Annotated in this window: 53 protein-coding genes and 2 tRNA genes (2 of these 55 running past the window's edge); 32 read left to right on the top strand and 23 right to left on the bottom strand. The window is 62.4% G+C overall.

Translation table 11 applies throughout. From position 1 onward, the window contains the following. The 4 genes from mreD to GRI97_RS17745 all read left to right on the top strand — a co-directional run. Positions 1-522 carry the 3' portion of a rod shape-determining protein MreD gene (mreD, locus tag GRI97_RS17730; protein WP_161392572.1) on the top strand. The gene continues 33 nt to the left of window position 1, outside the view, so the window shows 522 of its 555 coding nt (coding positions 34-555); its start codon lies off the left edge, out of view; the stop codon is at positions 520-522. 4 nt (positions 523-526) lie between these two features. After that, on the top strand, positions 527-2,530 hold the full coding sequence (gene mrdA, locus GRI97_RS17735; protein ID WP_161392573.1) for a penicillin-binding protein 2: 2,004 nt from the start codon (positions 527-529) through the stop codon (positions 2,528-2,530). A gap of 219 nt (positions 2,531-2,749) precedes the next feature. After that, a tRNA-Lys gene (locus GRI97_RS17740) sits at positions 2,750-2,825 on the top strand. Between the two features lie 239 nt (positions 2,826-3,064). Next, positions 3,065-3,140, top strand: a tRNA-Lys gene (locus tag GRI97_RS17745). Between the two features lie 93 nt (positions 3,141-3,233). Here the strand turns inward: GRI97_RS17745 and GRI97_RS17750 are convergent. The 5 genes from GRI97_RS17750 to GRI97_RS17770 are packed head-to-tail and all read right to left on the bottom strand — an operon-like array spanning position 3,234 to position 7,084. Continuing rightward, positions 3,234-3,833, bottom strand: a complete 600-nt coding sequence (locus tag GRI97_RS17750) for a DUF1989 domain-containing protein (protein ID WP_161392574.1) — start codon at positions 3,831-3,833, stop codon at positions 3,234-3,236. Then, on the bottom strand, positions 3,830-4,537 hold the full coding sequence (gntA, locus tag GRI97_RS17755) for a guanitoxin biosynthesis heme-dependent pre-guanitoxin N-hydroxylase GntA (protein ID WP_161392575.1): 708 nt from the start codon (positions 4,535-4,537) through the stop codon (positions 3,830-3,832). The genes GRI97_RS17750 and gntA overlap by 4 nt, the downstream gene beginning before the upstream one ends. Next, entirely contained in the window at positions 4,524-5,306 is a 783-nt protein-coding gene (locus GRI97_RS17760; RefSeq protein WP_161392576.1) for an SDR family NAD(P)-dependent oxidoreductase, read from the bottom strand. The genes gntA and GRI97_RS17760 overlap by 14 nt, the downstream gene beginning before the upstream one ends. 12 nt (positions 5,307-5,318) lie before the next feature. After that, positions 5,319-6,509 carry a zinc-dependent alcohol dehydrogenase gene (locus GRI97_RS17765; protein ID WP_161392577.1) on the bottom strand — a complete coding sequence of 397 codons (1,191 nt, stop codon included), beginning with the start codon at positions 6,507-6,509 and terminating at the stop codon, positions 5,319-5,321. Then, positions 6,509-7,084, bottom strand: a complete 576-nt coding sequence (locus GRI97_RS17770) for an SRPBCC family protein (protein WP_161392578.1) — start codon at positions 7,082-7,084, stop codon at positions 6,509-6,511. Before GRI97_RS17770 ends, GRI97_RS17765 begins: the two co-directional genes overlap by 1 nt. 204 nt (positions 7,085-7,288) lie before the next feature. Here GRI97_RS17770 and GRI97_RS17775 point away from each other — a divergent pair, with 204 nt between their 5' ends. Further along, entirely contained in the window at positions 7,289-8,047 is a 759-nt protein-coding gene (locus tag GRI97_RS17775) for a Crp/Fnr family transcriptional regulator (protein WP_161392579.1), read from the top strand. Between the two features lie 22 nt (positions 8,048-8,069). On the opposite strand, the gene GRI97_RS17780 is transcribed toward GRI97_RS17775, so the two are convergent. The 3 genes from GRI97_RS17780 to GRI97_RS17790 form a co-directional block, all read right to left on the bottom strand. After that, the gene (locus GRI97_RS17780) at positions 8,070-8,405 is read right to left on the bottom strand and encodes a DUF423 domain-containing protein (protein ID WP_161392580.1); all 336 of its coding nucleotides are present in this window, start codon (positions 8,403-8,405) and stop codon (positions 8,070-8,072) included. Positions 8,406-8,493: 88 nt separating this feature from the next. After that, positions 8,494-9,720, bottom strand: coding sequence for an MFS transporter (locus GRI97_RS17785; protein ID WP_202392843.1), 1,227 nt, complete (start codon positions 9,718-9,720; stop codon positions 8,494-8,496). Then, a complete protein-coding gene (locus GRI97_RS17790; RefSeq protein WP_161392581.1) occupies positions 9,717-10,139 on the bottom strand; it encodes a Fur family transcriptional regulator in 423 nt (140 codons plus the stop codon). The genes GRI97_RS17785 and GRI97_RS17790 overlap by 4 nt, the downstream gene beginning before the upstream one ends. Positions 10,140-10,290: 151 nt before the next feature. Between GRI97_RS17790 and GRI97_RS17795 the strand changes: the two genes are divergently transcribed. Then, on the top strand, positions 10,291-10,755 hold the full coding sequence (locus GRI97_RS17795) for a hypothetical protein (RefSeq protein ID WP_161392582.1): 465 nt from the start codon (positions 10,291-10,293) through the stop codon (positions 10,753-10,755). Between the two features lie 6 nt (positions 10,756-10,761). Here the strand turns inward: GRI97_RS17795 and GRI97_RS17800 are convergent, their stop codons facing one another. Continuing rightward, positions 10,762-11,922 carry an MFS transporter gene (locus GRI97_RS17800; protein WP_161392583.1) on the bottom strand — a complete coding sequence of 387 codons (1,161 nt, stop codon included), beginning with the start codon at positions 11,920-11,922 and terminating at the stop codon, positions 10,762-10,764. Positions 11,923-12,088: 166 nt separating this feature from the next. On the opposite strand from GRI97_RS17800, the gene GRI97_RS17805 reads away from it, so the two are divergent. Both GRI97_RS17805 and GRI97_RS17810 read left to right on the top strand, forming a co-directional pair. Continuing rightward, positions 12,089-12,985 (top strand): LysR substrate-binding domain-containing protein, encoded by an 897-nt coding sequence (locus GRI97_RS17805; protein ID WP_377019628.1) that lies wholly within the window; start codon positions 12,089-12,091, stop codon positions 12,983-12,985. A gap of 174 nt (positions 12,986-13,159) precedes the next feature. Continuing rightward, on the top strand, positions 13,160-14,668 hold the full coding sequence (locus GRI97_RS17810) for a CpaF family protein (RefSeq protein ID WP_161392585.1): 1,509 nt from the start codon (positions 13,160-13,162) through the stop codon (positions 14,666-14,668). Between the two features lie 54 nt (positions 14,669-14,722). On the opposite strand, the gene GRI97_RS17815 is transcribed toward GRI97_RS17810, so the two are convergent. Then, the gene (locus GRI97_RS17815; protein WP_161392586.1) at positions 14,723-14,953 is read right to left on the bottom strand and encodes a hypothetical protein; all 231 of its coding nucleotides are present in this window, start codon (positions 14,951-14,953) and stop codon (positions 14,723-14,725) included. 73 nt (positions 14,954-15,026) lie between these two features. On the opposite strand from GRI97_RS17815, the gene GRI97_RS17820 reads away from it, so the two are divergent. After that, on the top strand, positions 15,027-15,941 hold the full coding sequence (locus GRI97_RS17820; protein ID WP_161392587.1) for a DMT family transporter: 915 nt from the start codon (positions 15,027-15,029) through the stop codon (positions 15,939-15,941). Between the two features lie 58 nt (positions 15,942-15,999). Next, on the top strand, positions 16,000-16,131 hold the full coding sequence (locus GRI97_RS17825) for an entericidin A/B family lipoprotein (RefSeq protein WP_161392588.1): 132 nt from the start codon (positions 16,000-16,002) through the stop codon (positions 16,129-16,131). A 55-nt stretch (positions 16,132-16,186) separates the two neighbouring features. On the opposite strand, the gene GRI97_RS17830 is transcribed toward GRI97_RS17825, so the two are convergent. The 5 genes from GRI97_RS17830 to GRI97_RS17850 are packed head-to-tail and all read right to left on the bottom strand — an operon-like array spanning position 16,187 to position 26,520. Beyond that, positions 16,187-18,184 carry a hypothetical protein gene (locus tag GRI97_RS17830; protein WP_161392589.1) on the bottom strand — a complete coding sequence of 666 codons (1,998 nt, stop codon included), beginning with the start codon at positions 18,182-18,184 and terminating at the stop codon, positions 16,187-16,189. Then, on the bottom strand, positions 18,181-19,317 hold the full coding sequence (locus tag GRI97_RS17835) for a VWA domain-containing protein (protein WP_161392590.1): 1,137 nt from the start codon (positions 19,315-19,317) through the stop codon (positions 18,181-18,183). The genes GRI97_RS17830 and GRI97_RS17835 overlap by 4 nt, the downstream gene beginning before the upstream one ends. Beyond that, a complete protein-coding gene (locus tag GRI97_RS17840) occupies positions 19,314-21,728 on the bottom strand; it encodes a DUF5682 family protein (protein WP_161392591.1) in 2,415 nt (804 codons plus the stop codon). The genes GRI97_RS17835 and GRI97_RS17840 overlap by 4 nt, the downstream gene beginning before the upstream one ends. 5 nt (positions 21,729-21,733) lie before the next feature. Continuing rightward, positions 21,734-22,825, bottom strand: coding sequence for an ATP-binding protein (locus GRI97_RS17845; RefSeq protein ID WP_161392592.1), 1,092 nt, complete (start codon positions 22,823-22,825; stop codon positions 21,734-21,736). Next, positions 22,822-26,520 (bottom strand): DUF4132 domain-containing protein, encoded by a 3,699-nt coding sequence (locus tag GRI97_RS17850; RefSeq protein ID WP_161392593.1) that lies wholly within the window; start codon positions 26,518-26,520, stop codon positions 22,822-22,824. Before GRI97_RS17850 ends, GRI97_RS17845 begins: the two co-directional genes overlap by 4 nt. A 222-nt stretch (positions 26,521-26,742) precedes the next feature. Here GRI97_RS17850 and GRI97_RS17855 point away from each other — a divergent pair, with 222 nt between their 5' ends. Genes GRI97_RS17855 through GRI97_RS17865 form a run of 3 tightly spaced genes read left to right on the top strand, consistent with a single transcriptional unit; the run spans position 26,743 to position 29,646 of the window. Then, positions 26,743-27,471: an SDR family oxidoreductase gene (locus GRI97_RS17855; protein WP_161392594.1), complete on the top strand. Its 729-nt coding sequence runs from the start codon at positions 26,743-26,745 to the stop codon at positions 27,469-27,471. Between the two features lie 3 nt (positions 27,472-27,474). Then, positions 27,475-28,623, top strand: coding sequence for an alpha-hydroxy acid oxidase (locus GRI97_RS17860; RefSeq protein ID WP_161392595.1), 1,149 nt, complete (start codon positions 27,475-27,477; stop codon positions 28,621-28,623). Positions 28,624-28,647: 24 nt separating this feature from the next. After that, entirely contained in the window at positions 28,648-29,646 is a 999-nt protein-coding gene (locus tag GRI97_RS17865; RefSeq protein WP_161392596.1) for a M48 family metalloprotease, read from the top strand. 9 nt (positions 29,647-29,655) lie between these two features. On the opposite strand, the gene GRI97_RS17870 is transcribed toward GRI97_RS17865, so the two are convergent. Then, complete coding sequence (locus GRI97_RS17870) at positions 29,656-30,171, bottom strand: flavin reductase family protein (RefSeq protein WP_161392597.1); 516 nt, start codon at positions 30,169-30,171, stop codon at positions 29,656-29,658. Between the two features lie 108 nt (positions 30,172-30,279). Between GRI97_RS17870 and ribB the strand changes: the two genes are divergently transcribed. Genes ribB through GRI97_RS17885 form a run of 3 tightly spaced genes read left to right on the top strand, consistent with a single transcriptional unit; the run spans position 30,280 to position 32,926 of the window. Then, complete coding sequence (ribB, locus tag GRI97_RS17875; RefSeq protein ID WP_161392598.1) at positions 30,280-31,584, top strand: 3,4-dihydroxy-2-butanone-4-phosphate synthase; 1,305 nt, start codon at positions 30,280-30,282, stop codon at positions 31,582-31,584. Beyond that, entirely contained in the window at positions 31,584-32,003 is a 420-nt protein-coding gene (gene ribH / locus GRI97_RS17880) for a 6,7-dimethyl-8-ribityllumazine synthase (RefSeq protein WP_161392599.1), read from the top strand. The genes ribB and ribH overlap by 1 nt, the downstream gene beginning before the upstream one ends. Next, positions 32,000-32,926, top strand: a complete 927-nt coding sequence (locus tag GRI97_RS17885; protein WP_161392600.1) for an aldo/keto reductase — start codon at positions 32,000-32,002, stop codon at positions 32,924-32,926. The genes ribH and GRI97_RS17885 overlap by 4 nt, the downstream gene beginning before the upstream one ends. Positions 32,927-32,944: 18 nt before the next feature. Here GRI97_RS17885 and GRI97_RS17890 read toward each other — a convergent pair whose 3' ends face one another. Next, a complete protein-coding gene (locus tag GRI97_RS17890; protein WP_161392601.1) occupies positions 32,945-35,023 on the bottom strand; it encodes a M13 family metallopeptidase in 2,079 nt (692 codons plus the stop codon). 222 nt (positions 35,024-35,245) lie between these two features. Next, positions 35,246-36,532 (bottom strand): phosphopyruvate hydratase, encoded by a 1,287-nt coding sequence (eno, locus tag GRI97_RS17895; RefSeq protein WP_161392602.1) that lies wholly within the window; start codon positions 36,530-36,532, stop codon positions 35,246-35,248. Positions 36,533-36,715: 183 nt separating this feature from the next. On the opposite strand from eno, the gene GRI97_RS17900 reads away from it, so the two are divergent. The 5 genes from GRI97_RS17900 (at position 36,716) to GRI97_RS17920 (ending at position 38,788) form a co-directional block, all read left to right on the top strand. Further along, complete coding sequence (locus GRI97_RS17900; protein WP_161392603.1) at positions 36,716-37,174, top strand: hypothetical protein; 459 nt, start codon at positions 36,716-36,718, stop codon at positions 37,172-37,174. A gap of 3 nt (positions 37,175-37,177) precedes the next feature. Further along, entirely contained in the window at positions 37,178-37,585 is a 408-nt protein-coding gene (locus GRI97_RS17905) for a phage holin family protein (protein ID WP_161392604.1), read from the top strand. 4 nt (positions 37,586-37,589) lie between these two features. Continuing rightward, complete coding sequence (locus GRI97_RS17910) at positions 37,590-37,955, top strand: hypothetical protein (protein WP_161392605.1); 366 nt, start codon at positions 37,590-37,592, stop codon at positions 37,953-37,955. Beyond that, positions 37,942-38,487, top strand: coding sequence for a hypothetical protein (locus tag GRI97_RS17915; RefSeq protein WP_161392606.1), 546 nt, complete (start codon positions 37,942-37,944; stop codon positions 38,485-38,487). Before GRI97_RS17910 ends, GRI97_RS17915 begins: the two co-directional genes overlap by 14 nt. 100 nt (positions 38,488-38,587) lie before the next feature. Next, a complete protein-coding gene (locus GRI97_RS17920; RefSeq protein ID WP_449252872.1) occupies positions 38,588-38,788 on the top strand; it encodes a DUF4170 domain-containing protein in 201 nt (66 codons plus the stop codon). A 113-nt stretch (positions 38,789-38,901) separates the two neighbouring features. On the opposite strand, the gene greA is transcribed toward GRI97_RS17920, so the two are convergent. The 3 genes from greA to carA all read right to left on the bottom strand — a co-directional run bounded on the left by greA (position 38,902) and on the right by carA (position 44,126). After that, positions 38,902-39,372 (bottom strand): transcription elongation factor GreA, encoded by a 471-nt coding sequence (gene greA / locus GRI97_RS17925; RefSeq protein ID WP_161392608.1) that lies wholly within the window; start codon positions 39,370-39,372, stop codon positions 38,902-38,904. A gap of 93 nt (positions 39,373-39,465) precedes the next feature. Beyond that, positions 39,466-42,789, bottom strand: a complete 3,324-nt coding sequence (carB, locus tag GRI97_RS17930) for a carbamoyl-phosphate synthase large subunit (protein ID WP_161392609.1) — start codon at positions 42,787-42,789, stop codon at positions 39,466-39,468. A 161-nt stretch (positions 42,790-42,950) separates the two neighbouring features. Continuing rightward, the gene (carA, locus tag GRI97_RS17935) at positions 42,951-44,126 is read right to left on the bottom strand and encodes a glutamine-hydrolyzing carbamoyl-phosphate synthase small subunit (protein WP_161392610.1); all 1,176 of its coding nucleotides are present in this window, start codon (positions 44,124-44,126) and stop codon (positions 42,951-42,953) included. 157 nt (positions 44,127-44,283) lie between these two features. Here carA and GRI97_RS17940 point away from each other — a divergent pair, with 157 nt between their 5' ends. From GRI97_RS17940 to GRI97_RS17960, 5 genes are all read left to right on the top strand, one after another. Then, on the top strand, positions 44,284-44,736 hold the full coding sequence (locus tag GRI97_RS17940) for a GatB/YqeY domain-containing protein (RefSeq protein ID WP_161392611.1): 453 nt from the start codon (positions 44,284-44,286) through the stop codon (positions 44,734-44,736). 91 nt (positions 44,737-44,827) lie between these two features. Further along, positions 44,828-46,756: a DNA primase gene (gene dnaG, locus GRI97_RS17945; protein WP_161392612.1), complete on the top strand. Its 1,929-nt coding sequence runs from the start codon at positions 44,828-44,830 to the stop codon at positions 46,754-46,756. Positions 46,757-46,763: 7 nt separating this feature from the next. After that, entirely contained in the window at positions 46,764-48,794 is a 2,031-nt protein-coding gene (gene rpoD, locus GRI97_RS17950) for an RNA polymerase sigma factor RpoD (protein WP_161392613.1), read from the top strand. A 289-nt stretch (positions 48,795-49,083) separates the two neighbouring features. After that, on the top strand, positions 49,084-50,523 hold the full coding sequence (locus GRI97_RS18955) for an HWE histidine kinase domain-containing protein (RefSeq protein ID WP_328598595.1): 1,440 nt from the start codon (positions 49,084-49,086) through the stop codon (positions 50,521-50,523). Next, positions 50,520-50,891, top strand: coding sequence for a response regulator (locus tag GRI97_RS17960; protein WP_161392614.1), 372 nt, complete (start codon positions 50,520-50,522; stop codon positions 50,889-50,891). Before GRI97_RS18955 ends, GRI97_RS17960 begins: the two co-directional genes overlap by 4 nt. A 172-nt stretch (positions 50,892-51,063) precedes the next feature. Here the strand turns inward: GRI97_RS17960 and GRI97_RS17965 are convergent, their stop codons facing one another. Further along, positions 51,064-51,474 (bottom strand): nuclear transport factor 2 family protein, encoded by a 411-nt coding sequence (locus GRI97_RS17965; protein WP_161392615.1) that lies wholly within the window; start codon positions 51,472-51,474, stop codon positions 51,064-51,066. A 97-nt stretch (positions 51,475-51,571) separates the two neighbouring features. Here GRI97_RS17965 and rpiB point away from each other — a divergent pair, with 97 nt between their 5' ends. The 6 genes from rpiB (at position 51,572) to rpsD (ending at position 55,544) form a co-directional block, all read left to right on the top strand. After that, positions 51,572-52,015 (top strand): ribose 5-phosphate isomerase B, encoded by a 444-nt coding sequence (gene rpiB, locus GRI97_RS17970; RefSeq protein WP_161392616.1) that lies wholly within the window; start codon positions 51,572-51,574, stop codon positions 52,013-52,015. A 2-nt stretch (positions 52,016-52,017) separates the two neighbouring features. Further along, positions 52,018-53,337 (top strand): serine hydroxymethyltransferase, encoded by a 1,320-nt coding sequence (glyA, locus tag GRI97_RS17975; RefSeq protein WP_161392617.1) that lies wholly within the window; start codon positions 52,018-52,020, stop codon positions 53,335-53,337. A 2-nt stretch (positions 53,338-53,339) separates the two neighbouring features. Further along, positions 53,340-53,546, top strand: coding sequence for a hypothetical protein (locus tag GRI97_RS17980; protein ID WP_161392618.1), 207 nt, complete (start codon positions 53,340-53,342; stop codon positions 53,544-53,546). Continuing rightward, on the top strand, positions 53,547-54,008 hold the full coding sequence (nrdR, locus tag GRI97_RS17985; protein ID WP_161392619.1) for a transcriptional regulator NrdR: 462 nt from the start codon (positions 53,547-53,549) through the stop codon (positions 54,006-54,008). Further along, entirely contained in the window at positions 53,992-54,726 is a 735-nt protein-coding gene (locus GRI97_RS17990; protein WP_161392620.1) for an RNA methyltransferase, read from the top strand. The genes nrdR and GRI97_RS17990 overlap by 17 nt, the downstream gene beginning before the upstream one ends. Before the next feature lie 203 nt (positions 54,727-54,929). Beyond that, complete coding sequence (gene rpsD, locus GRI97_RS17995; protein ID WP_161392621.1) at positions 54,930-55,544, top strand: 30S ribosomal protein S4; 615 nt, start codon at positions 54,930-54,932, stop codon at positions 55,542-55,544. Positions 55,545-55,607: 63 nt separating this feature from the next. Here rpsD and GRI97_RS18000 read toward each other — a convergent pair whose 3' ends face one another. Continuing rightward, on the bottom strand, positions 55,608-56,553 hold the 3' end of the coding sequence (locus GRI97_RS18000) for an alpha/beta hydrolase family protein (RefSeq protein WP_161392622.1). The gene runs 1,043 nt beyond the window's last position; only the last 946 of its 1,989 coding nucleotides appear in the window; its start codon lies beyond the right edge, outside the window; its stop codon occupies positions 55,608-55,610.

Here is a 56,553-nt window from a genome sequence, read left to right on the forward strand (position 1 = left end):
GCCTTCGGCAGCAAGATCAACCGCACGCATGTGCCGGTGCTTGCCTATGGCATCCCCTGGCTCAGCATCCTGCTCGGATCTCTGGCGCCGCTACTGCCGGTGATTGCGCCTGCGCCGGTCATGCCGCCGTTCGCCTTCATCATGCTCGTCGCCTGGCAATTGGTCCGCCCCGGCATCCTGCCACTGTGGGCCGGTCTGCCGCTGGGCCTGTTCGATGATCTTTATTCCGGTCAGCCGATCGGCAGTGCGGTCGTGCTTTTTTCCTGCGCCTTGCTCGCGACCGATCTGTTCGAGGGGCGGTTCCCTTACCGGAATTTTTTGCTCAACTGGTTCAATGCGGCGGTGCTGGTCACCATCTATGTCGCGCTGGCGACCCTCTTCTCCGGCGCCAAGCTGACGATTTTGCAGATGACGGTGATGCTGCCCCAGGTTTTTCTTTCCATCGCGGTGTTTCCGCTGGCCGCCTGGCTGGTGGCGATGCTTGATCGGCTGCGGCTGATGCGCCTTCGGCGCGTCGGCTGACGCCATGGCCGGACCAACCACTCCCGCCTGGTTGCAGCAGGCATTCGAACGGCGCAGTTTTGTGCTCGGGGCCTTTCAGGGTGGGGTCGGCATGCTGCTGGCCGCCCGAATGGGCTATATCGCCGTAGCTGAAAACGAACGTTACCGGCTGGCGGCGGAAAGCAATCGCGTCAACCTGTCGCTGATCCCGCCACGGCGCGGATGGATTCTCGATCGCAATGGCGCGCCGCTCGCATCCAACCGGGCCGACTTTCGCGTCGACATCATTCCGGAACGAATCGACAATCCCGACCATGTGGTCGACACCCTGTCCGATCTGCTGAAATTCGAGCCGGGCGATCGGGAGGATTTGCGGCAGAAACTGCAGGAATCACAAGGGTTCCAGCCCATCCCGGTGGCCAGCGGGCTGAACTACGACACCTTCGCCGCGATCAGCGTGCGGCTGCCCGATCTGCACGGGGTCGTACCGACGCGCGGCTTTTCCCGCTATTACCCGACCGGCCCGGCAATCGGTCATCTCATCGGCTATGTCGGGACAGCCGCGAAGGAAGAATACGAGAAGGAAAAGATTCCCCTGCTCGTCACCCCCGGCTTCAAGCTCGGCAAGGACGGGATCGAAAAGCAGTTCGAACAGGTGCTGCGTGGTCAGCCTGGTGCCCGCCGGGTGGAGGTAACCGCATCCGGCAGGATCGTGCGCGATCTATCCACCCGTGAAGATGTGCAGGGCAAGCCGGTTCACCTGACCATCGATGGCCCGCTGCAGGATTACGCCGCGCGTCGCATCGGCCTGGAAAGCGGATCGGTAGTGGTGATGGATTGTCACACCGGCGATCTGCTCTGCATGGCCTCCATGCCCAGTTTCGACCCCAACAGCTTTTCCGACGGCATCGGTCGCATCGAGTACAAGATGCTGAGCGAAAACGAACGGGTTCCGCTGCGCAACAAGGTGCTCAAGGGGCTCTATCCGCCTGGCTCTACTGTGAAGCCGATGGTGGCCATGGCCTTCCTCGAAGCCGGGCTCGATCCCGAAGCGAGCGTTGGCTGCGGCGGCGGCCTGCGCGTCGGCAACCGCGTGTTCCACTGCTGGAACCGGCGCGGCCATGGCTCGGTCAACATGGCCAAGGGCATCTATCAGTCCTGCGATGTCTATTTCTACCACTTCGCGCAGAAGCTGGGCATGGATGTGATCGCACCGATGGCCAAGCGCTGCGGCATGGGTCAGGAATTCCCCCTCCCTGTCGCCAGCCAGTTCTATGGCACGGTGCCCGATCCGGCTTGGAAACAGCGCAAATACGGTCAGGCCTGGCAGCCGTTCGATACGGTCAATGCCACGATCGGCCAAGGCTACATGCTCGCCAATCCGCTGCAATTGGCGGTGATGGCGGCGCGGCTCGCTACAGGGTATGAAGTGATGCCCCGCCTGCTGATCGACGGGACGAAGCCGAAATTCCAGACCATGAATTTCCACGGCAATCACGTGGAAGTCATTCAGAAAGCCATGAGCGATGTCGTCAACGGCCCCGGCACGGCCGGCCGCGCGCGCATCCCCGTTGACGGCATTCTGATGGCAGGCAAGACCGGGACCGCTCAGGTGGTCGGACTGAATGTTTCCAGCGGCAAGGGCGGCATCTGGAAGCATCGCGACCACGGGCTTTTTATCTTCTTCGCTCCGTTCGATAAGCCGCGCTATGCTGGTGCGGTGGTGATCGAACATGGTGGCGGTTCGGGGTCGGCCTACCCGATCGCGCGCGATGTGATGACCTATCTGTTCGATCCGGTGAAGGGCCTGGAAGCCCTGCACGCGATGGAAAAGCAATGGGGTGGCACAGCGCAACAGCGTCTTGCTGCAACCTATGCCGGTTATGCTGCAGCGGCCGGGATCAATGTGCCCCCCGCCCCGACCGACATCGCGGCCGTTTCGCGCGAAGTCGATGCCGAAGCCCGTGCTGCTGCACAGCCGCAGACGGCCAATACCGGCGCGATCGACCCCGGGCCTGAGCCAGAGTAATCCGGCCTTTTGCCCGCGCCTTCGCCAGTTCGGCTTCCAGTAAACCAAAAGGCGTTGCCGTAAGGTGTCGAGAAAAGGAGATTCAGGCATCTCCCTTCACACAATTGGTCGGCCGTTTGCATTTTTTTGCAGATTTATGGCGGAATCCCCTTTTCAGCCACGGAAAAATCGCTATTGGAGCCTCTCCCGTCACCAAGCGGGCCTGCGGAAACGCCGGATGGACGCATAGCTCAGTTGGTAGAGCAGCTGACTCTTAATCAGCGGGTCCTAGGTTCGAGCCCTAGTGCGTCCACCACCCTCACTTCCTCCATAATTTTTACAGCTTGATCAGCCTTTTGAAGGGCTTTTAGCGCGCGGCTGTGCCCACCCAGCTTCCTGGAAGCAGTTCTTGAGGCGCGGACCTGCCCACCTTCGCTGCACAGTGCATTTATGCACATGATCGACGCCATCATGTGCCGAATCCCCTTTTCAAGCCGCAAAAAGTCGTTATTGGGGCCTCTCCCGTCACCAAGCGGGCCAGCGGAAATGCCGCATGGACGCATAGCTCAGTTGGTAGAGCAGCTGACTCTTAATCAGCGGGTCCTAGGTTCGAGCCCTAGTGCGTCCACCACCCTCTCAGAAAAGTTCGTGTTGAAACAACCCTGTTACCTAGGTTGTTCATTGACGATCTGCGACCTCAACGAGATCCGACCGCCCCTTCCGGCTAACGGTCATCCGTCAGGATGCGATAGTGGATGGGTTTGAACGTGCCCCCGTTTGACGCGTAGGCAGAACACGCCGTCAGGCCGATCACCAGATCCATCAGCGCCCGCAATCTCAGGCAATCCCCGGCCTTGCTGATGGGGGGAAGCACCTCCAGCTTGCCGCTGTCGGCATCGACTTGGACGTTCATGAAGACATTGAAGGCAGTGGGAATGGCATCCTGCACTACCCCATAGGGCCACAATGCTTCAGCCAGATTGCCCATGCAGCCGCGATGTACAGGTTTGTCGGGATAGAAATGCTTGAACGTCGCCTCGCTGCAAGGTGTCAGCAGAAAATCGTGCAGGCCCACGTCATCATGCGTGATCTCCAGCATCGGGCGCGATCGGTTTGACCATAAACGATGCCTTTGGGTGATCCTGATGGTTTCCTCGTAGTCAAGGGTTCGCCCGTTGGAAATGACCTCGCCCATGTCCTGTCTGTTGAACGCCAGCAGATCACTGACCTGCTGGCCCAGTGGATCAATGACTTCCAGGGTTTCACCTTCATGCAGAATGAAGGCCACGCCGCTCCTCGGCGGTATTTCGAAAACCTGGCTCATGCGCGAGGATCCCGATAGGGGCAGTGCCAGTCCGCTGGGACCTGCCGGCCGCTATATTGCCTGGCTTCGCTTACCTCTCCATGTCGGGCGAGCATTGGATTGATATCTCCGGCCATTTCACGGTCACGCTCGAGAATTTTTTCCCGCATGCGTTCGTATTTGCCTTCTTCGCGCAATTGTTCGAACTGGTCATGCAAATTGAACACCAGCGTTGGCGAGGGGAACCGGCGTGCCGGCCGCGAAGAGTTGGGGTGCAGGCCAACCACAAAGAATGCCTCACCGCCGAAGCTGAGGGAGAAATGGGGATCTTCAGGATCCGAACTGACCCGATGATCGTAGGGCTGCCCCAGCCAGTGATCCTTGTCTGCAAAGGACTGGATTCGATCCCACATCGCATTTTCGAAGCTGGCCTCATCCAGCGTCAACGGGCCTTCGAATACCACCGCCAGGCTTCGCAGTCCTTGCGCATTTGCCCGGTAATCGGCCGCCCAGTCCAACAGCGTGCGGTGGATCCGCAAATCATCCCAACCGCTTGTGAGCGAATGACATGCCAGGATCTTGAGCGTCCCACGAGCAAGGGCCGATTTGGCCCCGACGCAGGGAAAGGCAGGGTCAGCAATCCGTTCGGATACCCCTTCTTTCAGAAGTGCCACGTTGTTCACGGCGATCAACGGCCGTCGAGCGGGGTTATCATCGGCGATCATGTTCAGCTCCGCTGCCCGGTTGCGCCATCTGACGGTGCTGCTGGGCGGGCACGGATTGGGGCAGCACTCCGGCAGCGGCCACCTGCAGCTTGTTTTTCCACCCGGATATGATGCTGGCCTTGCCCGCCATCAGCGCATCCCAGCCGTCCCGCGCAACATCAGCGGGATTTGACTTGTTCTCGGCCTGGCCGACCTTTGTGTCGTCCATGCCCGCCCTGTGGAAGAATTCGGTTTCCACCGGACCAGGCTCAAGCGTCGTAATCGTGATGCCTGGGTGATCTTTCAGCTCATTCCGCAATGCTGCGGTGAAGTTATCGATGAAGGCTTTCGTGGCGTTGTAAACAGCCGAAAAGCTCCCCGGCACCCAGCCTGCAATCGACCCCGTCACCAACACTTTGCCCTCCCCCCTGGTCGCCATGGTCTGAAGAATTTTCTGCAGCAAATAGACTGTGCCGGTGACGTTGGTGTCGATCACATGGCGCCAGTCCTGCGTTGCCTGCGCCAGGAACGGGCCGCCAAGACCGTGACCAGCATTGGCGCAGAGCAAATCCACAGGGCGGCCGTTTGCCGCTGCCAGCACCTGTTCCACGCCGTCAATCGTCGCCAGGTCGACCTGCAATCGCGAGGCATTGGGATGCACTGACGAACCATCGGCAAAGGGCGTGTCTGCGACCAGCAGCAGATCATAGCCTGCGCTGGCGGCAATCTTTGCCAATTCAGCGCCGATGCCTGAAGATGCACCAGTTATTATGGCAAATTTATTGGTCATGAGCGGATCTCCTCATGATGCAATACGATCAAGGCCAGGTTTCAGCACCACCTTGGTCACTTCGTTCTGGTGATCATGGAACATCCGGTAGCCGTCCGGCGCTTGCTCCAGGCCGAGGCGATGGCTGATCAGGAAGGTCGTATCGATCTTGTCTTCAAGGACGGCAGTCAGCAGTCCGGGCAAATAGTGCTGCACATGCGTCTGGCCCGTCTTGAGTGTCAGCCCCTTTTGCATGAAGGCACCGAGCGGGAATTTGTCGACAAATCCGCCATATACCGCCGGCATCGAAACTCGCCCGCCCTTGCGGCAGGCAAGGATGGCCTGGCGGATCGAATGGGCGCGGTCGGTGCCCAGGAACGTGGACGCCTTGATCTGATCCCAGACGTTATCGACGAACAGCCCATGCGCCTCCAGGCCGACCGCATCGATGCACGCGTCCGGGCCGATGCCGCCGGTCATCTCCATCAACGCTTCGTAAGTCTGGCTGTCCTCGTAATTGATTGTCTCTGCGCCGAATTTGGCAGCCATTTCCAGTCGCTGGGGGAAGTGGTCGATCGCTATCACGCGCTCAGCCCCCATCAGGAAGGCCGATTGTACGCAAAACAATCCGACCGGCCCGCAGCCCCAGACAGCCACAGTATCGCCAGGTTCGATCTCTGCGTTTTCGGCCGCCTGCCAGCCGGTGGGCAGAATGTCCGAAAGGAACAGAACCTTGTCGTCCTCTACGCCGTCGGGAATGACGATCGGGCCAACGTCACTGAAAGGCACCCGGACATATTCGGCCTGACCACCGGCATATCCCCCAGTCATGTGACTGTAACCGAACAGCCCGGCCATCGGCTGTCCGTATAATGTGTCGGCAATGTCCTGATTGTCAGCAGGGTTGCTGTTGTCGCATGCCGAATACTGATGCTTGCCGCAATGATAGCAACTGCCGCACGAGATAGTGAATGGCACCACTACACGCTGTCCCTTCTTCAGGGTCGATTGTGGTCCTGTCTCAACCACTTCACCCATGAATTCGTGGCCCAGGATATCGCCTGCCTGCATGGTTGGAATGTAACCATCGTACAGATGCAGGTCCGACCCGCAGATCGCAGTGGAGGTCACCTTGATGATCGCATCGCGCGGGTTAAGGATTTCAGGATCGTCGACGGTGTCGACGCGAACGTCATGCTTGCCGTGCCAGGTGAGCGCGCGCATCAGGCTGCCTCCTCTTCCAGTGCTCTGGCGGTGCGGGCTGATGTCGCTATCTCGCCGGTTTCCATCAATTGCTTGAACCGCCGCAGGTCTCGGCGGGCTTGTAAAGCAGGTTCGCGCTGGAACATCTTGGCGATCAGCTTGCCGATGATCCCTGCTGGTGGATCATAGAGGATCGTTGCACTTACGATCGTACCCCGTTCCCCGGCATCGCGGAATTCAACACGGCCGCTGTTGGGTACATCGGCGCCTTCAGCGGAGCTCCAGGCGATCAGCCTGTCCGGTTGGTCTTCCGTGACGACGGCATCCCACTCGATGGTGCTTCCACCCGGCCCCTTCACGGCCCAATGGCTCGTCACATCGTCAATCATTTCGACGCGTTCGATATTTTCCATGAAGTTCGGAAAACCGCTGAAATCACGCCATTTCGCGTAAAGTTCATGGCGGGGGCGATTGATGGTGACAGACTGCCCCACCAAGCTGCTGCCTTTGGGCTCTGTAATATTTTCAGCGGCTTGGGCGGTCTTTTCAGTCCGCTTTGAGGCTGTTATCGGCGCATCGTCATGAGGTGCGGCCATCGCAATTCTCCTGCGGGCGTTTGGGCTCTTGCGGGGAAGTTCGCATGTTCGAACTCACCCCCGCCGAACCCACGCCGGCGGGATCGGTTGCAGTACGGCATCACAAATTAACAAAGGTTATGGAGAAATTTGCTCAGAGCTGGATCGTTACGGGCAGATGACCCGTTCTGCACCCATGCTGTCACAATACCGGTCACAATTCTTATGCTGATGGATCGCCTGCTCGCAAACCGGCGCGATGTTGATCTGACCAAGCAGGAACGCTGTCAGCTTGAAAACGCCATCAGCGATGTGCGCACGTTGGAGCCGCGCCAGACCGTTATTGAGGCAGGCAGACACGTCGACGTGAGCACATTGCTGCTGCAAGGCCTGATGTGCCGCTTCATCGAAGATCGGAAAGGATTGCGGCAACTCGTCTCGATCCATGTGCCAGGCGAATTTGTGGATCTTCATGCCTATCCGATGAGGGCACTCGATCATTCTGTGGGGACGCTTACCACCGTTACGGTGGCGGACGTTCCGCATGCGGCTTTGAAAGAGATACTCGATCCTCAGCCAGATCTTGCGCGCAAGCTGTGGTTCGCTACCCTGATCGACGCAGCCATGCACCGCGCATGGCTGTTCCGTGTCGGCCGGCTGGACGCCGTTGGTCGTGTGGCGCATTTTCTGTGTGAAATGAATGCCCGCCTTGAGGCCGTCGGACTATCAGACGGTCGCCGGTTCGCGCTGCCGCTCACGCAAGCCGACATTGCTGAGATTTGCGGCCTGACTACGGTTCATACCAACCGCGTATTGCGTCAACTCCGCGAAGCTGGACTCTGCCAGATGCATGCCTCTGTCGTTGAAATCTCCGATCCGGCAGGATTGTCACACCGAGGTGATTTCAACTCCGACTATCTGTATCTCTATCCACCGGAAGAAAGCCTATCCAGGCGAGAGCCGATGTTGAGCAATCAGCATTGATCCGTCCGCAGTTGACGCAGATTCACCTCGGGATTTTGCCGCGCATGATCATGGCCGCCCAGAGCCAGCCAATGATCAGCAAAGTCCCACCGACCGGGGTAATCGCCCCGAACCAGCGTGGCGCGCCCAAGGCCATCAGATACAGCGTGACCGCGAAGATTGCCGCACCCAGCAACAGCATCATCGCTGGCCCTTTTGCGAAGCGCATGATCCCGATGGCCGCCACGGCATGGACCAGTTGATAGACGCCGCCGGTGCGCAGCCATTCAGCTTCCTGGGGCCCTGCGGCACCATGCGCCCCAAACGCGCCAGCCGCGACGGCGATTGCTGCCGAGACTGCTGCCAGAGACCCTATCATCGTCGCGACCCCATTTTGTTATCGTGCGGAGCCGTGCGTGTAATACTCCCCGGCGCAAACGGCCATAGCCTGCTGCCTGGTTGCCCGCTTATGGAAAGACTTCGCCGTCACCCCCAGGCGAGCCTCGCCCTTCCCACAGCGCGATGGCGACCAGCATCACCCCGACCAGCGCATAGGGGGCACCCCGTTCGATCGTATAGACGAAGGTGCCGGCGATCGGGCCCAGGATGATGCCCAGCCCCTGCGCTGCAGCGACCGTTCCGGCGGCGGCGCCCTGCTCATGCGCCTCCACGGAATTCGCGGCCAGGGCCGATACCGAAGGATAGACCCAGCCCATGCCAAAGGCGGCCACGGCATAGCAGGCCCAGAGCATCGGCGCGCTGCTGGCCAGGGTAACGGCGCCGAAGCCGAGCCCGCCGATCAGCGCGCCATAGCGGATCAGGCGGGCCGGTGCCCAGCCAAGCTGACGCAGGAAGATCTGCGCCACCACCAGTGCTACCCCCACGGTAGCCAGCGCAATACCCGCTGCATTGGCGGCATCGCCCGGTGCGAGTTGCAGACGATCGAGCGCATAAAACCCAACCGTGATCTGCGCCACGGCCACGCTGAACATGGCGACGAAGGCCACGATCATGGCCCGCCGCAAACGCAGATCGGTCAGCTTCAGCGGCTCTGCCTTGGGTGGCGCCGTGTGCTCATGGCGCGGCAGCACCCGCCACAGCACCAGCAAAGCGACCGCCGGCAAGGCGGCTGTCAGATAGAGCGGCAGGCTCAGGCTCCAGGGCCCGACCAGCCCGGCAAAGCCCGGTCCGATCACCATGCCCGCGGCGCTCGACGCGCCGACTGCGGCCATGGCCTTGCCCCGTTCGGCCGGCGGTACGTTATCAGCGACGAGGGCAGCGCCTGTAGCAGGGACGGCCGCGTAAAACGCACCGGCCACACCGCGCCCGATCATCAACCCCACGAAAGCCAACAGGGGCGCCATGGCACTGCGCAGCGCCAGATCGATAAACAGCGACAGCAGAAAATAGCTGATGGCAAATCCCGCCAGCCCCAACAGCAGAATCGGCCGCCGTCCGCGCCGGTCGCTCGCCACGCCCCAGATGCGCGCCATCACCATCCAGGCGATGCCGGCCACGGTCATTGCGGCGCCGACCTGCCAGGGCTCCAGCCCGATGACCCGCGCAATCGGCCCCGCCAGCGCCACGAAGGCCATCATCGCCATGGAACAGACGAAGGTTTCGAACATCAGCGGCTTGAGGCTGAACCCGGCATGTGACTGCCCTGCAGCAACGGTCATCGCCTGTTCGGTCATTCGCCCGTCCCCTTGCGGATGCCGTAGAGTTCGAGCCGGTGATCGACCAGGCGATAGCCCAGTTTCTGCGCGATCATGCGCTGCAGATGTTCCAGCTCCGGATCCACGAATTCGAGCACTTCGCCGGTTTCGACATTGATCAGATGATCATGATGGGTATCGGCCGCAGGTTCATAGCGGGCACGGCCGTCGCCGAATTCGTGGCGGTCCAGAATGCCGGCCTCTTCGAACAGGCGCACGGTGCGATAGACGGTAGCGATCGAGATGCGCGGATCGATGTCCATCACCCGCTGATGCAGCAGTTCGACATGGGGATGATCTTCCGATTCCGACAGCACCCGCGCGATCACCCGTCGCGGTTCGGTGATCCGCAAGCCCCGTTGGGCGCACAGCGCCTCGATGTCGATCCTCTGCTTCATAGGCTCCTGCTCTTGTCTGTGCGCCCATCTGGCCAGCGGATTGCAGCGACCGAATCCGGGCCATGGCGGCGATAGAGCGGCGCAATCGAGTTTGCAAATAGTTCGCAATATCATACGATGCCGCCTGCTGCAGATTCGCGCAGGAGGTATCATGTACGATTATCTCGATCAGTCCCCCACCTGCCTCAGCAGCGGCAGTTGCTTCCTGCTGTCGGCCAAGCGCGGCTGGATCATGGCGGCGGCGCAGCGGCACTGCCCGTCGCTGGCGCTGGCGGGATGGTTTTCCCGCATGAACCTGCTCGAAGCGGTGAATGATTTCAGTGCGGTGATGCAGCGATTTCATCGCAGCGGGCGGCAGCAGATGCTGGTGCGCGATCTGACCTATCCGCGTATCACCGAATTCGAAGCCGTGATGATCGCAATCTGGGCGGATGTGGCCAGGCAGCGTTCGCACCAGGCCGGCGCGGTGCTGGAACTGCTGCTGACCGAACAGCAGGTCCCCTGCACGCTCGCCGCCATGCAGCGCATGGCCATGGCGATGCGAGCGATCGGATTGCCCCCTGTCGGGCTGGAGGTCGCCTGCGGGCAGGATGCCGCAGGCAACAATCCAGGCTGAATCCCCTTATGCCGGCGCCGGGCGTCCCGGCGGTGTGCGCATCAGCATCAGCATCACCAGTCCGGCAATCGATGTTGCCGCCCCGGCCAGCGCAACCATGGGGAAGCCCAGACCGGTCGCAATTACCCCACCGCCCAGCGCAGCCCCCAAGGCATTGCCGAGGTTGAAGGCGCCGATATTCATGGAAGAGGCAAGATTGGGCGCATCGCTGGCGGCGGACATCACCCGCACCTGCAGCGGCGGCACGATGGCGAAGCTGGCCACGCCCCACAGAAATACCAGCACGGCCGTCATGATCATGTTCGTCATCAGCAGCGCGAACAGCGCCAGAATGGCGGCCAGCGCCACCAGCGACACCATCAGCGTGCGATCGACCGAACGGTCGGCGAACTTGCCACCCAGCCAATTGCCCACGGTCAGCCCCAGCCCATAGGTCACCAGCATCGCCGTGACGAAGCCGAGCGAAGCCTGGGTTTCCTGCTTCAGGATCGGCGTGATATAGGTGAACACGGTGAACATCGCGCTCGAACCGATGACGGTCAGCGCCAACGCCCCCAGCACCGGGCCACGGCCCAGCACCTGCAACTCGCGGCGAATATCGACATTGGCCGGGGCGGGAATATCCGGCAGCGTGGTACGCAGGGCGACCATCGTCAGCGCACCCAGCGCAGTGATGCCCCAGAATGCGGCGCGCCAGCCCATCACATCCCCGGCCCAAGTGGCCAGGGGCACGCCCACGACATTGGCAATCGTCAGCCCCATGAACATCGCGGCAACCGCCCCCGCCCGCCGTTCGGGCGCGACCAGTGATGCGGCAACGATCGACCCGATCCCGAAGAAGGCGCCGTGATTGAAGGATGTGATTACCCGCGCGACCATCAGCAGGCCGTAACTGCCTGACAGCGCAGAGAGCAGATTGCCCAGGGTGAAAATGCCCATCAGCAGCACCAGCAGCGTACGGCGCGACATTCTCCCGGTGGTCAGCGTCATCAGCGGCGCCCCGGCCACCACACCGACCGCGTAGGCGCTGACCAATATTCCGGCGGCAGGGATCGATACACCCAGATCGCCGGCGATGACCGGCAGCAGCCCCATGGGGGCGAATTCCGTCACGCCGATTCCGAAGGCGCCCACCGCAAGGGCGAGCAAAGGCAGGTTGAGCTTCATATTGGCTCCGAATGCAAAAATGATCGCAGCACCGTGAATTGGCACCGTCCTCGCGGACGGCGATAATTCCTTTCCTTGTGCTGCGGAGTTGGCAGACATTATGGCCTTCCGGACGCGTAATGACTATTGCCGAACAAGGATAAGGAGCTGTGCATTGAACGCAAAGATGCGCCATTCCAGCGATCGAGCGTGGTCGATGGAGCTGTTCGCCACGGTGGCAGCAACTGGCAGCTTTTCGGCGGCCGGGCGGATGATGGATCTGACCCCATCGGCCGTGGCCCGCGCAATCGACCGGATCGAGGAACGGCTGGGCGCCCGCCTGCTGATCCGCACCACCCGGGCCTTGACCCTGACGGCTGAAGGGCAGGCCTATCTGCAGGCCGCACGTCGCATTCTGGCGGATCTGGATGACAGCGAAGCCGCCATCGCCGATCAGGGCGCCCCGCGCGGGCGGCTGCGGGTCAGTGCCGGGTTGTCGCATGGGCGCCTGGCAATCGTGCCGCTGCTGGGGGAATTTGTCGCCCTTCACCCCGGCATATTGGTCGATATCAATCTGACGGACAAAGTGGTGGATATTGCCGGCGGTCAGGCGGATGTGGGCATCCGCTTCGGCCCGCTGCCTGACAGCCTGCTGATGGCGCGCAAGCTGGGCGAAAGCCGGCGGGTGATCGTCGCTTCGCCGGACTATCTGGCGCGGTGCGGCAATCCTCAGCTGCCGGAAGATCTGCTTCAGCACAATTGCCTCAACTTCAACTTCCGCCGGGCCGAACCTGTCTGGCCATTCCGCGGGCCGGGCGGCGATTACGCGCTGGCGGTCAATGGCAACATGGAGGCCAACAACGGGGAAAGCCTCAGCCAGCTGGCGCTGTCAGGCGTAGGCCTGGCGCGCGTCGGCGCGTTCAGCGTGGAGGCAGACATCGCAGCCGGGCGGTTGGTGCCAGTGCTGGAAACTTTCAATCCCGGCGATATCGAAGCAGTCCATGCCGTGTTCGTGGGCGGCGCCAACACCCCCACCCGCGTGCGCGTATTCGTGGATTTTCTCGCTGAAAGATTGGCAGGGTGAAGCCGGCAGGTTGTGCCCTGATCGTCCCGCCTTTGTGGCGTCTCGCAGCAAAGCCGTTAGCATATTTAGAGAAAATCAAGCTTTGCCACCTATTCACCATTCCGGATCGGAGAACCAGCAAGGCGCAACCTGCGACAGGCGAGGTCGTCTCCTGAGCGTTAAGTGAGGAACGGAATGAGCGCATTCGGACGCAAGAACGGGATCAGCGGCATGGCGCCGGGAGCCCGACCGAGCTTCGGTGTGGCCCGCCCAATGAAAGCATCCGGCAATGAACCGGCTCTGCCCAACGGTGGCGACCAGTTCCCGCCCGTGCCCGGAGAATTGTCAGCGGAGGAATCACGCGGCAACCTCAAGGGCGATGCGCTGTCTCGTCTGGCTGACCGTGCCAATGCGGTTCACGAACGCACCGAAATCGGTGGTTTCGAAGCCAGCATCCACAAGATCAAGGAACAGGTTCTCCCTCGCCTGCTTGAACGTGTCGATCCCGAAGCTGCTTCGACCCTGTCGAAGGAGGAACTGTCGGAAGAATTCCGCCCGATCATCATGGAAGTGCTGACCGAACTGAAGGTCACGCTGAACCGGCGCGAACAGTTCGCGCTGGAAAAGGTGCTGATCGACGAACTGCTCGGTTTCGGCCCGCTGGAAGAATTGCTCGGCGATCCCGATGTGTCCGACATCATGGTCAATGGACCGGACCAGACCTATATCGAAAAGAAGGGCAAGCTGCAGATCGCGCCGATCAAGTTCCGCGATGAACAGCATCTGTTCCAGATTGCCCAGCGGATCGTGAACCAGGTCGGCCGCCGCGTTGACCAGACCACCCCGCTGGCCGACGCCCGCCTCAAGGATGGCAGCCGCGTCAACGTCATCGTGCCGCCGCTGTCGTTGCGCGGTACCGCGATTTCCATTCGTAAGTTTTCCGAAAAGCCGATCACGCTCGACACGCTCAAATCCTTCGGATCGATGAGCGAGAAGATGTGCACCGTGCTCAAGATCGCTGGCGCCTGCCGGATGAACATCGTGATTTCCGGTGGTACGGGTTCGGGCAAGACGACCATGCTCAACGCCATGTCGAAGATGATCGACCCGGGTGAGCGCGTGCTGACCATCGAAGACGCCGCCGAACTGCGGCTGCAGCAGCCGCACTGGCTGCCGCTCGAAACCCGCCCGCCGAACCTGGAAGGCCAGGGCGCCATCACCATTGGCGATCTGGTCAAGAACGCCCTGCGTATGCGTCCGGACCGGATCATCCTGGGCGAAATTCGTGGCGCTGAATGTTTCGATCTGCTCGCCGCCATGAACACCGGCCATGATGGTTCGATGTGTACCCTGCACGCCAACAGTCCGCGCGAATGCCTGGGCCGTATGGAAAACATGATCCTGATGGGCGACATCAAGATCCCCAAGGAAGCGATCAGCCGCCAGATTGCCGAATCCGTCGATCTGGTGGTGCAGGTGAAGCGCCTGCGCGATGGTTCGCGCCGTACCACCAACATCACCGAGGTGATCGGGATGGAAGGCGATGTGATCGTCACCCAGGAACTGTTCAACTTCGAATATCTGGAAGAAACCGACGACGGCAAGATCATCGGCGAGTACCGCAGCTCCGGCCTACGGCCCTATACCCTGGAAAAGGCCCGTCAGTTTGGATTTGACCAGGCCTATCTGGAGGCTTGCCTGTAATTTCCGGCCTGACCGATTGGGGGCGAAGCTGCCGCAACGCCTGGCAGCTTCGCCCTAACCGGCAATCCAGCCCTTGAGCGCCAGGGTCAGCAGGATGATCCCGACAAAGGCTGCCAGCAGATAGACTGCGGTCCACGGCACCCAGCCCACCGCCTCTATGCGGGTGCGCCGCGTCCTTCGCCGATCGGCCAGTGTGGCAACGGCAGCAATAACCAGCAGCAAGCCTCCGCTCAGGCCTACCAGGGTTGCATCGCTGGCGAACAGCAGAAATTCCGGCTCGTGCATCAATGGCCATATGGTGGAGTCTGGATCATGCAGCAATGGTTGCGTGTGCAGCACATAACCCTATGGCGGGTGTATGACTGCCGTTCCGCAGCACCGCCCCCTGCTTGCCCTGTTGATCCGTCTTGGCGCGATCGCTGCGCTCGCGTCCATGTCTGCCCTGATCAAGCTGGCATCCGATCGCGGTATCCATCTGCTGGAAATCATGTTCTGGCGCCAGTTCGTCACCCTGCCCATTCTGGTGGGCTGGGTGCTGGCGACCACGGGCATCGCCACGCTGGCCACGCAGAAGCCCAAACGCCATTTCATGCGCTCGCTCTATGGCACGGTGGGCATGTTGCTGAACTTCGGGGCGGTTATCCTCCTGCCCCTGGCAGAGGCGACCACGCTGAATTTCACCGCCCCGATCTGGGCCACACTGTTGTCGCTGCTGCTGCTGAAGGACCATGTCGGCCCCTGGCGCTGGTCGGCCGTGGTGCTGGGGTTTATCGGCATCGTGGTGATCGCACAGCCGGGCAGCGGGCATTTCGAACTCTATGGCGCGCTGGTGGCGTTGGGCGGCGCCTTCATGATCGCGCTGATCTCGATCCAGATCGCCGATCTCAACAAGACCGAAAAGCCGCTGACCATCGTGTTCTATTTCGCGCTGTTCAGCGTGCCGATGACCGGCGTGTTCATGCCTTTCGTCATGGGGGCGCATGATGCGGCGGGCTGGTGGCTGCTGCTCGCCATCGGCATCACCGGTTCGATCGGGCAATTGCTGCTGACGGCGGCGCTGCGGTTCGGCACGGTCGCCAGCGTGATCGTGATGGATTATTCATCGCTGTTCTGGGCCACGCTCTATGGCTGGCTGATCTTCGAAACCCTGCCGCCGACTAGCACCTGGCTCGGGGCGCCGCTGATCGTGGCAGCGGGCGCGATCATCGCCTGGCGTGAACACCGGCTGGCGCGGCAACGCCGGCAAGCGCTGGCCATGACCGAGGGAACTTGAGCGGCGCGGCGGCTTTGTCTAACCGGGATCTGCTCCGTTGAGCGAAAGGACGAAACGAATGCTGCGTAAGATCATCATCGCCATGACTGCTGGTGCCATCATGCTGACTGCCGGTGCCTGCAACACGGTCAAGGGTGTGGGCCGTGACATTCAGTCCGTTGGTGAAGCTGGCGACCGCGCCATTTCCTGACCTGTCAAACGGCTGGTCAAACGGCGGGGCCCAGACAGATGCCCCGTCACGATCCTCAGGTCTGAAACAGAAACGGCAGCCGGCTTCGCTGTTGCCGGGCGACCAGCAGGCCATAGGCCGCCGTCAGCACGCCCGCGGGTGTTTGTGCCTGCCGCAGCTTTTCCGCCAGCACCGGCAAGCCATAGCTGTCCAGCCTGCTGCCGTGCTGGATCAATCCATTTTCCAGCGTCCCGGCCAGACCCGGGCCTGCCTCGGCCCGATCCATCAGAGCCCGCCAGGCGGCGGTCAATATCCGTTTGGTGTCTTCTGCCGGCACAGCCCGGAAGGCTTGCGCGGATCGTGGCGCCAGCTTTTGCAGCCAGTCGCGCCAGGATGATTTCCGATCATCCCGATAGGGGCGCTGCCACAAGGTCAGATCGACCGTGCTGCCGTTCCCGCACAAGGTGATCGGCACCACCGACAGACGATCCCCGTCGCGCATGATCTTCGCCAGCACCGCGCCGTTCCAGCCATGGCGAACCGTGGCTTCCAGCGCTTCAATGGCGGTCGCGACAGGTTCCTCGTTATCAATCGTCAGCGCCAGCCAGTTTCCGGCACGATCGCGGATTGGCCAGACCAGTTGCTGGGCGAAATCATCGAAATAAGGCGCGGCGCAATGCGATGGCGCCAGCAGGCAGGCCACCGGCGCGGTGCCCGCATCCAGGCCCAGGCCTGCCGTGCGCAGGAACAGCGGATGCAGTTCATCCCAATCGTGAATGGCGACGGACCATTCTGCCAATGGCACCTGAGCACGCGCGCCGATCATCGCCCGCGCCGTTGCCGGCGCAGAAAGACGCCCTTCTGCAGAAATATTCGCGCCCTCCAGGCTGAAGCTGGCATGGGCCAGTTCGGTCAGCGGCGCAGCCTGCCACACCGGGAATTGCCGCCAGGCGATGGCGGGGGTGAACTGCGGATCCTGCCCGGCACCGCGCGCCAGCGTGGTGGACAGCCAGCGCCCCGTTTCCACTTCGCAGAACCACGCGGTCACCCCGCGCGCACCACCCACGCTGCGCCATTGTTCCCCGCCGCAGCCCACCAGCGCCAGCGGCGGCGCGGGGGTGAAATCGCGGCGCACCTTGCCCGCCAGCGTGATCTGGCGCCCGCCCTGTTCCTGCTTCAGCGCCTGCGTCAGGGCGAAGGCGCTGGCGGCCAGTTCCAGCATGCCGTCCGGATCGAACGACACCGACCGGCGACGGCGCAAGCGCAATTGCGCTGCGATGCCGCGCAACATCGATGACAGGCGCGGCAGGCTGTCCGCGCGCGACGATACCGAGATTTCGAAGAGGGATTCTTCCAGCGGCAAAGGCGCCAGATTGAAACCGACGGTCACCACTTCGCCCAGCGCCTTGCCGACATGATCGAGGAAGGCGGGATCGATCTGCAGGCTGGTGGCCGTGTCACCCACCTCTTCCACGGTAATGGCGTCCGGCACGGTCAGCCCGAAATGCGCCCGCGCGGCGAGGACGGCGGCGGCATGATAGGCTTTTTTCTGCGCCTTGGGCGCTTTGGAGACGATGCCGTCGGCACCCTGCCCGCGCAGGATGCGGACTTCATCATCCAGTCCTTCGAAATTCACCCCGATCGCATTGGCCTGGGCGGTGATCGTGCCGGCGCCGGGCAATATCTCCAGCGCCGCACGCCAGCTGGGACGACCGGCCCAGCGTTCCAGGGCGGCAGGATCGAAAGCCTCGGCTATGTCCCTGGGATCACCCTGCGCTTCCGGCTCGGGGGCGTCCGCCTCGGCCGACTGGATCAGCATGACCGCCGCGATGCGGTGGCGGCAGACCTCGATCGATTTGCAGGCACATTGCGCCGCGCGTGGGCCGCGCTTGTCGATCACGACCAGCTGGCCGTCGGCCTCGATCTCTGCCTTGTCCGCCTCTGCGGAAACCAGCCGCACCTTGCCATCGGTCAGATCGCGGCGGGCACGACGGACCAGGCCGGGGTTGGCCAGGGTCGCGAGCGCTGCGTCATCGAAACTGGCCAGGCTCTGGCGCAATTCGGGGCCGATCATGCGATCTTCTCCCCGATCCATTCGGCGAAATGATCGGGCGTCAGCGCGGCGATCTGCATGCCGCAACCGGCCAGCCGTTCGGCCATCCGGCGATCATAGACGGGCGCGGCATCATCGCTGAGCGCGCCGAGGCCAAGCATGGTCACGCGGGCCGACGCCATGCGCCGCACCCCCGCCAACATGCGCCCCACCGGCGCCCCTTCCTCAAAATCGCTGATCAGGACGAAGATGCTGCGCGTGGGCTGGCTGATCAGCGTTTCGCAATATTCCACCGCCGCGCCGATATTGGTGCCGCCGCCCAATTGCACCGACATCAGCACTTCGACCGCGTCATGCGCCTCGCTCGACAGATCGACCACGGAGGTGTCGAACACCACCAGCTTGACGTCGACCGCCGGCAGGGAGCTGAGGATGGAGGCCATGACCGCAGCATAGATGGTGGAACTGAGCATCGATCCCGACTGGTCGACGCACAGGATCACGGTCCAGGGCAGGCGCCGCCGGCTGCGGCCATAGAAGCGCAGGCGATCGGCCACGATCACGCCACGTTCCGCGTCCCAGTTCTTCAGATTGTCGCGGATGGTGGCGCGCCAGTCGAAATTCTGCATCGATTTGATCTGGCTGCGGCGGAAACGGTTGGGCTTGCCGGCCAGGGCCGCCTCTATGCGCGGGCGCAGGCGGCGCAGGATATCCTCCACCACCTTGCGGGTGACCTCCCGGATCTTTTCCCGCATCGCCGGGTCGGCCTTGCCCTTGAAGGCTATCAGCGCCTTGAGCAGATCCTTGCTTGGCTCCATCGCCTCCAGCACGCCGGGGTCGGACAGCAGATCGGCCATGCCCAGATTGTCGATCGCGTGGGCCTGCACGGTTTCATAGACCGATTGCGGAAACAGCTCCCTCAATTCGCCCAGCCAGCCCAGCGGGGTCAACTGGCTGGGATCGAGCGAGCCGGCGCCGGAGGATTTCCGCTTGTCGCGGCGCAATCCGCGCTTTTCCATTTCGCGGGCATAGAGATAATCCAGCGCCCGATCTGCGCGCAAATCCTCGCGGCTCAGCCCGCCATTGGGCAAAGATCGTTCGGCATAGCGCCCGAGCGCGAGGCGCCAGCGGCGCGAAAGTTCCGGATCGCTCATGCCATACCGTCCTGTTCCAGCAATGTCGCCAGATCGCGATCCAGCGCGAGATTGGCCGTCATCTCGGCCTCTGAAATCGCCACCAGCGCGGCCAGATCGCCCGGTTGCGCCCCGATCCGGATCGCCACCTCTTCCGCCAGCCGGTCTATCTCCCTTGGGTCGAGCGGCATCAGTGCGAGCCGCAGATGCGGCAGCAGGGCGAGGAAATCGGCCTGTTCCGCGTGGCCGACCACGTCATTGATGGCATCGATGATCGCCGGGGTGACCCACAGCAATTCGCGGGCGATGGCGATGATGCCGCCGAGGAAGGCGAGCCTGTCCGACGGATCGACATAGCCGCCGCGCATTTCGCCGCGCAGTCGGTCTTCCAGCAGATCCATCGACGCCTGCCCGTCGATGAGGGAAAAGGCCAGCACCGCCCCGGCAAGCCCGGGCATCAGCATCCGCTGGTTCAGCAGCGCCAGCGCATCATCGAACAGCGCAATATCCATCGGCGCTTGCGAGGATCGGGCCAGTTCGATCAGTCCGCGCAGATCAGCGAGCGAGGCGATGGCGCCGCGCAGCTGATCTTCCCCGTAATCGGCCAATTCAGGCAGCAGGATCAGCACCCGGCGCCAGGCGGCACCGATGATCCGGTCGATCACCGAGATGTCCGTAATGCCCAGCGCATCGCGCCCGCGCCGCAACAGCACGAGATCGGTCAGGGCCGCCACCAGCGATGCCAGTTCCGGATCTTCGACGATCTGGGTTTCGACCAGCGTCAGCATCGCGCCCGCCCCGCCCTTCAGCCCGGCGCGGGTGGCGGCTGCGAACAAATCGATCGCGGCGCGGGCGTTGCGGCCCTGCCCTTCCTCTTCCAGTGCGGCCAGCTTCCAGGCCAGCACGGCGGCCAGGGCTTCATCCAGCGTGTCGGCCACTTCGGACAATTCGATCAGCCGGGCTTCCACCTGCGGTGACCAGCAGAGCGTCCAGATCTCATGCAGCCGGTCCAGCGCGGCATCATTGCGAAAATCCGGCCCGGCCGTGCGATTGGCAAAGCTGGTGCCGATCAGCGTCATGGCGTGGCAGAACCGGCTGGCGGCGCGATGGCGCGGCTTGCGATAGATATCGAGTTCCCGGCTGCGCCGATCGCCATCCTCGACCGAGAAGCCGAGCTTGCGGGCCTGTTCGCGCACCGCCTCCACCAGCGGCGGTGATCCAGCCGAAGGCGGCACTTCGCCGATGGCATGCCCGGTCAGCCAGCTGCGCAGTTCCGCCAGCAGCGGCACATCGGCAACGGGAATTTCGCCCTTGATGAAGCTGGACCGGATCGCATCGATCACATCGTCGCGCGTGGGGAACGGGCGCCCGCGCAGCATGGCCAGGCGTTCGGCCTGTTCGATGGCATTGACCATGACGGGGAAAGACGGCGCTTCCCCATGTTCGCCCGTGGCATTGCGCAGATGGGCGGCGAAACCGGTGATGATGTCGCGCGACAGGCCATCCCCGCCCTGCCCACGCATTTGCCACAGGCGGTCGTAATATCCAGGCAAAGGCAGGCCGGCGCCATAGCCGGAGAGGGCATCGAGCTGGCGCATGCCATAGCGGATCAGATAGGATTTTCCGCCCCTGGCAGTTGGCGCGATCGGCTGGTCGGTTGCGGCGGCAAACATCGCCCCGGCGTGGAAGCCCCCGACGATCACGATGATCGGTCCGGTAAACTCATTCCGATATTGGGCGACCAGCGCGCGCATCTGCGCTTCGCGCGGCCATGTCCCGTCCCTTGCCATCCGGGCCGGATCGGTGGCGCCGCGAATGCAGGCGCAATAGCGGCCGACATCGGCAAAGAAGCCCTGCCAGTCTTCGCTGCCCAGGCGGGTTTCGAACAGCTGATCCCACACCTCATTGCCATCCCGGCAACCGAGTTCGCGGGCGAGCGCTGTCACATAATCGCCGACATCGAAAGGATGCTCGTCACCCAGCAGCGATCGGCCCGGCGTATCGCCCGGTTCAGCCAAATCCCCTGTCTCATCAAGCATTTCCCGCGCGGTAGAAGGAAGATCGATGAAGCGCGCCGGGATGCCACGCCCCTGCGCCGCCTGCAAAGCGATCAGTTCCGGGCTATGGGCGCAGAACGGGAAATAGCTGACCGCGCGGCGTGTTGCGCCATGGGCATCGTGGCCCGCCTCGCCCTTTTCGGCGTCCTTCAGCGCGACCACGGCGATGGGCGCGCGGGTGCGCGGATCGCACACCATCTCGATCAGCGGATCGAAGTCGCACGGCCCTTCCACCAGAATGGCCGCCGGTTCGATTTCGGCGATCATGCGTTCCAGATGCGCCGCGCAGGCCGGGCTGTGGTGGCGTATCGGCACCACCCACAGATCCCGATCCTGATCATGCAGCGCCGGTATCTCCAGCGGGGCAATGTCCAACCGCCTTACCCCAGTTTCAGCGACCGGGCCGCCTGATAGAATTCCTTCCACACGCCCGACCGGCCCGCCCGTTCCTTCACGATATGATCGACATAGGCGCGCAGCCGTTTGCCATCATCGGGTGAATCCTTGAGCACCACGCCCTGCAGCTGGCGCGCGACATGCGCGCCTGACAATCTGCCATCGTCGAGATAGGCCGCCTCCAGCGCGGCGGCGTGCAGCACATTGACTGCCTCGGCCGTGGACATGACGGCATCGGGGCGGGTCAGCGCGACACCCTCTGCCGTGCGTCCGGTGCGCAGATCCTGGAAGGTCTTGACCAGCACATCGGCCACGTCGCGTTCGCCGCTGATCGAAACCCCGGCCGTGCCGAGCCGTTCAGCGAGCTGCCGCAGCACCAGTTCGCGTTCGAATTCGGGATCGGCGATCGGATGCACGGTTTCGAAATTGAACCGGCGTTTCAAGGCGCTGGACATTTCATGCACCCCGCGATCGCGCAAATTGGCCGTGGCGATGACATTGAAGCCGGGCGTAGCAGTGGCGACGGAATCCGATCCCAGTTCGGGCAGCGCCAGCGACTTTTCCGACAGGATCGAAATCAGCGCATCCTGCACTTCGGGCGGGCAGCGGGTGATTTCCTCAAACCGGACGATCCGCCCCGTGCGCATGGCGTTGAGCACCGGCGAAGGCACCAGCGCCCGCTCGCTCGGCCCTTCGGCCAGCAGCAGGGCGTAGTTCCAGCCATAGCGGATGTGATCTTCGGTGGTGCCGGCCGATCCCTGCACCACCAGCCCGGATGTGCCGCAGACGGCCGCCGCCAGCAGTTCGGACAGCAGGGATTTGGCCGTGCCCGGTTCGCCCACCAGCATCAGCCCCTGCTGGCTCATCAGGCTGACGATCGCACGATCGACCAGCGGATCATCGCCATAGAACTTGCGCGACACCCCCAGCTTCTGGTCACCCAGCAGGAAAGAGCGGACCGCGCGGGGGGACAATTGCCAGCCCGGCGGGCGCGGGAATGTGTCCTGCGCCGCCAGCGCCGAAAGCTCCGCCGCATAGCGCAGTTCGGCCGAGGGGCGGATCATCTGTTGCGTCATACGTAGGCCTTCTTGTTCCATTCGGCGTCGAAGCCGGTGCCCTTGTCGGCAATATCATGCAGATCGCGCCAGCATTCGGCCAGCAACACGGGCGGCACATCGCCCAGCGCGACCTTGCCGCCATAGCTGCCACCGACGCCCTGCCCCTTCAGCTTGCGGAAGCCGAGAGACTGCAAGGCCGCCGGGCGGTTTTCTTCCGGCAGGGGGCTGCCGGTGAATTCGATCTCCACGATCAGCCCGGCATCGCGATAGGTTTTCTCATAGGTCAGGAACCACCCGCCATCCTGCGCCGGGCCACGCTGATAGCCCAGCTTACCCGCCGTCCCGCGCAGCTTGAAGGTTTCGATCATCCAGCCTTCGCGGTCCATGATATCCCGCGCGGAAACCATCTGTTTCGTGAGTTCCGGCAATTCCCGCCCGAACTGGTCGAAGGGCGGCTTGATCGCATAATCGGTCAGATGCTGGCGCCATGCGGCGATGACATCGGCATCCAGCAGGGACGAATGCGCCAGCCGGATTTCGGCGAAGCCGGCAATGTCGACATCGCCATCGTCGCGATCGGTAAAGCTGCCATCACCCATCGGGCGGAAGGTTTCGCCTTCGTTTCCGTCCGCATCCAGCCCCTGCCACACCAGCCGGGTTGCCAGCCGCCCGACGATCGGATGGCCGAGGATGAAGCTTTCCCAATCTTCGCGCAGCCAATGGCGCTGCAGGCACATCGCTTCCTGCAGGCGTTCGGCCTGCGCGGTGATGACCTGCTTCACTTCCTTCCTGGCATTGCTCAGCGCCTTCTTGGCGGCATCCACAGCGGGCTTTTCTTCATCCACGCGCGGTCCGGGCAGGGATTTCACCTCCTTGCCATCGGCGTTGAACAGCACGACCGCATCACTTTCATCCAGCCGCGCGGTGTAGCGCCGGTTGTCCCCGCATTCGAGATCGAGCGTGCCATCGGCTTCGAACCCGCCGTGCGGAATGGTCCGATCGGCCAGCAGCGCCGCCGTCCAGCCATTGCGATCGGCGATGGCTTCGATCAGCGATCCGGCCAGCGCCTGCACGCTCTTCTGCTTGGTGCGGTTGGATGCGACCAGCACGACCTGCAGCGCCGCGCTGGAACTGTTGGCCGCCAATGCCTCCAGCAAAGCTTTCGCCTGCGACACCCGCCCGCCGTGATCCTTCAGATAAGCGCGCACCCGCTGCGCCGCATCGGCGCCATTGACGTGGGTGGTGAGCGCCAGCATGCCCTTGCTGTCGGCCGTGCTGCTCAGATAGATTCCGGCGTGATCCGATTTCAGCCGGGCGAACACGATGCCCCGATCGGTCGGCCAGTAATCCGCGCTCTGCGGCCAGCGCTTGGCATAATCGATATTCTGCTGCAGCCGCGTATCGACATGGGCCATGGCGAAGGCATTGGCCTCCTCATCCGTGGGCGTGCGCGTGTCTTCATCGATCCAGCCGGTCAGCACCATCCAGCCCAGCCGATGCGCGTCGCCCGGCGCCAGGCGATCGAGCCACAATTCCATCAGCGCATTGCCGCCGGGCTGCTTCAGCTTGACCGCCAGCAACACCCACCAGCGCGGCAGCACCGGATCGACATCGCTGCCATCTGCCCATTTCAGCGCCGGCAGCTGATCGAAGGGAAACCATTCAAGTCCCTTGGTCTTCGCCTTGGCGATGCCGGCCTTGGCTTCCTTCACCATGGCGGCATGGTCGAAATATTCCGACACATCTTCACCCATGCGTTCCAGGGCGGAGATCATCGCGGCGCGCGCGACATCGCTCTTGTCCTTCTTCAGCGCCTGGCGGATGGCCGGCGCCTGATCCCGGTCGCCGCGCCGCGCCAGCCAGTCGGCCGCCAGCGCGCGCGTATCCTGCCGGCCGTCTTCCAGCTGCAGCGCGATCGAACCGCCGATGCCCGGCGTGTCACGCAGCAGATTGCGTGCGGCATCCCGAACGCGGGAGGATGAGTCATTGGCCAGGATCATCAGCCGCGGGCGATAGCGTTCGGGCAGAGCCGGCATGCCGGCGAGCAGATCCAGGCCGATCATGGCGCGCATGGCATTCTGGCCCGATTGCGGCACCAGCCCCAGCGCTTCGTCCAGCAGTTCGATCCGCTGCAGCACATAGGGCCAGAGCGGCGCTTCCAGCTCGGGCAGTGCCCAATACCAGTTGCGGGTCAGATGTTCGTGCAGGAAATCGCTGCCGCCATGTTCCAGCCACAGCGCGGCAATGGTGCGCAGGTCCGCCCCCTTGGCCACCCGCCGCTGCACCGCTGCCCCCACCGGTCCGGACCATTCGCTGAACAGGCTGATGAAATTGCTGTTGCTGGAGGCCACGCTCAGCCGCATCAGATGGTAAAGCGTGATATCGGGATGATCGAGAAACGCCTCCACCGCCGGGTGGCGCAGCAGGCTTGAGGTCATCCAGGCCAGCGGCTTGCGCTGATGCTGAGCCGATCCGGATCCTTCGGCCAGCTTGCGCAGCTTCTCGAGATCGCCGGCGCTTACTTCTGCACTGTGCTTCGTCCAGTGCCACTTCTGCTTCGCCGCATCGCTCTGGCGTGCCTCCCGATAGATGCGGTTGAATTCTTCCATCGCAGGCTTCAGCACGGCCATCACCTCCGGGCCGATCGGCGTGGATTGCGGGATCGGCTCTGTGGGCGGGGCGGCGATCCAGCTGCCATCGACGGCGGTGAAACCTTCCTCCCCGTCGGGCTGCCGGTTCTCATCCACCGCAATCGCGCTGGTCGTCGCACCGGTGGAGCGATCTAGCGCTGCGAGCACCTTGGCCGAGGTTTCCCCTTCGCGGATCTTTTCCAGCAGCGCCGGCGCGGCGGCATCCAGCGTGCCGGCGATCACATCGACCAGCTCGGCGCGCTGCCCGGGCGCAGCGCTGGTGAGCCGTTCCTCGATCAGAGCCTGCAAATCGGCCTTGTCGGCACCGGTCAGCGCCTGGCGCGCGGCGGTGCGCACCTTCTTCGATGATCCGACCGCCGAATCCAGCAGCAGCGGCAGATAATGCCGGTGCAGCCCAAGCCGCCCGATGGTCGAAACCAGTTCCGCGCGCACATCGGCCGCGAGACCGCCCTGGATCGCGACCACCTCATCGCGCTGTTCTTCCAGCAGTTCGGCAACACCGCTGAAGCGGCCGACCGAGGTGTTCGTGCCATAGCTGGCGGCATCGCGGCAGAACAGAACGTCGAGCACCGCAGGCAAGCCGGCCCCGCCCGCTTCGGATACGGCATGGAGCAGGCCCAGCGGCTGATCCTTGCGATCATCGCCCAGCCAGTTGGTGACGGCATGGCGCAACCAATCCGGTGATTTCTTGGTGCCGTAATAACCCCAATCATAGGTGATGGGTTCAAGCGCGGCCAGCACCTCACCATACCGCTTCAGCTGGCCAGGCTGCCACAGCCCGACATCCTTGAAGAGGCCCGCCTTATCCTTGCGAGGATAGCTACGATGCCGCGAGTTCCATTGTTGCTGTACGGCAGTCCCGGCGACAGTCAGCAGAAGAGACGGATTTTCGCCGGTCCGGATGAACTCGGCGGTCTCAGCCGGGAGATTGCCTCCGGCCTTGGCCAGATGGCCGAAGAAAGCGCGCAGTTTGGCGCTTGCCACGCCGCCCGCCGTATCACCCTCCCCCGCTTTCTCGATCCCCAGCCCCTGCTTAACCTTGTCCCAGATTCCGAGCGACAAACGCCTTCTCCCGTATTTGGATTCTCAATGGTCGAAAATGCTTTGCAGCACAGGAATGGCAATTCGCAGACAGGGCATTTGGCCGTATTGGGCAAGAATACGATGAGACCGGCGAAAATCACGATGATCTGCCGATCGACTCAGTCCCCGAAAAAGGCGGTTTCGCTTCGCAGCCGTGCTGTCTAAGTCACATGGCAGACAAGTGTGTTGGGAGAGACAAGGGTGAGCATTCTGGAAGGCCGCGTGGCCGTTGTGACCGGTGCCAGTTCAGGGATCGGGGAAGCCTGCGCGCGCGTGTTCGTGCAGCGCGGGGCGAAGGTCGTGCTCGCCGCACGCCGCGCCGAACGGCTGACCGCGCTGGTCGAAAAGATCGAGGCGCTAGGCGGCGAAGCGCTGGCCGTGGCTACTGACGTGACCGATGAGGCGGCAGTGCAGAACCTGTTCGACAGCGCGGTGGCGCGGTTCGGCACGGTGGACGTGCTGATCAACAATGCCGGCATCGCCGACAGCACCCCGGTGGACGAGATGTCGCTCGACCTGTGGCAGCAGGTGATCCAGACCAATCTGACATCGGCCTTCCTGTGCAGCCGTGGCGCCTTCCGCGTGATGAAGGGCAAGGGGCGCGGGCGGATCATCAACATCGGTTCGATTTCGGCCCGCGTGCCGCGCCAGCACAGCCCCGCCTATGCGGCCAGCAAATGGGGCCTGGACGGGCTGACCCGTTCGCTGGCGATCGACGGGCGCGAACACAATATTGCCGCCTCCATCTTCCACCCCGGCATCGTCGCGACGGAAATCGCCCCCGGCGCGGTCAAGCTGCCGGACGATCTGAGCGCCGATCCGATGGATATCGCCGAAGTGATCGTCCACATGGCCGATATTCCCGACCATCTGAATTTCTACGAAGGCATGGTCGTGCAGAACAAGATCCCCTTCCTCGGGCGCGGCTGAGCCATGGCTGGGCATCTGGGCTGCTACAACATCGCCGATCTGCGCGATCGGGCAAAACGGCGCCTGCCGCTCGGCATATGGGAATATGCCGAGCGCGGGGTGGAGGATGAAACCGGCATGGCGCGCAACCGCGCGGCGTTCGACCGGATCACCTTCCGCCCGCGCGTGCTGCGCCGGGTGGACCGGATCGATACTTCGGTCAGCATCTTCGGCCAGCCGACCCCGATGCCCCTGGCCCTGGCGCCCACCGGCGCGGCCGGTCTGCTGTGGCACAATGGCGATCTGGCACTGGCGCGGGCGGCAGCGGCCGCCGGCCTGCCCTTCACCATTTCCAGCGCCAGCACGCTCGATGTCGATGTGATCGCCAGCGCCGGCGGGCGGCTGTGGTTCCAGCTATATCTGTGGGAAGATCGCAGCCTGTCGATGGCCGTGGTCGATCATGCGGCGGAACTGGGGTGTGAGGCGCTGTTCGTCACGCTGGACATGGCGGTGCCGCCCAATCGCGAATATATCCACCGCAATGGCTTCGGCACGCCGTTCACGCTCAACGCCCGCAACACCATCGACGTGCTGACCCATCCGCGCTGGCTGGCCGGCGTCATGGGCCGCTACATGCTGAGCGGCGGTATTCCGACCCAGGCCAATCTGCCGGATCGCTTGCGCACCAAGGTCACCAAGGGCGCGCCCCCGGGGGCATTGTTCAAGCAGGATGATCTCGATTGGGACGGGATCAGGGAATTGCGTGACCGGTGGAAGGGCAGACTGATCCTCAAGGGCATCCTGCACCCTGCAGATGCGGAACAGGCGCTGGCCGCAGGCGCGGATGGTGTGGTGGTTTCCAACCATGGCGGGCGGGCACTCGATTCCTCGGTCGCGACGATCGATGCCCTGCCTGACATTGTGCGCGCCGTGGGCGGCAAGATGACCATCTTCCTCGACAGCGGCATTCGCCGGGGCAGCGATATCGTCAAGGCGCGTGCGCTGGGCGCCGATGCCGTGCTGGCCGGGCGCGCGCCGCTCTATGGCCTTGCGGCTGCGGGCGAGGCCGGCGTGGCCCGCGCGCTGGAACTGCTGCGCGCCGAAACGGCACGCACCATGGCGATGCTGGGCACACGCAATTTTGCCGAAGTGGCCGATGCGCTGGCGGATTGATCCTGCCGGCCGGCGGGGCTGACCATGCGCAAGCTTGGGTTGGCCGCGCTGGCACCGCTGGCGCTGCTCTCGGCCAGCCCGGCCGGAAGCACAACTATACAAACCGGGCCCACTGCGGCGGGCTTCGGCGTGTTGCAGGTGCTCGATGATCGGCTGGCGCAGATTGCCGATCCGCTGCTCCGCGCCAATGCGCCCCTGTGCCGCAATCTGATGCCCGGGCTGGGCATGGTGCTGCACAGCGCGGACCAATATCCGGCCGCCTTGCGCAGCCATTTCCCCAATGGTGAGATTGCTGTCGCCGGCACCCTGCCCCAATCCGCCGCGGCACAGGCCGGCATGCGGTCCGGCGATGGAATTGCCGCAATCAACGGCGTGGCCGCGCAGGCATGGCCGCGCAACGAGGGGCAGATCCTGCGGGATGCCGCCTTTGCCCGGCTCAGCAGCCTGCCGGCCGATGCCCCGCTCCAGTTGACGCTTCGCCGGGGCGACAGCGATCTGGTGGTCGAAATGCAGCCAGTCCCGGCCTGTCGCGTGCTGTCGGAAGTCGTCACCGATCACAGCCTGTTCGCGCACACCGATGGGCGGATCATCCAGTTGAGCGCCGGCTTCGTTTCGCAGGCCAGCGATGACAATCTGGCAGCGATCTTCGCCCATGAATTGGCGCATGTGATCCTGGAGCACCGGCGGCGCCTGGCGGAGGCCGGCATTCCGGCCGGAAGCAAGGGCGACACCGGGCGCAACCGGGATATCAATCGCCAGACGGAGATCGAGGCCGACCGGCTGTCCGTCCATCTGCTGGCCAATGCCGGATTTGACCCGGCTGCGGGCCCGGGGCTGTTCCGCTCCCCCATCGGCCGACGGATGTCAGGAGGATTGCTGCGCAGTCCGATCTATCCATCCGCACGGGACCGGGCCGATACGATGGATCGGGAGATTGCCGACTATCAGCTTCAGCGCCGCCAGCGGCTTTCCATGGCCGGGCATTTGATGCTTACGCGGGACCAGCCCTTGCTGACAGAATAAGCCCGGCCCTCAACCTCGATGTTCAGGCGCTTCGCTGATGTCGATATAGCGGCGATCATAATAGGACAGCGGCACCGCATTGGCGCGGTGCTTGGCCGCGATCAGTTCACCGATGAAAATCGAATGGGTGCCGAATTCGTGGCAATGCGCCCGGCGGCAAACCAGGCTGGACTGCGCGGTCGCCAGGATCGGCACGCCATGGCTGTCTTCCCATTCCCCGACAGCAAAGCGATCTTCCCCCCGGCCCGACATGAACTGTTCGGCCACATCGCGATTGCCCAGACCCAGCACATTGATGGCGAAAGTATCGGCATTGTTGAGCGGATCATGCAGCGAAGCCGAACGGTTCACACAGACCAGCAGGGATGGCGGATCGAAGCTGAGCGAACTGACCGCGGTGGCCAGAATGCCGAAGCGTTCCCCGCCATGACCTGTCGTCACAGCGTAAACTGTCGCCGCCACATGGCGCATGGCGTTGCGGAAGCTGTTGAGCAGCTCGCCCTGATCTTGATCAATTTGCGTCACAACCTACCAATGGTCATTGGCGGCCTGACGTGCAAGACTCAAACACACATTCACGACAATGTGATGCAAGTTTCTTGTGATCACATTTTAATGTGATATATGGGGCGCATGACACCGAGCATCATCGATCGCGTCCGCGCCATCGTGTCCGAAGGGACCATGACGCGTGCCGGCCTCGCCCGCGCAGCTGGCCTCCATGCCAACACTTTGCGTGAATGCACCGAAACCGGGTGGAACCCGACGGCGGAAACCCTGGGCAAGCTTGAACGCTTCCTGGCGGAAAACGACGAATCGCCGGTGCTGGTCCCGATCGAGGAGATCATCGACGAGGCACGCAATGGCCGGATGTACATCCTGGTCGATGACGAGGACCGAGAGAATGAAGGCGATCTGATCATTCCCGCGCAAATGGCCACGCCTGATGCGATCAACTTCATGGCCACCCACGGGCGCGGGCTGATCTGCCTGGCGCTGACCCGGGATCGGGTCGATACGCTGTCGCTCGAACTGATGAGCCGCAAGAACGGCACCAGGCATGAAACCGCCTTCACCATTTCCATCGAGGCGCGCGAAGGCGTGACCACCGGCATCAGCGCCGGCGATCGCGCGCGGACCATTTCCGTCGCCATCGATGCCGGCAAGGGCGCCGAGGATATCGTCACCCCCGGCCATGTCTTCCCGCTGGTGGCGCGCGAAGGCGGCGTGCTGGTCCGCGCTGGCCATACCGAAGCATCGGTCGATATCTCCCGCCTGGCCGGGCTCAATCCTTCGGGCGTGATCTGCGAGATCATGGAGGAAGACGGCAGCATGGCGCGGCTCGACGGGCTGATCCGCTTTGCCCGCAAGCATGGGCTGAAGATCGGCACGATCCGCGATCTGATCGCCTATCGCCGCAAGCATGATCATCTGGTCGAAAAGCGGGCGGAAGCGCGCTTTGCCAGCCGCTGGGGCGGGGATTGGACCGCGATCAGTTTCTGGAACAAGGCCACCAAGGGCGAAACCATGGCCCTGGTGAAGGGCCGGATCGATCCCGAAAAGCCGACGCTGGTGCGCATGCATGCCCTGTCGCTGTTCGACGATGTGTTCGGCAATGACACCGAACGCAACGGTCTGCTCGAAGGGGCGATGCGGATCATCGGCGAGGAAGGACGCGGAGTGGTCGTGCTGCTGAACCGGGCATCGCCCAGCGGGCCAAGCTCGGCCATTCGCCGGCTGGCGCGCGAAGCGCCGGTGGATGACGGGCAGGAACCGTCGGAACAGCGCGATTATGGCGTCGGTGCGCAGATCCTGGCGGAACTGGGCGTGCATCACATGGAATTGCTGACCAATACAAGGCATTCGCTGGTCGGGCTCGAAGGCTATGGCCTGTCGATCATCGGCGAACGTCCCATTACCCCTGAAGGAGCCGAATGATGGCGAGTTTTCTGATCGTTGAAGCGCGTTTTTACGACCATCTGAACGATATGCTGGTGGCCGGTGCGCGCGCCGCGCTGGAAGCTGCCGGGCATGAGGTGGACGTGCTGACCGTTCCCGGCGCGCTGGAAGTGCCCGGCGCCATTGCGGTGGCCGCCGAAAGCGAACGCTATGACGGCTTTGTCGCGCTGGGCGTGGTGATCCGGGGCGAAACCTATCACTTCGAAATCGTCGCCGGGGAAAGCGCGCGCGGCATCATGGCGCTCACCATGGATGGCCTTCCGATCGGCAACGGCATATTGACGACCGAGAATGAAACGCAGGCGATCGTTCGTGCGGATCCGGCCCAGTTGAACAAGGGTGCCGGTGCCGCCGAAGCAGCGATGGCCCTGCTGGCCTTGCAGGAGAGATTTGCATGAGCGTTCACCCCGCGATTTCCGGTCTGCCGCTGGTACTGGGCGGCAATGTGTTCGATTTCACCGCTGACGTGGATACCAGCTTCGCCATTCTCGACCGCTTCTATGAAGCAGGCGGGCGGATGGTGGATACCGCGCAGGGCTATTCGGTCTGGGTGCCCGGCCATGTCGGCGGCGAAAGCGAAGCGGTGATCGGCCAATGGCTGACATCGCGGGGCGTGCGCGCCGATATGCGCATCCACACCAAGACCGGCATGAACGGGGATCCGGGCGATCTGGAACCGGGAAAGGTGGCCGCAGAGCTGGAAAAGAGCCTGGAACGGCTGCAGACCGACTATGTCGATCTTTATTACGCCCATCGCGACGATGTGCAGACGCCGCAGGATGAGGTGGCCGAAGGGTTCAATGCGCTGGTGCTGGATGGCAAGGTGCGCGAACTGGGTGCCTCCAATTACGACGCGGCCCGGCTGGGCGCGATCCATGCGCTGGCGCTGGCCAATGGGCAGCGGCCCTTCACCGTGCTGCAGAACGAATACAATCTGGTCGAACGCGATGCGTTTGGCGCCGATCTGCAGCAGCTGTGCATCGAAAAGGGCATTGCCATGCTGCCCTGGTTCGGGCTCGCCGCCGGTTTCCTGACCGGCAAATATCGTTCGCGCGACGATCTGGCCAAGCACAATCGCGGCTCCAGCATCGAACGCTTTTTCGACAAGGGGCTGACCATCCTGCCGGTGCTGGATGATGTGGCGGCGGAAACGGGCGCCAGCCTGGCGGCGGTGTCGCTGGCCTGGCTGGCCCGCCAGCCGGGCATCACCGCGCCGATCGCCAGCGCCAGCCGGCCCGATCAGCTCGATGTGCAGTTCGAAGCAATCGCGCTGACGCTCAGCGATGACCAGATCGCACGGCTGACGGCGGCGGGGGCGTAACGCCCCCACCCTGCCCGATTACCAGATACGGATGCGCTGTTCGGGGGGCAGGTAGAGCTTGTCCCCCTCCTTCACGTCGAAGGCCTTGTACCAGGCGTCCAGATTGCGAACGGTCAGCGCGCGATACATGCCCGGCGCGTGGCCGTCGGTGGCGATCCGCTGGCGCAGGGCATTGTCGCGCATCTTGGTGGCCCAGGCCTGGGCAAAGGCGATGAAGAACCGCTGATCGCCGGTATAGCCCTGGATCACCGGCGCCTCCTTGCCGTTCAGGGATGCGCGATAGGCATCATAGGCCGCCGCCAGCCCCGCCAGATCGGCGATGTTCTCACCCAGCGTCAGCCGGCCATTGACGGCCAGATCCGGGAACGGGCGATAGCTGTCGAACTGGGCCGACAGGGCGGCGCCGGCAGCATCGAACTTGCTGCGGTCGGCATCGGTCCACCAATTGCGCATCGCCCCGCTGGCGTCGAATTCGGCACCATTGTTGTCGAAGCTGTGGCTGATCTCATGCCCGATCACCGCCCCGATTGCGCCGTAATTATAGGCGGCATCGGCCTGCGGATCGAAGAACGGTGGCTGCAGGATGCCGGCCGGGAAATTCAGCGCATTCTGCACCGGCAGATTGATGGCATTGACCAGCTGGGCGTTCATCCACCATTCGCTGCGATCCAGCGGCTTGCCGATCTTGGCCAGCTGGTTGCGATATTGCAGCAATTCTGCCGCCTGCTTGTTGGCGAAGGCCGCGCCGGGGCGAATCTCCAGGCTGCCGTAATCGGTCCAGCGATCGGGATAACCGACCGAGACCTGCATGCTGCGCACCTTGGCCAGCGCTTCCTTGCGTGTGTCGGGCGCCAGCCAGTCGATCGCCTCCACCCGCTTGGCGAAGGCATCCTTGATGTTGCCGACCATGCCATCCACCGTCGCCCGGGACGAGGCGGGGAAGAATTTTTCGACATATAGCTTGCCCAGCGCATCGCCGAGCCACTGATTGACCGAAGCCAGCGCGCGCTTGTCCCGCGCGCGTTGCTGCGGCGTGCCTTGCAGCTGCGTGCCGTAGAAGGCGAAGCTGAGATCATCGATCCGCTTGGGCAGCACATCGGCATTGTCATTGATGCTGTGGAAGATCAGCCAGTCTTTCCACGCCTCCAGCGGCTCCGACCCGACCAGCCGCGCCAGCCGGGGAATGGCCTGGGCGTGATAGGCATTGAAGCGCTGCTGATTGCCAAGGGACGCCGCCTTGAAGAAGGCCGGCCAGTCGATGCCCGGCGCCTTGCTGGTGAAATCGGCCGGGGACCAGACCTGCTTGGCGATCTGCCAGTCATTGCTCTGTTCGCGCGTCGCATGGGCGGCGGCGATCTTCATTTCCAGGTCATAGATCCGGCTCGCGCGGGCGGCGGGATTGTCCAGGCCACCGGCGGCGAGCAGATCGGCGATATATCTGCGATAGGCGCTGCGATGCGCGGCCATTTCGGGCGCGGAGGACAGGTAATATTCCCGCTCCGGCATGCCCAGCCCGCCCTGCAGCAGGTAGGGCATCACTTCCCCGCCCACCAGCGCCTGCGTCACGAACAGGCCGAACAGATTGCCGGTTTCGAAATTGGTGGCATTCAGCGGATCGACATCGGCGCGCAGTCGGGATCCGAGCATGGCGGAAAGCCCGGCCTTGTCCTGGATCGCGGCGATGCGGCTGAAATCCTCCCGCAAAGGCGCAACGCCTGCGGCATCGATCGCGGCCGTGTCGAGATAGGTTTCGTAATAGGTCTTCACCAGCGCCGCATCGCTGCCGGCGGCGGCATCGGATGTGCGCAGATCGGCGATCAGGCTGGCCAGATTGGCGTCGGTTTCCTCATTCGCGATCCAGAACCCGCCGATGCTGGAACGGTCGGCCGGTATCTCCGTGCTTTTGACCCAGGCACCATCGGCATAGGTGAACCAGTCGTCGCCGGGTTTGACGGAGGTATCCATCCAGGCCGGATTGATGCCGAGTTGGGTGCCGGGCGCGGGAGTGGAGCTCTCCTCGGCCATTTTGCAGGCCGTCGTCCCGGTCAGGATGGCGCAACTGGACAGAAGCAGAGCGGCGACGAAGGAAATGCGCATAGGTGAAACTCCGGAAAACCATGAATGCACACAATATAGCAACTACTGAAACTATTTGCGCCAAGGACCATCGGGCGACAAGAGCCGCCTCACTTCGGAGAAGTTCGGCCCAATCGACATGGCCGTCAAGCCAGGGCGCCAGATACAGAATCAGGAAGGGCGCGAACATCGTTCGCGCCCTTCCATACGACCGGTCTGACAGGAGAACCGTCAGCCTGAGCTTCAGTCGGCAAGCCGGCCAAAGCAATTGCGCCCGGCAAAGCGGGCGCCATCGCCCAGCTCTTCTTCGATCCGGATCAGCTGGTTATACTTGGCGAGCCGGTCCGAACGCGCGAGCGATCCGGTCTTGATCTGTCCGCAATTGGTCGCGACCGCCAGATCGGCGATGGTGGAATCCTCAGTTTCGCCCGAACGGTGGCTCATCACGGCGGTGTAGCCGGCACGATGCGCGATATCGACGGCTTCCAACGTTTCGGTCAACGTGCCGATCTGGTTGACCTTCACCAGCAGCGAATTGGCCAGCCCTTCGCCGATGCCCATAGTCAGGCGGCGCGGATTGGTGACGAACAGATCGTCACCGACCAGCTGAACCTTCTTGCCGATCTTGTCGGTCAGCGCCTTCCAGCCGGCGAAATCATCTTCGGCCATACCGTCCTCGATCGAACGGATAGGATAGGTGGCGCACAGATCGGCCAGATAATCGGCCATTTCCTCACCCGACAGCGACAGGCCTTCGCCGGCAATGTCATAGCGGCCGTCGGCGAAGAATTCGGTGGAGGCGCAATCGAGCGCCAGAGCGATCTCTTCGCCCGGCTTGAAACCGGCGGTTTCAATCGACTGCATGATGAAGTCCAGCGCCGCGCGGGTGCTGGCCAAATTGGGGGCAAAGCCGCCTTCATCGCCGACCGCGGTCGACAGACCCTTGTCATGCAGGCCCTTCTTCAGCGTGTGGAAGATTTCCGCGCCCCAGCGCACCGCCTCTGCCAGCGATTCCGCGCCGACCGGCATGATCATGAATTCCTGGAAATCGATCGGATTGTCGGCGTGCTCGCCGCCGTTGATGATGTTCATCATCGGCACCGGCAGAACATGGGACGATACGCCGCCAATATAGGAATAGAGCGGCAGGCCGCGCGCATTCGCCGCGGCTTTGGCCACCGCCAGGCTGGTGCCCAGAATGGCATTGGCGCCCAGACGCGCCTTGTTCTCGGTCCCGTCGAGCGCGATCATCGCCAGATCGATGTCGCGCTGATCTTCTGCGTCCAGGCCAAGCAAGCATTCGGCGATGTCATTGTTCACTGCATCAACGGCATGGAGCACGCCCTTGCCCAGATAACGACCCTTGTCGCCATCACGCAGTTCGACCGCTTCATGGGCGCCGGTGGAGGCGCCCGACGGCACGGCCGCGCGGCCGAAACTGCCATCGTCCAGCAACACATCGACTTCGACCGTGGGGTTGCCCCGGCTGTCGAGAATTTCCCGTCCGTGAATGTCGATGATTGCGGTCATGTTAAGCTCCGACAATGCGAGATGTTGTAATTCGATTGGGCAGCGGCATAATGCAGCCTCGCGCCTCCTATGCGGCGGAACCAACGGGTGCAAGCCGCGTTCGAAGGGAAAATGGCGGTTGGTCACACTGTGTCCGCATCCATTTTGAAGTATGCGATACCCAATTTGTTGAAAGGGGAAACCATGGCCGATCCTGTTGCAGAAACCACTGATACGGGCACCGCAGCCGCTTGCGGCGAAGCCAAGACCCGCTTCAACGCGGCACTCGATGAAGCACGCGCCGGCGCATCGGCACTGGGTGCGGAAGCCCGCGCCAAGGGCGATGACTGGACAGCAGAAGCAAAGGTCAAGGCGGCTGATCTGGCCGTTGAGGGCAAAGCCCGCGCGAGCAGTGCCCTTTCCGGGCTCAGCCAGCTTGTCGCGGAAAATGCCCCGGCCGTAGATGAAAAGCTCGGCTCGAAATATGGCGACTATGCCCGCAGCGCCTCACGCGGTCTGCAGGACACGGCCGATCGCTTGGATGCCAAGAGCATCGAAGATCTGGGCAATGACGCCAAGGAATTCGTGCGCACGAGTCCGGGCACAGCCATCGGCATTGCAGCGGTGACCGGCTTCCTGATCGCCCGCCTGTTTCGCAAATAAGCAGTGAGCCTGCATGAAGAGCAGCCCATTCCGTCTTCCGGACGGGATGATGCGGAAGAATTTGAAACCCCCGGGCAGCGATCGCTGCTCGGGGACATTGGTGATCTTTTCGAAGATGGCCGGACCTATGTCGAAGCCGAACTGGCATTTCAGAAAACCCGCGGGGCCTATGCCGCCGGGCAGCTGAAATCGGCACTCATTTATGCCGTCATCGCGCTGGTCCTGGTGTTCTTCGCCGTGCTGGGCATTACCGTGGGCCTGATCATAGCGCTTGCGCCGATACTGACCATCTGGGGCAGTACTGCCCTGGTGGCGGGCGTTTTGCTGTTAGGGGCAGCCCTGGCTGCGCTGAAATTGAGCAAGCATGCGCGGGCTTTGACCGGTGCTTTCAAGAACAAACCGGGCAGCTGAGATCATGGACAATAGCTATCTCGATCTGGTCGAGGCGAAAGCCTTGCGCGATGCCGCCCGCAAGCTGGTGGAATCCGATGTGGAACTGATCCGTATCGGCGTGTCCGAGCGCAGCGTTACCGAACGAGCCTTCGGGCGTGTGTATGATGGCGTAGCCGACGCTGCCGAAGGCGCGCGTGACATCTGTGGATCCCCCGTGAAGATCGCCCTGATCGCCGGCGGCATCGGCGCCTTGTGGTTTGCCCGCAAGCCAATCATCGGCGCGATCGAAGGCTTGTTTTCGTCCGATCGGGAACAAGGCGAACCGGCGGAGCATTCCGAAGATACCCCCAATCAAGCGATGGAGCGCCCAGGCAATGACCGAGACTAAACAGGAAGAGCTCAGGCAGAAGATCGCGGACGGCCAGGCACGGCTGGAAGAACGCACCCAGAGCCTGCTCGAAAAGGCCGGTGAGAAAGCCGTCGAAGCGCGTGATGGTGTCACGAATTTTGCCAAGGATCATCCGATCGCAGCGGTAGCCGGCGGCCTGGCCGTGGGCGTGCTGATCAGCGGATTGATCTATCGCCGCCGGCAAAACCGGTCTTCCGATGTCAGCGCCAAGGTGCATGATGTTCGCGATCGGGCCGCAACCCTGGCCACGCTGGGCGTAGATTACGTCATCGATTACGCGATGAAGGCGCTGGATGCGGCGGGCGAAGCCGGCCGTGCCGGAGCCGATCGGGTGAGCGATCTGGGTGACTCGGTCGAAAGCGGCACACGCGATCTGCGCCGCAATGCCGGCCATCTGGCTGAAGAGCTGGGTGATCGGGTCAGTGCCGCAGGGCATGACGCTGGCGAACGGCTTCGGTCTGCGAAAGACAGTGTCAGCGATATCGTGAGCAGAACCCTGCGTCATCATTGACACTTCGCGCTTGCAGCACGCCGCCATTTTCTTACATGGCGGGGTGTCAGCAATCATCTTTCGGGGACTGCACTTGAGCAAGCAGCTGCTACATCTGGTCATGGGTGGTCGTGTTCTCGACCCCCAGGGCACGGAATTCGAAGACCTCAATGCCATTCACATCGTCGGGATTTTCCCCGACTACAATGCAGCCGTCGACGCCTGGCGTGGCGAAGCGCAGCGTACGGTGGATGATGCGGAAATGAAGTATGTCATCGTGCATCTTCATCGTTTGCTGGAACCGGATTTGCCCGGCGCCTGAAGACGACCGCGATCACGTGATTGATCACGGATCCGGACAACAAAAAAAAAGCGGGCGGCATGGATATGCCGCCCGCTTTTTTCATGCCTGCCCAATGCGGGCTGACAATCTCGTCAGATGAATTCGATCTTCTGGACCAGATAGAACCGGTCGCCGCTGGGCACGGTCACTTCCACTTCTTCGTCCACCAGACGGCCGATCAGCGCACGTCCCAGCGGGGAATCATAAGAAATGCGGCCCTGCTTGGCGTCGGCTTCGGTCTGGCCGACAATCTGGTAACGCTGCGATTTGTCGTCTTCGTCCAGCACGGTCACCGTGGCGCCAAACACGACGCGGTCACCTGAAAGCGTGGTCGGATCGATGATCTGAGCGCGGCTTACCCGGTCTTCAATGTCGGAAATCTGCGCTTCCACCTGACCCTGCCGTTCCTTGGCAGCGTGATATTCGGCATTTTCCGACAGATCGCCATGCGCCCGCGCTTCTTCGATGGCGTCCACAATACGCGGACGCTCCTGCCGCAAAGCCTTCAGATCGCTGATGAGCTTTTCGTAGCCCTCCGCCAGCATCGGAACTTTTTCAACCATAACCCCAGTCTTTCCTCGCAATTCCGGCAAAACGACCGCGCCAGCCCAGGCGGGCTGATCTTCGACGTTCGGATGTCGGGAAAACGCGCTTGATCAGCTATAATAGTCCTGCAGCGGACGTACTTCAAGGTCAGCCGCGCGAACTGTTGCGATCGCCTGGGCAACTGCCGTCGAAGATGCCGCAGTGGTGTAATAGGGAATCTTCGTTTTCAGCGCCGATGCCCGGATCGACTGGCTGTCCTTGTGGCTCTGCCAGCCTTCGGTTGTGTTGAACACCAGCGCGATTTCACCATCGATGATCTTGTCGACGATATGCGGGCGCCCTTCGGCAACCTTGTTCACCCGTTCCACCGGCACGCCGGCTTCCGCCAGATATTGCTGCGTGCCCCCGGTGGCGAGAACCTTGAAGCCCTTTTCCACTAGCAGCTTCACGGCGCCCAGGATCTGAGGCTTGTCGCCATCCTTCACCGATACGAACAGCGTGCCGCTTTCGGGCAGCACCGTGCCCTCGCCCAGCTGCGATTTGATGAAGGCGGTCGGGAAATCGCGATCGATGCCCATCACTTCGCCGGTGGACTTCATTTCCGGCGTCAGCGCCGGGTCGGAACCGGGGAAGCGCGCGAAGGGGAACACCGCCTCCTTCACCGCCATGTAATCGATATCCAGATTGATCTTCGGCAGATCGGCCAGCTTTTCACCCGCCATCACGCGCGATGCGATCTTCGCGATCGGCTGCCCCACCGCCTTGGCGACGAAGGGCACCGTGCGGCTTGCGCGCGGGTTCACTTCGATCAGATAGACCTCGCCATCCTTCACCGCGAACTGCACATTCATCAGCCCGCGCACGCCCAGCGCCATCGCCAGCGCTTCGGCCTGACGGTGCATTTCCGTCACGATCTCTGCCGGCAGACTGTAGGGCGGCAGGGTGCAGGCGCTGTCACCCGAATGGACGCCAGCCTCTTCGATGTGCTGCATCACGCCGGCGATCACAACCTGCTCACCATCGCACAGCGCGTCGACATCACATTCGATCGCATCGCGCAGATATTGATCGACCAGCACCGGGCTGTCGCCCGACACAGTCACTGCCGTGGCGATGTAATCATCCAGCTGGGCTTCGGAATCGACGATTTCCATTGCCCGGCCACCCAGCACATAGCTGGGGCGCAGCAGCACCGGATAACCAATGCGCGCGGCAGCAGCGGCGGCTTCGTCGCGGCTCTTGGCAATGCCGTTCAGCGGCTGCTTCAGGCCAAGCCGGTCCACCAGCTGGGCAAAGCGTTCGCGGTCTTCGGCCAGATCGATCGCATCCGGGCTGGTGCCCAGGATCGGAATGCCGGCCGCTTCCAGGGCACCCGCCAGCTTCAGCGGGGTCTGCCCGCCGAACTGCACGATCACGCCAACCAGCTCGCCGCGCGACTGTTCGACATGCAGGATTTCCAGCACGTCTTCGGTCGTCAGCGGTTCGAAATAGAGCCGGTCCGAGGTGTCGTAATCGGTCGAAACCGTTTCCGGATTGCAATTGACCATGATGGTTTCGAACCCGGCCTCCGCCAGCGCGAAGCAGGCATGGACGCAGCAGTAATCAAACTCGATCCCCTGCCCGATCCGGTTCGGCCCGCCGCCCAGGATCACGATCTTGCGCCGATCGGAAGGATCCGCCTCATTCTCCGCCTCGCCGAAGCTGGGGGCTTCATAGGTGGAATACATATAGGGCGTCACGGCTTCGAATTCGGCCGCGCAGCTGTCGATCCGCTTGTACACCGGAACCACGCCCAGCCGATGACGCAGGGCGCGCACTTCGTCTTCGCTGGTTGCGCCAGCCATGGCGAGCAGCGCATCATGCAGCAGGCCCGAACGCCGTGCCTGGGTTTCCGCCATCCCGCCGGCCACGCCGACAGAGCGCACGGCCAGATTGGCCAACCGCTTGTCGGAAAAGCCCATCGACTTCAGCCGGCGCAGCCCGGCCGCGTCCTGCGGCAGGCCGTCGGTGGCGATCACACCTTCTTCGTGAATGATTTCCGCGATGTGGCGCAGGAACCAGGGATCATAGCTGGTGATCGCCTGCACCTCTTCAACGGTGAAGCCTTCGCGAAACGCCTGGCCCACCTGCAGCAGGCGATCGGGCGTGGCGCGCGACAGCGCCGCCGTGATCACATCGCGCGGTGCGCCTTCGAGTTCGAGCACGCGGTTGAAGCCGTCCAGCCCGGTTTCGAGACCGCGCAGCGCCTTCTGCATGCTTTCCTTGAAGTTGCGGCCGATGGCCATCACTTCGCCGACCGACTTCATCGCCGTGGTCAAATCCGGGCGCGCGCCCTTGAACTTTTCGAAGGCGAAGCGCGGGATCTTGGTGACGACATAATCGATCGTCGGTTCGAAGCTGGCCGGGGTGGCGCCGGTAATTTCATTGGTGATTTCGTCCAGCGTGTAACCCACCGCCAGCTTCGCCGCGACGCGCGCGATCGGGAAGCCGGTGGCCTTGGATGCCAGCGCGGAAGAGCGCGACACGCGCGGGTTCATTTCGATCACGATCAGGCGGCCATCCTTCGGATTGACCGCGAACTGTACGTTGGAACCACCTGTTTCCACGCCAATTTCACGCAGCACAGCAATGCTGGCGCTGCGCATGATCTGATATTCCTTGTCCGTCAGCGTCAGCGCCGGGGCCACGGTGATGGAATCGCCGGTGTGCACGCCCATCGGATCGACGTTTTCGATCGAACAGATGATGATGGCATTGTCCGCACGGTCGCGGACCACTTCCATCTCATATTCCTTCCAGCCCAGCAGCGATTCCTCAATCAGAACCTCTGTGGTGGGGCTGGCGTCCAGGCCTGAACGCACGATCTCTTCGAATTCCGTGCGGTTGTAGGCGACGCCGCCGCCCGTGCCGCCCAGCGTGAAGCTGGGGCGTATGATCGCCGGCAGGCCGGTGTGTTCCAGAATGGCGAAGGCCTGATCGACATTGTGCGCCGTGCCGCTGCGCGCGCTTTCCAGGCCGATCTTGTCCATCGCTTCGCGGAAACGGGTGCGGTTTTCGGCCTTGTCGATCGCGTCGGCATCGGCGCCGATCATCGTCACGCCAAACCTTTCCAGCGTGCCATCCTCGAACAGCGACAGCGCGCAATTCAGCGCGGTCTGCCCGCCCATCGTCGGCAACAGCGCATCAGGCCGTTCCTTCTCGATGATCTTGGCCACCATCGCCGGGGTGATCGGTTCGACATAGGTCGCGTCGGCAAATTCCGGATCGGTCATGATCGTGGCCGGGTTGGAATTCACCAGGATCACCCGGTATCCTTCTTCCTTCAGCGCCTTGATCGCCTGCGTGCCGGAATAGTCGAACTCGCATGCCTGGCCGATGATGATCGGACCGGCGCCAATGACGAGGATCGAGGAGATGTCAGTGCGTTTGGGCATTTAGGAGAACTTCTTCCCAGCTGTTGTGATCCACTCGGGGGCGGATTGCTTCAGACGAAGGATGTATAAACGATACGCTTGTATCCGGCGGAAACCATGGTTCGTCCTTCCGGTGGCGAGGCCTGCGACCCCGCGCTCACCAGAAGAGCATACCACTGCCATCAGGCGTTTTCACGCCCGAGCATGCCGACGAACTTTTCGAACAGATAGAAACTGTCCTGCGGGCCGGGGCTCGCTTCGGGGTGATACTGCACCCCGAAGGCAGGCTTGCCCGTGATCGCAATCCCGCAGTTCGAACCATCGAACAGCGAAACATGCGTTTCTTCAATGTCTTCGGGCAGATTGCTGTTATCCACCGCGAAGCCATGGTTCATGCTGGTGATCTCCACCACCCCATCGGCAAGGCGCTTCACCGGGTGGTTTGCGCCGCGGTGCCCCTGATGCATCTTGGTCGTGCTCGCGCCGGCGGCCAGCGCCAGCATCTGATGACCCAGGCAAATGCCGAACAGCGGCACATCGCGATCCAGCAGGCCACGGATCACCGGTACGGCGTATTCGCCGGTGGCTGCAGGATCGCCCGGACCGTTGGACAGGAACACGCCGTCGGGTGCCTGCGCCAGCACATCGTCAAGCGAGGTTTCGGCCGGCACCACGGTCACCCGCGCGCCTGCGGTGACCAGATTGCGGAAGATATTGTCCTTCGCTCCGAAATCCATCGCCACCACATGCGGGCGACCGTCGGCGGCATCATTGGCGTAACCCGAACCCAGCGACCACGCGCCGCCGGCCCAGCCTTCCGACTTTTCGCGCGAAACCCGGCGTGCCAGATCCATGCCTTCCAGGCCGGACCATTCGCGGGCCCGCTGCAGCAAGGCGGGAATATCGAACACGCCATCGGGCGCGTGGGCGATCACCGCATTGGGCGCGCCCGACTGGCGGATGCGGCGCGTCAGGGCGCGCGTATCGACACCCGAAAGGCCGATCTTGCCCAGCGAGGCGAGCCATTCAGAAAATTCCCGGTCCGACCGGAAGTTGGAACTGCGCGTGACCGTTTCGCGAACGACACAGCCCACGGCGCCTTCCACCTTCGATTCGATGTCTTCACCATTGGTGCCGACATTACCGATATGCGGGAATGTGAAGGTGACGATCTGCGCCGCATAGGACGGATCGGTCATCACTTCCTGATACCCCGTCATGGCGGTGTTGAAGCAGACTTCGCCAACAGCGCTGCCGGTGGCGCCAAATCCATGGCCCCAGACGACGGCCCCATCGGCCAGAACAAGAACTCCCGTTGCACCCTTGGGTGGCGCATACGAGGAGGCGGGGTCAGCCATGAGGCGCTCCGTTGATTAAAATTGCGGCGATGCGTGCTAAGGCGTGGCGGCTAGACCTGCCCTTCCCCCGCGTCAAGCTGTCGCTTTGCGCAAAGCTCGTCTAAGCACCCGGTTTCCGCGCAAACTGCGCCTTACCATCCACAGGAAAGTCTGACCAATGATCCGCGATACGATCAAACAAGCCACCATCACCGCGATGAAGGCAGGCGAAAAGGACCGCACCGCCGCGCTGCGTCTGATTTCGGCCAAGATCAAGGATCGCGACATCGAACAGCGCACCGCCGCCAAGCCGATGGAAGATGACGCGCTGGTAATCGACACGCTGCAGAAAATGGCGAAACAGCGCCGCGAATCGATCGAGATGTATCAGCAGGGCGGCCGCACCGAACTGGCGGATAAGGAACAGGCCGAACTGGTGGTGATCGAGGAATTCCTGCCCCAGCAGCTGTCCGAAGACGAAACCCGCGCCATCATCGAAACGATCAAGGCCGAACTGGGCGCCACCGGCATGAAGGACATGGGCAAGGTCGTGGCCGAGCTCAAGGCGCGCCACGGTACGGAACTGGATATGGGCAAGGCCAGCGGGCTGGTGAAGGTCGCCCTCGCCTGAACGCCGGATTCCGGCGCCTGATCAACGCGACGGTGGGCTGTTGCCGGCCCGCCGCTCGACTCGTTCCGACCGACCGCAGTAGAACACGCCCATGCTGAGCCCCCAGTTCCTGGACGAGCTGCGCGCGCGAATCACGCTTTCCGCCGTGATCATGCGCACCACCAAGCTCATCCGCGCGGGCCGCGAATGGAAAGCCTGCTGCCCGTTCCATAACGAGAAATCGCCAAGCTTTACCGTCAACGACGAAAAGGGGTTCTATCACTGTTTCGGTTGCGGTGCGCATGGCGATGCCATCCGCTGGATGACCGACCAGCGCGGCCTGTCCTTCATGGATGCGGTCAAGGAACTGGCGGCGGAGGCCAGCCTCGAACTCCCCGCCCCCGATCCGCGCGCCGCGCGTCAGGCGGAACAGCGCGCCGGCCTGCATGATGTGATGGCCGACGCGCAGGATTGGTTCGTCGAAAATTTGCGCGGCGATGCCGGGGCGAACGCGCGGGAATATCTCAAATCGCGCGGTTTCGATGGCCACACCATCGGCCGCTTCGGCTTTGGCTATGCGCCGGACAGCCGCAATGCCATGGCCCAGGCGCTGACCCGCTTCGAACAGCCGATGATGATCGAGGCCGGGCTGCGCATCCAGGTGGAAGGCAAGGATCCCTACGATCGCTTCCGTGACCGCCTGATGCTGCCGATCCATGATGCCCGTGGGCGGGTCATCGCCTTTGGCGGTCGCATCCTGGCCAAGGACAAGACCGACGCCCCCAAATATCTCAATTCCCCTGATACGCCTTTGTTCGACAAGGGGCGCACGCTGTACAATCTGCATCGCGCCAGCCCCGCTTCCCGCCGCACGGGCCGGGTCATTGCGGTCGAAGGCTATATGGATGTCATCGCCCTCGCCGCTGCGGGGATCGAAGATGCCGTTGCGCCGATGGGCACCGCGCTGACCGAACAGCAGATCGAACTGATGTGGCGCCTGGCGGACAAGCCGATCCTGTGTTTCGACGGCGATGCAGCCGGTCAGCGGGCGGCCATGCGCTCGATCGGTCGGGTGCTGCCGCTGCTGCGCCCCGGCCGATCGCTGCAATTCGTGCGCCTGCCCTCCGGGATGGATCCGGACGATCTGATTCGCCAGCGCGGTGCGGCCGCGATGGAGCAGCTTCTGGCGGAACCGGTCTCGCTGACAGACATGCTCTGGGAAGGGGAACGCGATGCGTCACCCTTGACTGGTCCGGAAGATAAGGCCGGGCTGAAGGCGCGATTGATGGCGCATGTCGATGCCATGACCGATGTGGATATCAAGGCACTGTATCGGCGCGATCTGCTGGACCGGTTTTCCGCCTTTGCCTTCCCCCAGCGCCAAAGTAGCGGAAATGGACGTATGGGAAATGGCGGGGATCGACCCCGTTTTCAGCCACGTTCCGGCAAACCCGGTTCCCGCTGGCCAGGCTCGCGTTGGTCAGACCCCGAAGGCGCCAGCGACGGCCTCAAACGCACCTCAGCACGCGCCGGTTCACGCGACATGCTGGCCCAGGCGACATTGGCCGGCTTCGATCGCTTTCCCGATCAGATCGCCCGCCATGCCGAATCGCTGATGCGCCTCGCACAATTGCAGCCACAACTTGCATCCGCCGTGGATCGATTGCTCGATCATGACGAAACACTTGAACACTTCGGCATTCTTCCCATATCTGGTGCAGCCGTCCAGACGCCGCCGGATAACGTTTGTTTCTCCTTCTTGTCAGAAGGCTCCGATCCGCAAGTCGCGCGCGAGGATTTGGCCGAGGCAGTTGCTTTGCTGGTCGAACGGCCAGCCCTTGATGCTGCCATCGCCGCGGCCACGGCCCGTTTTGACGTCGATCCCGAAGGCGCTTTCGCCGAGCAGCAGAGGCTGCGGAAACGAAAGCTGGAAATCGAATCGCGACTCGGGCAAATGGCACGCAAACGCGCCGCATCGGCGCCCGGAGTGAACGGCTCGCCCACCGGCCCCGGTGGAGCGGACGAACAAGAAACGGATTGAAGAGTAGATGGCGTCTGACGACGATACCACGAAGAACGATGATGCACCGCTGATCGATCTCAACGAAGCGTCCATCAAGAAACTCATCGCCAAGGCGAAGCGGCGCGGTTTCGTGACCGTCGATGAACTCAACGAGGCGCTGCCGCAGGATGAAATGTCCAGCGAGCAGATCGAAGACATCATGTCCGCCATTTCCGAAATGGGCGTCAACATCGTCGAAAACGACGAAGACGCGCAGGACGAAGATGATGACGACAACAATGCCGACGAAGCCTCTGCCGATTCCGACGATGCGGATGAAGGGGATGAAGGCAATCGCCACGTCCCGGAAAAGAAGCGCAAGGAATCGACCGGCGAGCGTACCGATGATCCGGTGCGCATGTATCTGCGCGAAATGGGCGCAGTCGAGCTGCTCAGCCGCGAAGGCGAAATCGCCATCGCGAAGCGGATCGAGGCTGGCCGCGACACGATGATCATGGGGCTTTGCGAAAGCCCGATCACCTTCCACGCGATCATCAACTGGTCCGAAGCGCTCAACAGCGAAGAAATGCAGCTGCGCGAGATCCTGGATCTCGACGCCATGCTTTCCAAGGAACCGCCCGTCGACAAGATGGAAGGCGACGGCGAAGACGACGACGGGGAAATCAGCGCCGAAACCGCCGGCCCTTCCTACAAGGAAGAGGAAGAGGTTGAGGAAGAGCCCAGCGCCGACGAGGATGAAGACGGCGAAGGCACGCCGCGTCGCCGCGAGGAAGAGGACGAGGACGACAACACGCTGAGCCTGGCGCAGATGGAAGCTGCGCTCAAGCCGGAGGCGCTGGAACGCTTCGCTCGAATCACAGACCTGTTCAAGAAATTCGAAAAACTGCAGGCAGAACGCGTCGACGTGCTTGGCCGGGGCGAGGAATTCCCCGCCGCCAAGGAAAAGAAATACGAAGATCTGCGCGAACAGCTCACCGCCGAGGTGGAGAGCGTGAAGTTCCATGCCTCCAAGATCGAATATCTGGTCGACAATCTCTATGCCTTCAACCGCCGGCTGACGACTCTGGGCGGGCAGATGCTGCGCCTGGCCGAACGGCACAAGGTGAAACGGGCCGATTTCCTTCAGGCCTACATCGGCAATGAGTTGGATGACGCCTGGCTGATGGGCGTGGCTAAGAAGGACAAGAAATGGGCCGCCTTCGCAGAGAAGGAAGGCGCATCGGTTGAACGCATCCGCAGCGAGATTTCGGACATCGCCAGCCAGACCGGCATGAGCCTGGACGAATTCCGCCGCATCGTGAACATGGTGCAGAAGGGCGAACGCGAAGCGCGTATCGCGAAGAAAGAAATGGTCGAGGCCAATCTGCGCCTCGTGATTTCCATTGCCAAGAAATACACCAATCGCGGGCTGCAGTTCCTGGATCTCATTCAGGAAGGGAACATTGGTCTGATGAAGGCGGTCGACAAGTTCGAATACCGCCGCGGGTACAAGTTCAGCACCTATGCGACCTGGTGGATCCGGCAGGCGATTACCCGCTCGATCGCGGATCAGGCGCGGACCATTCGTATTCCGGTGCACATGATCGAAACGATCAACAAGCTGGTGCGCACGAGCCGGCAGTTCCTGCACGAACAGGGCCGCGAACCCACTCCGGAGGAAATGGCCGAACGCCTGTCCATGCCGCTGGAAAAGGTTCGCAAGGTGATGAAGATCGCCAAGGAACCGATCAGCCTCGAAACGCCGATCGGCGACGAGGAAGATTCGCATCTGGGCGATTTCATCGAAGACAAGAATGCGATCATCCCGGTGGATGCGGCCATTCAGGCCAATCTGAAGGAAACGGTGACCCGCGTGCTTGCCAGCCTCACCCCGCGCGAGGAACGCGTGCTGCGCATGCGGTTCGGCATCGGCATGAACACCGATCATACGCTGGAAGAAGTGGGCCAGCAGTTCTCGGTTACCCGTGAACGTATTCGCCAGATCGAAGCCAAGGCGCTGCGTAAACTCAAGCACCCGAGCCGCAGCCGCAAGATGCGCAGCTTCCTCGATCAATAAAATTTTCCGGCGGCAGAATTTTTTCGGGCTGCCGGGAACCTTTGCCTACCTTGCCTGTTTTGTTGATGTCAGTTGATGAAATACGCCTCTGACATTTGACGGTTCTTCCATGAAGCACCGATCAGGAGCCCCGACGCCATAACGGCGCCGGGGCTTTTGAATGCGTGCTGGAAGGTGCCGACCCGGAATGAACATGCCCGGGGCCTCTTTGCGGAACCGATTTCGAGCCTCGGCGTTAAGCATGTCGGGGCGGTTGCGTGTTCGTGACTGGATCGCATAGGGGAAGGCAGTGCAGATCGATTTCGAAGCGCTTCTGAATGGATCCCCCAATCCCTACATTCTGATGTCATCCGACGATCTGACGATCGTCTGGATGAACGATGCCTATTTGCGTGCGACGATGCGCACGCGGGATGATATCATCGGGAAAAAGCTGCTCGAAGCTTTCCCCAGCGATCCCGCATCGGAAAGCCATCAGTTGATGACCCGGTCTTTCGAAAAAGTCATCGCAAGCGGGAAGCCCGATGAAATTGCGCTGATCCGCTACGATATCCATCAGCCGGATGGAACCACGAAACAGAGTTTCTGGAGCGCCACCCACACACCGGTAACCAATGCGTCCGGCCAGGTCGAACTGATCCTGCAGCATACGGTTGACGTCACCGAACTGCACGGCCTGCGCCGGCAGCGTGATGAAATGGGCGTACTTCAACGGGCCAACAAGGTTCAGGAACGCAACCGTGATCTGGATGATGAAAGTCGCCGGCTCAAAAGGCTGTTTGAGCAGACCCCCGGCTTTGTCGCGATCGTCAGCGGTCCCAACCATGAATTCATGCTGGCCAATCACGCCTATCGCGAACTGGTCGGACGGCAGGATCTTGTCGGCAAGACGGTGGCAGAAGCCCTGCCCGAAGTCGTGGACCAGGGGTTTGTTGCGCTGCTGGATAATGTCGTTCGGACCGGGCAGCCTTTCGTGGGCAACCGCAAGAGGACGGTGCTCGGCGATCGGCCCCTTGCCGGCACTTATTACCTCGATTTCATTTTTCAGCCGATCTTCTCCGAAAAGGGGGAGGTGACCGGGGTTTTCATCCAGGGTCATGACGTGTCCGACCGGATCGCTGCCGAAGAACAGCAGCGCCTGATGATCAATGAACTCAATCACCGGGTGAAGAACACGCTGGCCATCGTTCAGGGGCTGGCATCGCAGTCGTTCCGCCAGATTGCCGGATCCGAACAGGCCCAGCGGACATTCGATGCCCGGCTTGGCGCATTGGTCGCTGCCCACAGCCTGCTGACGGAACGGAACTGGGAATCCGGTGAACTGACCGAAACGATCCGGAATGTGGTTATCGCTGCGATCGGGCTGGACCATCAACGCGTCACCATCAGTGGTCCGGATATTTCACTGGAACCGCAGATGGCCGTCAGCCTGGCGATGATTGTGCATGAATTGTGCACCAATGCGATCAATCATGGCGCACTGTCGAACGCCGAAGGGCGCGTCGCCATCAGCTGCCAGCTGACCGACGGTGGCAATGAACAGGTGTTGACTGTCACTTGGCAGGAACAGGGCGGCCCTGCGGTCCAGCTGCCCGATCGTTACGGTTTTGGTACCAGGTTGATCCAGCGCGGAATGACCAATCAGGAAATGGGGCAGGTCATTATGGAATATCAACCCGAAGGCATCCGGTGCCTGATCGAAACGCGCTTGAATGCGGTCGTTTCATGACGCTCGCCGGGCTCAACATACTCGTAGTTGAAGATGAACCGATCATCGCCCTGACGGTGGAGGATATTCTGTGTGATCTGGGCGCCTCGGCCCATTTCGCCTCTTCCCTGGAAGCAGCGCATGATCATCTGGACCAGACACAGTTTGATGCCGCCATTCTGGACGTGAATATTCGCGGTGACAAAAGCTATCCCCTGGCCCAGCGACTGGCGGAACAGAGAACTCCGTTCATCTTCGCGACCGGATATGGCGATGCCCTGCACCCGCCGGAATTCGCCGACCGCCCGACGGTGGCCAAACCCTATCGCCCGGAAGACATCGTCCAGGCACTCAATGCAGCACGTTCCGGCAACGGAGCACCGGGCTGAAAGCCACCACAAAAAATGCAGGTTTCGGGAACCGATCGCCAGCACTGCCGTTGGTGATGTGCAGATGATGGTATTCTTCTGGATTTGATGCACTTTTGAAAGAAGGCGCATCATAGAGGCCCCGACGCTGATGAAGCGCCGGGGCCTTTACCCGTTCTGGGCCCTATGCCGTTTACGGAGCAGCGGGAACCCATACGGCTCCCTTGATATGCTGGATCAATCCGGCCGCATTCAACTGATACAGGATCAGAAATTCGACATCGACGGTCAGGCCGCGCGGAACGACGTTCATGCCGGAAAATCCCCGGCTGTCGAGCACCTCTTGCGACAGATCCTTTGTCCCGGTGAAGCGGATGACCACATGGGCAACGAAGCCTTCGGTCCCTGGATAAAACCCCCGGAAGATCACCTCTTCCCGGCAATATTCGTGGAAGAAGGCGTAAAACGCCCGAAACGCCGGCTTGCCTTCCACCCGGAAACCCGCGTTTTCCAGGGCAAAATCATCGGCGAAGAAAGTTTCGAGCGTGTCGTAATCGCGCGCGTTAAAAGCTGTAAGATAACGGTGATAATCGTCTTCGGTCATGGCAAATCCTCCCACGGCGCAGGCTATATCTGCGCTGTCGGGGGACAAAGCCCTTTTGCGGTGGCACCAAACCGGCCGACGCACTATGTGGCCCGGCATGAAGATAGCCCTTGCCTCCGATCATGCCGCCATCGCCCTGAAGGCAGAACTTGCCGAATGGCTGCGCGAACAAGGTCATGATGTGACGGATCTGGGCCCGGAAGAGGGCCAGAGCGTCGATTATCCCGATTACGGCTACAGACTGGGCGAAGCCATCGCCACGGGCGTTACCGACCGAGGTATCGCCTTGTGCGGTTCGGGGATCGGCATCTCGATCGCCGTCAACCGCAACCCGGCGGTGCGTTGCGCCCTGGTATCGGAACCCGTGTCTGCGGCGCTGAGCCGCGAACACAATGATGCCAATGCCATCGCCCTGGGTGCGCGTTTGACCGGGATCGACATGGCGAAGGCCTGCGTAACCGCCTTTCTGACCACCGAATTCGCCGGCGGCCGCCATCAGCGCCGCGTCGACAAGCTTACCCGTGTTTTCCAGGATTCCTGACGATGACCACTGTAACCTCTGCCACCGCCCCCGTTGCCGAGCCTCTGCGCCGCTTCTGGCATGATTCGCTTGCCGAAGCCGATCCCGCCGTTGCGGCCATCATCGGCCGTGAACTGGGCCGCCAGCGCGATCGCATCGAACTGATCGCCAGCGAGAATATCGCCAGCCCGGCCGTGCTCGAAGCGACCGGCTCAGTCTTCACCAACAAATATGCCGAAGGTTACCCGGGCAAGCGCTATTACGGCGGCTGCGATTTCGCGGACGAAGTCGAAACGCTGGCCATTGAGCGTGCCAAGGAACTGTTCAACTGCGGTTTCGCCAATGTTCAGCCGAACAGCGGCAGCCAAATGAACCAGGCTGTGTTCCTGGCCCTGCTCGAACCGGGCGATACCTTCATGGGTCTGGATCTGGCCGCGGGTGGCCATTTGACCCATGGCTCGCCAGTGAACATGAGCGGCAAATGGTTCAAGGCCGTGCCCTATGGCGTGCGCCGCGAAGACCAGCGCCTCGACATGGACGAAATTCGCGAAATCGCGCTGAAGAATCGTCCGAAACTGATCATCTGCGGCGGCACAGCCTATCCGCGGCTGTGGGATTTTGCGGCTTTCCGCGCAATCGCCGACGAAGTGGGCGCATGGCTGCTGGCCGACATGTCGCATTTCTCGGGTCTCGTGGCCGGCGGCGTGCACCCCTCGCCCTTCCCGCATGCCCATGTAGTGACCACCACCACGCACAAGAGCCTGCGTGGTCCGCGTTCGGGTGTCATCCTGACCAATGACGCCGATCTGGCGAAGAAGTTCAACATGGCGGTTTTTCCCGGCATGCAGGGCGGCCCGCTGATGCATGTGATCGCGGGCAAGGCCGTGGCCTTCGGTGAAGCGCTGCGCCCTGAATTCAAGGCCTATGCCGCCTCGGTCGTCGAAAATGCCAAGGCGCTGGCTGCCAGCCTGCAGGAACGCGGGCTGGACATCGTCTCCGGCGGGACCGACAACCATCTGATGCTGGTCAACCTGACCTCTACCGGTGTGTCCGGCAAGGCTACCGAAGCCGGTCTCGACCGCGCCTTCCTGACCTGCAACAAGAATGCGATCCCGTTTGACGAACGCTCGCCCTTCGTCACCTCCGGCGTCCGTCTGGGTACGCCGGCTGGCACGACGCGCGGTTTCGGCCCGGCGGAATTCCGCAAGGTCGGTGAATTGATCGCCGAAGTGGTCGAAGGCATGCGCCGCAATGGCGACGAAGGCGACGCACAGGTTGAAGAAAGCGTGCGTCGCCGCGTGATCGAAATGTGTGAAGCTTTCCCTGTTTATCCCGGGAGGTAACGATGCCGAACGACAACAATCTGATTGATGACGCCACCACCGAAATCAAGGGCATGGCCCGTGAAGGCATGGCTCACCCTTCGACCAAGCCGGTGCTGACCGGGGCGGCGCTGGGTGCGGTTGCCGGCGCGATCCTGCCTGTGGTCAGCTGGCCGCTCGGCCTGGTCGCTGGCGCTGGCTTCATGCTCTACAAGCGGTTGCGCCCCTGAATGCGTTGCCCCTTTTGTGCGCATGACAACAGCCAGGTGAAGGATTCGCGGCCGACGGAAGACAACACGGCCATCCGTCGGCGGCGCCAATGCGAAAGCTGCGGTGCGCGCTTCACCACTTTCGAACGCGTGCAATTGCGTGAGGTTGTGATCGTCAAGAGCGGCGACCGTCGCGAACCCTTCGATCGTGCGAAGGTGGAAAAGTCGGTCGCCCTCGCCTGCCGCAAGCGCAGCGTAGATCAGGAACGGATCGATCAACTGGTTTCCAGCATCCAGCGCCAGCTGGAAGTGGCCGGAGAAGGTGAAATTCCGTCGGCCCGCATTGGCGAAATGGTGATGGAAGGCCTGCGTCATATCGACAGTGTCGCCTATATCCGTTTCGCCAGCGTCTATCGCGATTTCAGCGAAGCCCGCGATTTTGAAGAATTTGCCAGCACGGTGCGTGATGTCGGTGGACAATAATCTTTCGAACCCGCCGGTTATCGTGCTGGTTCGCCCGCAACTGGGCGAAAATATCGGCAAGGCTGCGCGGGCGATGCTCAATTTCGGGCTGATGGATCTGCGTCTGGTCGAACCCCGCGATGGCTGGCCCAATCCGGATGCCGGCCCGGCTGCCTCCGGCGCCGATATCGTGCTCGAACGGGCGCAGGTCTTTGCCACCACCGCCGATGCGGTGGCCGATTGCGCCCATGTCTATGCCACCACCGTGCGCAAACGCGGTGTGACCAAGCCCGTCGTCACTCCGGATGAGGCCGCACGCGAAATCGTTACCCAGGCGGGGCGCAGCGCGATCCTGTTCGGGCCCGAACGCTCGGGTCTGGAAACGAGCGACGTGGCCCTGGCGCGGACCATCCTGACCGTGCCGATCAATCCGCAATTCGGCTCGCTCAATCTGGCCCAGGCGGTGATCCTGTGCGCCTATGAATGGTCGCGTCATCAGGATCTGGCCAAACCCACCGAAGAAGAATTGCTGCCCCCTGCCCCGCAGGACGATCTGGAAGGGCTTATCGGCCATTTCGATCGCCTGCTCGCTCCGCGCGGCTATTTCAATCCGCCCGGGCGTGCAGCAACCAACCGCCGCACCCTGCGCAGCCTGCTGACCAAGCCAGGCTGGAATGCGCTGGAAGTGCGCACGCTGCGGGGCGTCCTGAGCGCTATGGAGCGGGAACCGGACGAATAGAGGCAATTTCCCTGTCAGGGTTTGACCTGGCAGGAGAATCTGCTAAGCGCGCCGCTTCACTTCGGGCCGCCATTCCTGGCGGGTTATCCCGATTGACCCTGCACCCCGGTGAAGCAGCGGTCGCGATGGGCTTCAGGTCCATCGGTGCGATGCCGGGTTTCAGCGTGGCCATGTCGGTCGCGTCAGCAAATTGGAGACGACTTATGTCGAAGCGCAAGAGCGCCAAGTACAAACTCGACCGCCGGATGGGTGAAAACATCTGGGGTCGTCCGAATTCCCCGGTTAACCGCCGCTCCTATGGCCCGGGCCAGCATGGCCAGCGCCGCAAGAGCAAGATGTCCGACTTCGGTCTGCAGCTCCGCGCCAAGCAGAAGCTGAAGGGCTATTACGGCGATGTGACCGAAAAGCAGTTCCGCAGCACCTACAAGGAAGCTGCCGCGATGAAGGGCGATACCGGCCAGAACCTGATCGGTCTGCTGGAACAGCGCCTGGACATGGTTGTGTACCGCGCCAAGTTCGCGCCGACCATCTTCGCCGCACGCCAGATCGTCAGCCACGGCCACATTCGCGTCAACGGCGTGAAGTGCAACATCGCCAGCCGCCGCGTGAAGGTGGGTGACGTTGTGAGCCTGGGCAACAAGGCCAAGGAAATGGCGCTCGTCATCGAAGCGCAGAGCCTGCCTGAGCGTGAAATTCCGGAATATGTGGCAACCGACGGCACCGACAAGGTGACCTTCACCCGCGTTCCGACGCTGGATGAAGTGCCCTATCCGGTGACGATGGAACCGAACCTGGTCGTCGAATTCTATTCGCGCTGATCGGTCCCACAGGATCCAACATGAAGGCGGCTCTCGCGAGCCGCCTTTTTTGTTGCCTGATGTCTATTGCAGGGTTCGTGTCAGGAAGGCGTCGATTTCCGTCAGCATGCGAATGCGTGGCAGATCATCGTCGATATAGTGATCCTGGCGATCAAGCTCGATATATTCGACCGCCCGACCGGCGCCCTTCAGCCGTCGCTCCATCAGGCGAGATTGTTCCACGCCGACGTTCTGGTCGGTCGTGCCATGCACCAGCAGCACGGGCGCGCGAAAACGCTCTGCATTGCGGGCCGGGCTGCCCTGTTCAACATGGGGGCCTGTGCCAATGAAGCGATCAACCGCGCCGAAATTGACATAGGGCCGTGCTTCATTGCGCAGCCGGTCCAGATCGGTCACCGGCGCGATGGCCACCACCGCCTTGAACAGCTCCGGATCCACCACCTGGGATTGCAGCGCCGCATAACCACCGTAAGACCAGCCCGCGATCACCAGGCGATCGGCATTGGCCGTACCCTGGGCGATCAGCCAGCGCCCGGCATCATTGATGTCGCCCACGGCCGTTTCCCACGCGCGGAACCCGTTGCGGCCGAACCACGCATCGCCATAGCCGGTCGATCCGCGATAATTCGGCTGCAGCACGGCATAGCCGCGCGCCACGAAGAACTGCACCAGCCAGTCGAACCCCCATTCATCGCGCGCACTCGGCCCGCCATGCGGCATTACAATGGCGGGCATGCCCTTGCCGTCAGATCCCGCCGGCAGCGTCAGATAGGCCGGGATCATGGTGCCATCGCGCGCCGGGAAGCTGACCGGCTGCATTGACCCCATGACCCGCCCATTGAGCTGCTGCCGCGCGGGCATCAGTTCGGACAATTGCCGCGTATCCTTGTTGAATAGATAGATCATGCCCGGGTCGGTATCGCTCGAAGCAATGATCAGCAGCGTCTTCTCGTCGGCGCTGGCATCGATGATGTTGATCAGCGGCTTGCCCGGCAACGCCTGCTGGAAC

The organism is Croceibacterium xixiisoli, from assembly GCF_009827305.1.
Classification (GTDB): domain Bacteria; phylum Pseudomonadota; class Alphaproteobacteria; order Sphingomonadales; family Sphingomonadaceae; genus Croceibacterium_C; species Croceibacterium_C xixiisoli.

What these genes read in the sequence shown, in the direction of transcription:
- mrdA (WP_161392573.1), top strand. Translation starts at nt 527, where the DNA reads ATGGCCGGACCAACCACTCCCGCCTGGTTGCAGCAGGCATTCGAACGG.
- GRI97_RS17750 (WP_161392574.1), bottom strand. Translation starts at nt 3,833, where the DNA reads ATGAGCCAGGTTTTCGAAATACCGCCGAGGAGCGGCGTGGCCTTCATT.
- gntA (WP_161392575.1), bottom strand. Translation starts at nt 4,537, where the DNA reads ATGATCGCCGATGATAACCCCGCTCGACGGCCGTTGATCGCCGTGAAC.
- GRI97_RS17760 (WP_161392576.1), bottom strand. Translation starts at nt 5,306, where the DNA reads ATGACCAATAAATTTGCCATAATAACTGGTGCATCTTCAGGCATCGGC.
- GRI97_RS17765 (WP_161392577.1), bottom strand. Translation starts at nt 6,509, where the DNA reads ATGCGCGCGCTCACCTGGCACGGCAAGCATGACGTTCGCGTCGACACC.
- GRI97_RS17770 (WP_161392578.1), bottom strand. Translation starts at nt 7,084, where the DNA reads ATGGCCGCACCTCATGACGATGCGCCGATAACAGCCTCAAAGCGGACT.
- GRI97_RS17775 (WP_161392579.1), top strand. Translation starts at nt 7,289, where the DNA reads ATGCTGATGGATCGCCTGCTCGCAAACCGGCGCGATGTTGATCTGACC.
- GRI97_RS17780 (WP_161392580.1), bottom strand. Translation starts at nt 8,405, where the DNA reads ATGATAGGGTCTCTGGCAGCAGTCTCGGCAGCAATCGCCGTCGCGGCT.
- GRI97_RS17785 (WP_202392843.1), bottom strand. Translation starts at nt 9,720, where the DNA reads ATGACCGAACAGGCGATGACCGTTGCTGCAGGGCAGTCACATGCCGGG.
- GRI97_RS17790 (WP_161392581.1), bottom strand. Translation starts at nt 10,139, where the DNA reads ATGAAGCAGAGGATCGACATCGAGGCGCTGTGCGCCCAACGGGGCTTG.
- GRI97_RS17795 (WP_161392582.1), top strand. Translation starts at nt 10,291, where the DNA reads ATGTACGATTATCTCGATCAGTCCCCCACCTGCCTCAGCAGCGGCAGT.
- GRI97_RS17800 (WP_161392583.1), bottom strand. Translation starts at nt 11,922, where the DNA reads ATGAAGCTCAACCTGCCTTTGCTCGCCCTTGCGGTGGGCGCCTTCGGA.
- GRI97_RS17805 (WP_377019628.1), top strand. Translation starts at nt 12,089, where the DNA reads ATGCGCCATTCCAGCGATCGAGCGTGGTCGATGGAGCTGTTCGCCACG.
- GRI97_RS17810 (WP_161392585.1), top strand. Translation starts at nt 13,160, where the DNA reads ATGAGCGCATTCGGACGCAAGAACGGGATCAGCGGCATGGCGCCGGGA.
- GRI97_RS17815 (WP_161392586.1), bottom strand. Translation starts at nt 14,953, where the DNA reads ATGCACGAGCCGGAATTTCTGCTGTTCGCCAGCGATGCAACCCTGGTA.
- GRI97_RS17820 (WP_161392587.1), top strand. Translation starts at nt 15,027, where the DNA reads ATGACTGCCGTTCCGCAGCACCGCCCCCTGCTTGCCCTGTTGATCCGT.
- GRI97_RS17825 (WP_161392588.1), top strand. Translation starts at nt 16,000, where the DNA reads ATGCTGCGTAAGATCATCATCGCCATGACTGCTGGTGCCATCATGCTG.
- GRI97_RS17830 (WP_161392589.1), bottom strand. Translation starts at nt 18,184, where the DNA reads ATGATCGGCCCCGAATTGCGCCAGAGCCTGGCCAGTTTCGATGACGCA.
- GRI97_RS17835 (WP_161392590.1), bottom strand. Translation starts at nt 19,317, where the DNA reads ATGAGCGATCCGGAACTTTCGCGCCGCTGGCGCCTCGCGCTCGGGCGC.
- GRI97_RS17845 (WP_161392592.1), bottom strand. Translation starts at nt 22,825, where the DNA reads ATGACGCAACAGATGATCCGCCCCTCGGCCGAACTGCGCTATGCGGCG.
- GRI97_RS17860 (WP_161392595.1), top strand. Translation starts at nt 27,475, where the DNA reads ATGGCTGGGCATCTGGGCTGCTACAACATCGCCGATCTGCGCGATCGG.
- GRI97_RS17865 (WP_161392596.1), top strand. Translation starts at nt 28,648, where the DNA reads ATGCGCAAGCTTGGGTTGGCCGCGCTGGCACCGCTGGCGCTGCTCTCG.
- ribB (WP_161392598.1), top strand. Translation starts at nt 30,280, where the DNA reads ATGACACCGAGCATCATCGATCGCGTCCGCGCCATCGTGTCCGAAGGG.
- ribH (WP_161392599.1), top strand. Translation starts at nt 31,584, where the DNA reads ATGGCGAGTTTTCTGATCGTTGAAGCGCGTTTTTACGACCATCTGAAC.
- GRI97_RS17885 (WP_161392600.1), top strand. Translation starts at nt 32,000, where the DNA reads ATGAGCGTTCACCCCGCGATTTCCGGTCTGCCGCTGGTACTGGGCGGC.
- GRI97_RS17890 (WP_161392601.1), bottom strand. Translation starts at nt 35,023, where the DNA reads ATGCGCATTTCCTTCGTCGCCGCTCTGCTTCTGTCCAGTTGCGCCATC.
- eno (WP_161392602.1), bottom strand. Translation starts at nt 36,532, where the DNA reads ATGACCGCAATCATCGACATTCACGGACGGGAAATTCTCGACAGCCGG.
- GRI97_RS17900 (WP_161392603.1), top strand. Translation starts at nt 36,716, where the DNA reads ATGGCCGATCCTGTTGCAGAAACCACTGATACGGGCACCGCAGCCGCT.
- GRI97_RS17910 (WP_161392605.1), top strand. Translation starts at nt 37,590, where the DNA reads ATGGACAATAGCTATCTCGATCTGGTCGAGGCGAAAGCCTTGCGCGAT.
- GRI97_RS17915 (WP_161392606.1), top strand. Translation starts at nt 37,942, where the DNA reads ATGACCGAGACTAAACAGGAAGAGCTCAGGCAGAAGATCGCGGACGGC.
- GRI97_RS17920 (WP_449252872.1), top strand. Translation starts at nt 38,588, where the DNA reads ATGGGTGGTCGTGTTCTCGACCCCCAGGGCACGGAATTCGAAGACCTC.
- greA (WP_161392608.1), bottom strand. Translation starts at nt 39,372, where the DNA reads ATGGTTGAAAAAGTTCCGATGCTGGCGGAGGGCTACGAAAAGCTCATC.
- carB (WP_161392609.1), bottom strand. Translation starts at nt 42,789, where the DNA reads ATGCCCAAACGCACTGACATCTCCTCGATCCTCGTCATTGGCGCCGGT.
- carA (WP_161392610.1), bottom strand. Translation starts at nt 44,126, where the DNA reads ATGGCTGACCCCGCCTCCTCGTATGCGCCACCCAAGGGTGCAACGGGA.
- GRI97_RS17940 (WP_161392611.1), top strand. Translation starts at nt 44,284, where the DNA reads ATGATCCGCGATACGATCAAACAAGCCACCATCACCGCGATGAAGGCA.
- dnaG (WP_161392612.1), top strand. Translation starts at nt 44,828, where the DNA reads ATGCTGAGCCCCCAGTTCCTGGACGAGCTGCGCGCGCGAATCACGCTT.
- rpoD (WP_161392613.1), top strand. Translation starts at nt 46,764, where the DNA reads ATGGCGTCTGACGACGATACCACGAAGAACGATGATGCACCGCTGATC.
- GRI97_RS17960 (WP_161392614.1), top strand. Translation starts at nt 50,520, where the DNA reads ATGACGCTCGCCGGGCTCAACATACTCGTAGTTGAAGATGAACCGATC.
- GRI97_RS17965 (WP_161392615.1), bottom strand. Translation starts at nt 51,474, where the DNA reads ATGACCGAAGACGATTATCACCGTTATCTTACAGCTTTTAACGCGCGC.
- rpiB (WP_161392616.1), top strand. Translation starts at nt 51,572, where the DNA reads ATGAAGATAGCCCTTGCCTCCGATCATGCCGCCATCGCCCTGAAGGCA.
- glyA (WP_161392617.1), top strand. Translation starts at nt 52,018, where the DNA reads ATGACCACTGTAACCTCTGCCACCGCCCCCGTTGCCGAGCCTCTGCGC.
- GRI97_RS17980 (WP_161392618.1), top strand. Translation starts at nt 53,340, where the DNA reads ATGCCGAACGACAACAATCTGATTGATGACGCCACCACCGAAATCAAG.
- nrdR (WP_161392619.1), top strand. Translation starts at nt 53,547, where the DNA reads ATGCGTTGCCCCTTTTGTGCGCATGACAACAGCCAGGTGAAGGATTCG.
- GRI97_RS17990 (WP_161392620.1), top strand. Translation starts at nt 53,992, where the DNA reads ATGTCGGTGGACAATAATCTTTCGAACCCGCCGGTTATCGTGCTGGTT.
- rpsD (WP_161392621.1), top strand. Translation starts at nt 54,930, where the DNA reads ATGTCGAAGCGCAAGAGCGCCAAGTACAAACTCGACCGCCGGATGGGT.